General features: G+C 69.3%; 58 protein-coding genes (1 of these 58 running past the window's edge). 20 read left to right on the top strand and 38 right to left on the bottom strand.

The genetic code is table 11. From position 1 onward, the window contains the following. The 4 genes from pspA to pgsA all read right to left on the bottom strand — a co-directional run. Positions 1-73, bottom strand: partial view of a phage shock protein PspA gene (gene pspA / locus BKN37_RS03690; protein ID WP_071021648.1) — the 5' portion only. Its footprint begins 740 nt before the window's first position; the window shows 73 of its 813 coding nt (coding positions 1-73); it begins with the start codon at positions 71-73; the stop codon falls past the left edge of the window. Between the two features lie 93 nt (positions 74-166). Further along, the gene (gene clgR / locus BKN37_RS03685) at positions 167-490 is read right to left on the bottom strand and encodes a transcriptional regulator ClgR (RefSeq protein WP_071021691.1); all 324 of its coding nucleotides are present in this window, start codon (positions 488-490) and stop codon (positions 167-169) included. Positions 491-559: 69 nt separating this feature from the next. Next, on the bottom strand, positions 560-1,048 hold the full coding sequence (locus BKN37_RS03680) for a CinA family protein (RefSeq protein WP_071021687.1): 489 nt from the start codon (positions 1,046-1,048) through the stop codon (positions 560-562). Next, positions 1,026-1,622, bottom strand: coding sequence for a CDP-diacylglycerol--glycerol-3-phosphate 3-phosphatidyltransferase (gene pgsA, locus BKN37_RS03675; protein ID WP_071021645.1), 597 nt, complete (start codon positions 1,620-1,622; stop codon positions 1,026-1,028). Before pgsA ends, BKN37_RS03680 begins: the two co-directional genes overlap by 23 nt. Positions 1,623-1,677: 55 nt before the next feature. Here pgsA and BKN37_RS03670 point away from each other — a divergent pair, with 55 nt between their 5' ends. Next, entirely contained in the window at positions 1,678-2,208 is a 531-nt protein-coding gene (locus tag BKN37_RS03670; RefSeq protein WP_095406989.1) for an amino-acid N-acetyltransferase, read from the top strand. A 6-nt stretch (positions 2,209-2,214) separates the two neighbouring features. Here the strand turns inward: BKN37_RS03670 and BKN37_RS03665 are convergent, their stop codons facing one another. Genes BKN37_RS03665 through BKN37_RS03655 form a run of 3 tightly spaced genes read right to left on the bottom strand, consistent with a single transcriptional unit; the run spans position 2,215 to position 5,884 of the window. Next, positions 2,215-2,982 carry a slipin family protein gene (locus BKN37_RS03665; RefSeq protein WP_071021642.1) on the bottom strand — a complete coding sequence of 256 codons (768 nt, stop codon included), beginning with the start codon at positions 2,980-2,982 and terminating at the stop codon, positions 2,215-2,217. After that, positions 2,979-3,614 carry a hypothetical protein gene (locus BKN37_RS03660; protein ID WP_071021637.1) on the bottom strand — a complete coding sequence of 212 codons (636 nt, stop codon included), beginning with the start codon at positions 3,612-3,614 and terminating at the stop codon, positions 2,979-2,981. The genes BKN37_RS03665 and BKN37_RS03660 overlap by 4 nt, the downstream gene beginning before the upstream one ends. A 2-nt stretch (positions 3,615-3,616) precedes the next feature. Then, the gene (locus BKN37_RS03655; protein ID WP_095406991.1) at positions 3,617-5,884 is read right to left on the bottom strand and encodes a nitric-oxide reductase large subunit; all 2,268 of its coding nucleotides are present in this window, start codon (positions 5,882-5,884) and stop codon (positions 3,617-3,619) included. A 308-nt stretch (positions 5,885-6,192) separates the two neighbouring features. Here BKN37_RS03655 and dosR point away from each other — a divergent pair, with 308 nt between their 5' ends. Continuing rightward, on the top strand, positions 6,193-6,831 hold the full coding sequence (gene dosR, locus BKN37_RS03650) for a hypoxia response regulator transcription factor DosR/DevR (protein ID WP_071021629.1): 639 nt from the start codon (positions 6,193-6,195) through the stop codon (positions 6,829-6,831). After that, a complete protein-coding gene (locus BKN37_RS03645; RefSeq protein ID WP_071021626.1) occupies positions 6,824-8,533 on the top strand; it encodes a GAF domain-containing sensor histidine kinase in 1,710 nt (569 codons plus the stop codon). The genes dosR and BKN37_RS03645 overlap by 8 nt, the downstream gene beginning before the upstream one ends. Here BKN37_RS03645 and BKN37_RS03640 read toward each other — a convergent pair. Beyond that, positions 8,519-9,559, bottom strand: a complete 1,041-nt coding sequence (locus BKN37_RS03640; RefSeq protein ID WP_071021622.1) for an Acg family FMN-binding oxidoreductase — start codon at positions 9,557-9,559, stop codon at positions 8,519-8,521. The two genes, BKN37_RS03645 and BKN37_RS03640, sit on opposite strands and share 15 nt — an antisense overlap. A 243-nt stretch (positions 9,560-9,802) precedes the next feature. On the opposite strand from BKN37_RS03640, the gene BKN37_RS03635 reads away from it, so the two are divergent. Beyond that, positions 9,803-10,786: an Acg family FMN-binding oxidoreductase gene (locus BKN37_RS03635; RefSeq protein ID WP_071021617.1), complete on the top strand. Its 984-nt coding sequence runs from the start codon at positions 9,803-9,805 to the stop codon at positions 10,784-10,786. Positions 10,787-10,825: 39 nt separating this feature from the next. On the opposite strand, the gene BKN37_RS03630 is transcribed toward BKN37_RS03635, so the two are convergent. From BKN37_RS03630 to BKN37_RS03605, 6 genes are all read right to left on the bottom strand, one after another. Continuing rightward, positions 10,826-11,827 (bottom strand): hypothetical protein, encoded by a 1,002-nt coding sequence (locus BKN37_RS03630; RefSeq protein ID WP_071021614.1) that lies wholly within the window; start codon positions 11,825-11,827, stop codon positions 10,826-10,828. 117 nt (positions 11,828-11,944) lie between these two features. Further along, the gene (locus tag BKN37_RS03625; protein WP_071021611.1) at positions 11,945-12,580 is read right to left on the bottom strand and encodes a hypothetical protein; all 636 of its coding nucleotides are present in this window, start codon (positions 12,578-12,580) and stop codon (positions 11,945-11,947) included. Between the two features lie 16 nt (positions 12,581-12,596). After that, entirely contained in the window at positions 12,597-13,277 is a 681-nt protein-coding gene (locus BKN37_RS03620) for a hypothetical protein (protein ID WP_071021607.1), read from the bottom strand. Further along, positions 13,265-13,873: a hypothetical protein gene (locus BKN37_RS03615; protein WP_131823518.1), complete on the bottom strand. Its 609-nt coding sequence runs from the start codon at positions 13,871-13,873 to the stop codon at positions 13,265-13,267. The genes BKN37_RS03620 and BKN37_RS03615 overlap by 13 nt, the downstream gene beginning before the upstream one ends. Next, positions 13,870-14,535: a hypothetical protein gene (locus BKN37_RS03610; RefSeq protein WP_071021601.1), complete on the bottom strand. Its 666-nt coding sequence runs from the start codon at positions 14,533-14,535 to the stop codon at positions 13,870-13,872. Before BKN37_RS03610 ends, BKN37_RS03615 begins: the two co-directional genes overlap by 4 nt. Continuing rightward, the gene (locus BKN37_RS03605) at positions 14,532-15,188 is read right to left on the bottom strand and encodes a hypothetical protein (protein ID WP_131823517.1); all 657 of its coding nucleotides are present in this window, start codon (positions 15,186-15,188) and stop codon (positions 14,532-14,534) included. Before BKN37_RS03605 ends, BKN37_RS03610 begins: the two co-directional genes overlap by 4 nt. A gap of 134 nt (positions 15,189-15,322) precedes the next feature. On the opposite strand from BKN37_RS03605, the gene BKN37_RS03600 reads away from it, so the two are divergent. Further along, positions 15,323-16,321, top strand: coding sequence for a hypothetical protein (locus tag BKN37_RS03600; RefSeq protein ID WP_071021595.1), 999 nt, complete (start codon positions 15,323-15,325; stop codon positions 16,319-16,321). A gap of 84 nt (positions 16,322-16,405) precedes the next feature. On the opposite strand, the gene BKN37_RS03595 is transcribed toward BKN37_RS03600, so the two are convergent. Then, positions 16,406-18,901, bottom strand: coding sequence for an FtsK/SpoIIIE family DNA translocase (locus BKN37_RS03595; protein ID WP_083341552.1), 2,496 nt, complete (start codon positions 18,899-18,901; stop codon positions 16,406-16,408). Positions 18,902-19,035: 134 nt separating this feature from the next. Here BKN37_RS03595 and BKN37_RS03590 point away from each other — a divergent pair, with 134 nt between their 5' ends. Genes BKN37_RS03590 through BKN37_RS03580 form a run of 3 tightly spaced genes read left to right on the top strand, consistent with a single transcriptional unit; the run spans position 19,036 to position 21,054 of the window. Beyond that, complete coding sequence (locus tag BKN37_RS03590; RefSeq protein WP_071021588.1) at positions 19,036-19,350, top strand: putative quinol monooxygenase; 315 nt, start codon at positions 19,036-19,038, stop codon at positions 19,348-19,350. Further along, positions 19,350-20,174 carry a mycofactocin-coupled SDR family oxidoreductase gene (locus BKN37_RS03585; RefSeq protein ID WP_071021585.1) on the top strand — a complete coding sequence of 275 codons (825 nt, stop codon included), beginning with the start codon at positions 19,350-19,352 and terminating at the stop codon, positions 20,172-20,174. The genes BKN37_RS03590 and BKN37_RS03585 overlap by 1 nt, the downstream gene beginning before the upstream one ends. Before the next feature lie 4 nt (positions 20,175-20,178). Then, positions 20,179-21,054 carry an SAM-dependent methyltransferase gene (locus tag BKN37_RS03580; protein WP_071021582.1) on the top strand — a complete coding sequence of 292 codons (876 nt, stop codon included), beginning with the start codon at positions 20,179-20,181 and terminating at the stop codon, positions 21,052-21,054. An 8-nt stretch (positions 21,055-21,062) separates the two neighbouring features. On the opposite strand, the gene BKN37_RS03575 is transcribed toward BKN37_RS03580, so the two are convergent. The 3 genes from BKN37_RS03575 to thyX all read right to left on the bottom strand — a co-directional run bounded on the left by BKN37_RS03575 (position 21,063) and on the right by thyX (position 24,515). After that, positions 21,063-22,739 carry a ribonuclease J gene (locus tag BKN37_RS03575; RefSeq protein WP_071021578.1) on the bottom strand — a complete coding sequence of 559 codons (1,677 nt, stop codon included), beginning with the start codon at positions 22,737-22,739 and terminating at the stop codon, positions 21,063-21,065. A gap of 6 nt (positions 22,740-22,745) precedes the next feature. Further along, complete coding sequence (gene dapA / locus BKN37_RS03570; RefSeq protein WP_071021574.1) at positions 22,746-23,648, bottom strand: 4-hydroxy-tetrahydrodipicolinate synthase; 903 nt, start codon at positions 23,646-23,648, stop codon at positions 22,746-22,748. A gap of 114 nt (positions 23,649-23,762) precedes the next feature. Then, positions 23,763-24,515 (bottom strand): FAD-dependent thymidylate synthase, encoded by a 753-nt coding sequence (thyX, locus tag BKN37_RS03565; protein WP_071021570.1) that lies wholly within the window; start codon positions 24,513-24,515, stop codon positions 23,763-23,765. An 83-nt stretch (positions 24,516-24,598) separates the two neighbouring features. On the opposite strand from thyX, the gene BKN37_RS03560 reads away from it, so the two are divergent. Both BKN37_RS03560 and BKN37_RS03555 read left to right on the top strand, forming a co-directional pair. Next, positions 24,599-26,077, top strand: coding sequence for an FAD-dependent monooxygenase (locus BKN37_RS03560; protein ID WP_071021566.1), 1,479 nt, complete (start codon positions 24,599-24,601; stop codon positions 26,075-26,077). Next, the gene (locus tag BKN37_RS03555) at positions 26,074-26,637 is read left to right on the top strand and encodes an acyl-CoA-like ligand-binding transcription factor (protein ID WP_071021562.1); all 564 of its coding nucleotides are present in this window, start codon (positions 26,074-26,076) and stop codon (positions 26,635-26,637) included. Before BKN37_RS03560 ends, BKN37_RS03555 begins: the two co-directional genes overlap by 4 nt. A gap of 73 nt (positions 26,638-26,710) precedes the next feature. On the opposite strand, the gene BKN37_RS03550 is transcribed toward BKN37_RS03555, so the two are convergent. The 5 genes from BKN37_RS03550 to BKN37_RS03530 are packed head-to-tail and all read right to left on the bottom strand — an operon-like array spanning position 26,711 to position 30,890. Further along, positions 26,711-27,754: a GNAT family N-acetyltransferase gene (locus BKN37_RS03550; protein WP_071021558.1), complete on the bottom strand. Its 1,044-nt coding sequence runs from the start codon at positions 27,752-27,754 to the stop codon at positions 26,711-26,713. 51 nt (positions 27,755-27,805) lie between these two features. Then, the gene (locus BKN37_RS03545; protein ID WP_071021680.1) at positions 27,806-28,387 is read right to left on the bottom strand and encodes a GNAT family N-acetyltransferase; all 582 of its coding nucleotides are present in this window, start codon (positions 28,385-28,387) and stop codon (positions 27,806-27,808) included. A 9-nt stretch (positions 28,388-28,396) separates the two neighbouring features. Then, on the bottom strand, positions 28,397-29,608 hold the full coding sequence (locus BKN37_RS03540) for a winged helix-turn-helix domain-containing protein (RefSeq protein WP_071021555.1): 1,212 nt from the start codon (positions 29,606-29,608) through the stop codon (positions 28,397-28,399). Then, a complete protein-coding gene (locus tag BKN37_RS03535) occupies positions 29,596-30,093 on the bottom strand; it encodes a dihydrofolate reductase (RefSeq protein ID WP_071021550.1) in 498 nt (165 codons plus the stop codon). The genes BKN37_RS03540 and BKN37_RS03535 overlap by 13 nt, the downstream gene beginning before the upstream one ends. Continuing rightward, the gene (locus tag BKN37_RS03530; RefSeq protein ID WP_071021547.1) at positions 30,090-30,890 is read right to left on the bottom strand and encodes a thymidylate synthase; all 801 of its coding nucleotides are present in this window, start codon (positions 30,888-30,890) and stop codon (positions 30,090-30,092) included. The genes BKN37_RS03535 and BKN37_RS03530 overlap by 4 nt, the downstream gene beginning before the upstream one ends. 43 nt (positions 30,891-30,933) lie before the next feature. Between BKN37_RS03530 and BKN37_RS03525 the strand changes: the two genes are divergently transcribed. The 3 genes from BKN37_RS03525 to BKN37_RS03515 all read left to right on the top strand — a co-directional run bounded on the left by BKN37_RS03525 (position 30,934) and on the right by BKN37_RS03515 (position 34,309). After that, positions 30,934-31,668: a dienelactone hydrolase family protein gene (locus tag BKN37_RS03525; RefSeq protein ID WP_071021544.1), complete on the top strand. Its 735-nt coding sequence runs from the start codon at positions 30,934-30,936 to the stop codon at positions 31,666-31,668. 166 nt (positions 31,669-31,834) lie between these two features. Beyond that, on the top strand, positions 31,835-32,749 hold the full coding sequence (locus BKN37_RS03520) for an NHL repeat-containing protein (protein WP_071021540.1): 915 nt from the start codon (positions 31,835-31,837) through the stop codon (positions 32,747-32,749). A 9-nt stretch (positions 32,750-32,758) separates the two neighbouring features. Continuing rightward, a complete protein-coding gene (locus BKN37_RS03515) occupies positions 32,759-34,309 on the top strand; it encodes a protein kinase domain-containing protein (protein WP_071021537.1) in 1,551 nt (516 codons plus the stop codon). Positions 34,310-34,317: 8 nt separating this feature from the next. Here the strand turns inward: BKN37_RS03515 and BKN37_RS03510 are convergent, their stop codons facing one another. From BKN37_RS03510 to BKN37_RS03480, 7 genes are all read right to left on the bottom strand, one after another. Then, positions 34,318-35,091, bottom strand: a complete 774-nt coding sequence (locus BKN37_RS03510; RefSeq protein ID WP_071021534.1) for an SDR family oxidoreductase — start codon at positions 35,089-35,091, stop codon at positions 34,318-34,320. Continuing rightward, a complete protein-coding gene (locus tag BKN37_RS03505; protein ID WP_071021530.1) occupies positions 35,091-36,305 on the bottom strand; it encodes an acyl-CoA dehydrogenase family protein in 1,215 nt (404 codons plus the stop codon). The genes BKN37_RS03510 and BKN37_RS03505 overlap by 1 nt, the downstream gene beginning before the upstream one ends. A 19-nt stretch (positions 36,306-36,324) precedes the next feature. Next, positions 36,325-37,140 (bottom strand): SDR family oxidoreductase, encoded by an 816-nt coding sequence (locus BKN37_RS03500; RefSeq protein WP_071021527.1) that lies wholly within the window; start codon positions 37,138-37,140, stop codon positions 36,325-36,327. A gap of 196 nt (positions 37,141-37,336) precedes the next feature. Further along, on the bottom strand, positions 37,337-37,969 hold the full coding sequence (locus BKN37_RS03495) for a TetR/AcrR family transcriptional regulator (RefSeq protein WP_071021523.1): 633 nt from the start codon (positions 37,967-37,969) through the stop codon (positions 37,337-37,339). Positions 37,970-38,153: 184 nt separating this feature from the next. Continuing rightward, positions 38,154-41,339: an acetyl-CoA carboxylase family protein gene (locus tag BKN37_RS03490; protein WP_071021678.1), complete on the bottom strand. Its 3,186-nt coding sequence runs from the start codon at positions 41,337-41,339 to the stop codon at positions 38,154-38,156. Continuing rightward, positions 41,336-42,868 carry a class I adenylate-forming enzyme family protein gene (locus tag BKN37_RS03485; protein ID WP_194074228.1) on the bottom strand — a complete coding sequence of 511 codons (1,533 nt, stop codon included), beginning with the start codon at positions 42,866-42,868 and terminating at the stop codon, positions 41,336-41,338. The genes BKN37_RS03490 and BKN37_RS03485 overlap by 4 nt, the downstream gene beginning before the upstream one ends. A gap of 7 nt (positions 42,869-42,875) precedes the next feature. Next, on the bottom strand, positions 42,876-43,325 hold the full coding sequence (locus tag BKN37_RS03480) for a hypothetical protein (protein WP_071021675.1): 450 nt from the start codon (positions 43,323-43,325) through the stop codon (positions 42,876-42,878). Positions 43,326-43,475: 150 nt separating this feature from the next. Between BKN37_RS03480 and BKN37_RS29030 the strand changes: the two genes are divergently transcribed. Together BKN37_RS29030 and BKN37_RS03470 are read left to right on the top strand one after the other, a co-directional pair. Next, entirely contained in the window at positions 43,476-43,799 is a 324-nt protein-coding gene (locus BKN37_RS29030) for a DUF732 domain-containing protein (protein WP_071021515.1), read from the top strand. A 23-nt stretch (positions 43,800-43,822) separates the two neighbouring features. After that, positions 43,823-44,500 carry a Crp/Fnr family transcriptional regulator gene (locus BKN37_RS03470; RefSeq protein WP_071021512.1) on the top strand — a complete coding sequence of 226 codons (678 nt, stop codon included), beginning with the start codon at positions 43,823-43,825 and terminating at the stop codon, positions 44,498-44,500. A 45-nt stretch (positions 44,501-44,545) separates the two neighbouring features. Here the strand turns inward: BKN37_RS03470 and BKN37_RS03465 are convergent, their stop codons facing one another. After that, positions 44,546-45,142 (bottom strand): class I SAM-dependent methyltransferase, encoded by a 597-nt coding sequence (locus BKN37_RS03465; protein ID WP_071021510.1) that lies wholly within the window; start codon positions 45,140-45,142, stop codon positions 44,546-44,548. 148 nt (positions 45,143-45,290) lie between these two features. Between BKN37_RS03465 and BKN37_RS03460 the strand changes: the two genes are divergently transcribed. Both BKN37_RS03460 and BKN37_RS03455 read left to right on the top strand, forming a co-directional pair. Continuing rightward, positions 45,291-45,608 (top strand): CDGP domain-containing protein, encoded by a 318-nt coding sequence (locus tag BKN37_RS03460; RefSeq protein ID WP_071021506.1) that lies wholly within the window; start codon positions 45,291-45,293, stop codon positions 45,606-45,608. A 93-nt stretch (positions 45,609-45,701) separates the two neighbouring features. Continuing rightward, positions 45,702-45,989 carry a CDGP domain-containing protein gene (locus tag BKN37_RS03455; protein WP_071021503.1) on the top strand — a complete coding sequence of 96 codons (288 nt, stop codon included), beginning with the start codon at positions 45,702-45,704 and terminating at the stop codon, positions 45,987-45,989. 4 nt (positions 45,990-45,993) lie between these two features. On the opposite strand, the gene BKN37_RS03450 is transcribed toward BKN37_RS03455, so the two are convergent. From BKN37_RS03450 to dapB, 3 genes are read right to left on the bottom strand one after another with little or no spacing between them, the layout of a single operon-like run. Beyond that, positions 45,994-46,449, bottom strand: coding sequence for a flavodoxin family protein (locus BKN37_RS03450; RefSeq protein WP_071021499.1), 456 nt, complete (start codon positions 46,447-46,449; stop codon positions 45,994-45,996). Then, the gene (locus BKN37_RS03445; RefSeq protein ID WP_194074221.1) at positions 46,446-46,904 is read right to left on the bottom strand and encodes a hypothetical protein; all 459 of its coding nucleotides are present in this window, start codon (positions 46,902-46,904) and stop codon (positions 46,446-46,448) included. Before BKN37_RS03445 ends, BKN37_RS03450 begins: the two co-directional genes overlap by 4 nt. Then, the gene (gene dapB, locus BKN37_RS03440; protein WP_071021496.1) at positions 46,901-47,638 is read right to left on the bottom strand and encodes a 4-hydroxy-tetrahydrodipicolinate reductase; all 738 of its coding nucleotides are present in this window, start codon (positions 47,636-47,638) and stop codon (positions 46,901-46,903) included. The genes BKN37_RS03445 and dapB overlap by 4 nt, the downstream gene beginning before the upstream one ends. Positions 47,639-47,915: 277 nt before the next feature. Between dapB and BKN37_RS03435 the strand changes: the two genes are divergently transcribed. Together BKN37_RS03435 and asnB are read left to right on the top strand one after the other, a co-directional pair. Next, the gene (locus BKN37_RS03435; RefSeq protein WP_071021492.1) at positions 47,916-48,956 is read left to right on the top strand and encodes an aspartate/ornithine carbamoyltransferase family protein; all 1,041 of its coding nucleotides are present in this window, start codon (positions 47,916-47,918) and stop codon (positions 48,954-48,956) included. Positions 48,957-48,960: 4 nt separating this feature from the next. Then, positions 48,961-50,859, top strand: coding sequence for an asparagine synthase (glutamine-hydrolyzing) (asnB, locus tag BKN37_RS03430; protein ID WP_071021487.1), 1,899 nt, complete (start codon positions 48,961-48,963; stop codon positions 50,857-50,859). 95 nt (positions 50,860-50,954) lie between these two features. Here the strand turns inward: asnB and BKN37_RS03425 are convergent, their stop codons facing one another. The 4 genes from BKN37_RS03425 to BKN37_RS03410 form a co-directional block, all read right to left on the bottom strand. Beyond that, positions 50,955-52,031, bottom strand: coding sequence for a PDR/VanB family oxidoreductase (locus BKN37_RS03425; protein ID WP_071021484.1), 1,077 nt, complete (start codon positions 52,029-52,031; stop codon positions 50,955-50,957). Between the two features lie 8 nt (positions 52,032-52,039). Further along, on the bottom strand, positions 52,040-53,785 hold the full coding sequence (locus tag BKN37_RS03420) for an SDR family oxidoreductase (protein WP_071021480.1): 1,746 nt from the start codon (positions 53,783-53,785) through the stop codon (positions 52,040-52,042). 63 nt (positions 53,786-53,848) lie between these two features. Further along, positions 53,849-54,757, bottom strand: a complete 909-nt coding sequence (locus BKN37_RS03415) for a metal-dependent hydrolase (protein ID WP_071021668.1) — start codon at positions 54,755-54,757, stop codon at positions 53,849-53,851. A 146-nt stretch (positions 54,758-54,903) separates the two neighbouring features. After that, the gene (locus BKN37_RS03410; RefSeq protein ID WP_071021477.1) at positions 54,904-55,377 is read right to left on the bottom strand and encodes an SRPBCC family protein; all 474 of its coding nucleotides are present in this window, start codon (positions 55,375-55,377) and stop codon (positions 54,904-54,906) included. Between the two features lie 91 nt (positions 55,378-55,468). Between BKN37_RS03410 and BKN37_RS03405 the strand changes: the two genes are divergently transcribed. Beyond that, a partial coding sequence (locus BKN37_RS03405; protein ID WP_423212755.1) for an alanine dehydrogenase occupies positions 55,469-55,964 on the top strand: 496 nt, incomplete at its 3' end.

The raw sequence follows: 55,964 nt of genomic DNA, 5'->3' as shown, positions 1-55,964 counted from the left end.
CGGCGTGCTCGTCGATCTTCGCGTTGAACAGCGCCATCACGTATTTCCACGCCTTGACGAACGGGTTGGCCATGAGTGAGCTCCGCCTTCGTTTGGTTGCTTGCCTGCTGCCCAATTTATCGGTTACCGGGGACAGACCGCAGCCTTGTCGCCCCGGCGGGTGCGATCAGGCCAGTGCCAGCGCCGCCGCGGGCGGGATGACGACCTTGGTGCTGACATCGATGTTGGCGGTGCCGGCCGCGCTGGCTGCCGGTTCGGTACGCGCCAGCGCGGCGCTGGCGTCGGTGAGCACCGTCGACAACGGCACGTCCAGGGCGGTGCAGATCGCGCTCAGCAGCTCACTGGAGGCCTCTTTGCGGCCGCGCTCGACCTCGGACAGGTAGCCCAGGCTCACCCGCGCCGAATCGGATACTTCACGCAGTGTGCGGCCCTGCGATGTCCGGTTCCGGCGCAGCACGTCGCCGATCACCTCGCGCAGCAATGCCGTCATCATGCTCTCCCTTGAAGTCGCGGTCCCTAGCTGTGCAACGCGGGTGGTGGCCGGCGGGTTCCCGGCGCGTCACGTCCGCGCGACCAGCGCGTGCAGCCGGTTGATCGACTCGCGCACCGCCGCAACCCGGATGTCCCAGCGGGTGCCGCCGAACGCGCACTCCACGACCTCGGCGTCGACCGGCCCGGCCAGCCCCAGGAACACGGTGCCCGCCGGGTGCCCGCCGTGCGGTTCGGGGCCGGCCACCCCGGTCAGCCCCACCCCCCAGGTGGCGGCGCAGCGTTGCCGCGCGCCGACGGCCAGCGCACGGGCGGTGGGCGCGGCGACCGGGCCGACCGCGTCGAGCACCTGGGGTGCGACCCCGGCCAGGCTGACCTTGGTGTCTTCGGTGTAGGTGACCAGGCCGCCGCGCAGCACCGCGCTGGCGCCGGCCACCCCGGCCAGCGTGGCGGACAGCAGGCCCGCGGTCAGCGATTCCGCGGTGGCCACGGTTTGCCGACGAATCGTCAGGTCGGCGACCAGGGCGCGGGCCTCCTCAGTGATCAGCGGGTCGTCCACGCACATCCCTCACCGCGGACAGGACGTAGTCCACGCCGGTGACCACCGTCAACACGATCGCGGCGGCCATCACCACCCAGGCCATGGTCAGCCACGAACCCGATAGCGGCAGCACGAACAGCCCGATCGCGACCGCCTGCACCAGGGTTTTGAGTTTGCCGCCGCGGCTGGCCGGGATGACGCCGCGGCGCAACACCGCGAACCGCAGCACGGTGATCCCCACCTCGCGGGCCAGGATCAGCACCGTCACCCACCAGGGCAGATCGCCCAGCATCGACAGCCCAATCAGCGCCGCGCCGATCAGCGTCTTGTCGGCGATGGGATCGGCCAGCGCCCCGAACTCGGTCACCATGCCGTAGTTGCGGGCCAACGCCCCGTCGAATCGGTCGGTGATGACCGCGACAGCGAAGATCACGAACGCACCGATCCGGCTCGCGGTTTCGTGGCCGTCCCCGGCAAACAAGACGAGCAGGAACACCGGGACCAGCACCAGCCGCAGACCGGTCAGCAGGTTGGCCAGATTCGCCACGCGGACACGCGTCACCACCGGATCGGTTTGCGGCTGCCCTGGCACGGCAAACAGAATATCGGTTGTTCAGTCCGACCTCGGTAACCGATACTCTGCACCCGTGAACGCAGCGGGCGGTCCACCCGCCTCTCCGCCGCTGGTGCGGCGCGCACGAACCTCCGATGTCCCGGCGATCAAGCGGCTGGTGGATACCTACGCCGGGAAGATTTTGCTGGAAAAAAACCTGGTGACGCTGTATGAGGCGGTTCAGGAGTTCTGGGTGGCCGAACACCCCGAACAGCAGGGCCAGGTGGTCGGCTGCGGCGCGTTGCACGTGCTGTGGTCGGATCTGGGCGAGGTGCGCACCATCGCCGTCGAGCCGGGGATGACCGGCCGCGGTGTCGGCCACGCGATCGTGCACCGGCTGCTGGCGGTGGCCCGCGACCTGCAGCTGCAGCGGCTGTTCGTGTTGACGTTCGAAACCGAGTTCTTCGCCCGCCACGGGTTCACCGAGATCGACGGCACCCCGGTCAGCCCGGAGGTGTTCGAGGAGATGCGTCGCTCCTATGACCTCGGGGTCGCCGAATTCCTGGACCTGAGCTACGTCAAACCCAACACGTTGGGCAACACCCGCATGCTGCTGGTGCTGTGAGGCGGCTCAGACCGTTCGCCCCGGCAGCCCCGACAGAAACGGGGTGAGGATGTCCACCGGCAGCGGGAACACCACCGTCGAGTTCTGGTCGGCGCCTAGCTCCAGCAGCGTCTGCAGGTAGCGCAGTTGCAGCGACGCGGGGTTTTTCGACAGCGTCTCGGCGGCCTGGGTGAGTTCCTCGGAGGCCTGCAGTTCACCGCGGGCGTTGATGACCTTGGCCCGGCGTTCCCGTTCGGCTTCGGCTTCGCGGGCCATCGCCCGCTGCATCGACTCGGGGATTTCGACGTCCTTGATCTCCACCACCCGGACCTCCACCCCCCACGGCTCGGTCTGCTTTTCGATGATGGTGCGCAGGTCGCTGTTGAGGTCTTCGCGATGCGCCAGCAGGGTGTCCAAATCGGCGCGGCCCAGCAGGGACCGCAGCGTGGTCTGGGCGATCTGCGAGGTCGCCACCGCGTAGTTCTCCACCGCCAGAATCGCTTTCAGCGGATCCATCACCTGAAACATCACCACCGCATTGACCCGGGCCGGCACGTTGTCCCGGGTGATCACCTCCTGCGGCGGAATCGTCAACGTCACCACCCGCTGATCCACCCGGATCATCTTGTCCACCAACGGGATCAGAAAATGCAGTCCGGGCCGATACAACGGGCGGGCGTGGCCCATCCGGAACACCACGCCCCGCTCGTATTCCCGCAGCACCGTCAGCGAAAAGAACGCCAACACCACCAGGGCCGCGACCACCACCAACACCCAGACCACCACCGCGGTCACTGTGTCTTCTCCCCTGCCTTGGCGTCCTTGTCCGCCCAGCCCCACCGCGTCGAGTACCGATCGATCGCGACGGCCACCTGATCCTCCAACCCGGTGCGGTGCGGCAGGTGATCGGGCGCGTTGGACGGAGTGTTCCACAGGTGCCGGGCCAGCGGCAGACCGGCCAGCACCACCACCGCGGCCGCCCCGCCCAACACCAGCACGTCGGCCACCGAATGGCTGCCGACCAGCATCGCCAGCGGCATCACCACCCCGAGCGCGGCCACGAAACAGGCGATGCCGCGGTGAAACCGGCCCGCTTCGGAATGCGGCCACGGGTCCACCTCGCGGCTGATCTCACGCCCGTGCTCGGAGCTGGTGCAGGTGGACTTGACCGGGCAGCTGTTGCACACCGCCGGCGACGCCCGATACCGCATCACCCGATGCGCCGGGTCGAAGGAGGTGGGCCACAACCACTGGTCCTGCGGGCACACCCAGGCGTCGTGGTCGGCGTGGTAGACGAATTCGCCGGTGCGCCACCGCGCGGCCCGCGCCGACACCCGCCGGGCCATCACGTCGAAGCCCCAGGCGATCGCGACCAGCACCAGGGCATAGCCGGCGGCTAGCCAGACCGACGCGGCGGGGGCGGTCATCGTCACTCCTTCGAGGTAGCCGGTTGCGGCGCCACTTCGGTGTAAAGCGGGTTTTCCGGCAGCTCGTCGGCGGCCGGCTGCGCGCGCAGGTTGCGGATCGCCGTCCACGCGATCCAGACGAACGGCAGCACACCGCCGATGATCAGCAACAGGTCGCCGGGCAGCCGCATCCACTCCAGCACTGAGTTCCCCGGCCGGGTCAGATAACCCAGCGACCGCGCCTCGTAATAGCCGTCGTTGACCGAGTGGTACAGCTGCAGCACCCCCAGCGGCAGCAGGGTGGCGAACACCATCCAGGCCAACCCAAGGTTCATGCACCAGAACGACACCCGGGCCCAGCGCTCCGGCCACTTGTCGGCCGGGATGGCGTAGCGGAACGCGAACATCGCCAACCCGACCGCGAGCATGCCGTAGACCCCCATCATCGCGCCGTGCGCATGGTTGGCCGTCAGCGCGGTGCCGATCTGGTAGTAGGACACCACCGGCAGGTTGATCAGGAACCCGAAGATCCCGGCGCCCAGGAAGTTCCAGAACCCGACCGCGACCAAGAACATCACCGCCCAGCGGTGCGGGAACGGCTTGTCGTGGCTTTGCTGTCGCGAACCCAGCTGCAAAAACGCCCACGCCTCCACGGTCAGGAAGGTCAACGGGATGACCTCGGCCGCCGAGAAGAACGCGCCCAGCGCCATGTGTTCCACCGGGGTTCCGGAGAAGTACAGGTGATGCATGGTGCCGATGACCCCGCCGGCCGAATACAAGATGACGTCGAGGAAGATCACCCCGAGTGCCACCTTGGGGCGCACCACCCCCAGCAGCACGAAGATGTAGGCCACCATCACCGTGGTGAACAGCTCCAGGAAATCCTCGACCCACAGGTGCACCACCCAGAACCGCCAGAAGTCGGCGACCGAGAAGTGGGTGTCGCTGCCGGCGAGCAGGCCGACGGCATAAAACGCCGGGATGGCCAGCCCGGTGAAGAAGAACAGCCACGGCAGGTTCATCTTCGACTCGGTGCGCAGCGTGGTGCGCATCCCCCGCCAGATGATCGCGATCCACAAGAACAGCCCGACGACCAGCAGGATCTGCCACAGCCGGGGCAGGTCCAGGTACTCCCACTGCTGGGAGAACAGGCTGCCCTTGTCGATCACGCCGTAGATGGACAGCGCCTCGGACAGCAGCGACCCGGCCACCACCACCACGAGCGCCCCGAGCAGGGCGTAGACCAGCCAATGCTGCCGGCGCGGTTCGCGCCGGGTGATGAACGGGACCAGGAAGATGCCGCCGGCCAAGAACGCCGCGGCGGTCCACAACAGCGACAGCTGCAGGTGCCAGGTACGGGCCAGGTTGTAGGGCAACACCCGGGCCAAATCGATGCCGTAGAACGCCGACAGGTCGGCGCGGTAGTGCTCGACGGCCCCGCCCATCAGGGTCTGCACCAAAAACAGCAGCGACACCACCGCGAACATCCAGATCGCGCCCCGTTGCGCCCGGGTCAACGCCACCTCGCCCGGCTGCCGGAACGACAACGCGGTGGTTTCGCTGCCGTGCCAGCCGACCTTCTGGCTCCAGCGGCCGTAGATGGCGAACATCACCCCGGTGCCGCCGAGCAGCACCACCAGCGACAGCACCGACCACACCACCAGCTGCGCGGTCGGCCCGTTGTCGACCCGCTGCTCGGACGGCCAGTTGTTGGTGTAGCTGTAGCTGTGGCCGGGCCGTTCGGCGGCCCCCGCCCACGCCGTCCAGGCGAAGAACGCGGTCAGGTCGTGGATCTGCGCCGGCTCGGTGATCATCTTCGGCAGCAGCCCGTATTTGGTGGAGTTCTCGCCGAAATAGGCGGCGTAGTGTTTTTGAATGTCGCCGAATGCTTTGGCCTGCTGATCGGTGAACGTCAGCGTCTTGGTGACCGGATCAAACCGATTGGTCCGGAACTGTTTGACCACCGCGTCGTGCACGTCGGCGACGCCGTGCGCGCGCAGCTGATCGGCGACGTTATCGGTGGCCATCCGCAAATAGTCGGCGGTGTAATCGGGTCCCAGGTAGGCGCCGTGACCCAGCACCGACCCGTACTGCATCAGGCCGCGGGCCTGGAAGAGCTCTTGACCGCGGGTGATGTCGTCGCCGGTAAACAGCACCTGACCGGATTGGCTAACCACTTTCTGCGGCATCGGCATCGACGCGTTGTAGGTGCGGTAGGCCAGGATGCCCATCACGGTGAAACCGAAGATCATGACGAGGGCCACGCCCTGCACCCAGCCCCTGCTGACCATCGCCGGTGCGGGTGTCTGATCGGGCGGTGACGGTGTTGCCTCGGTGGTCATACCGATGCCCCTTCTCTCACATGGACCGATTTTCGGAGTCTTACATTTCCGCGGGTTGCGCCACAGCAAATTGCGCGATCGCAGCGCATCCGAAAGCGCTCGGCGCCGGATTTACCCGCGTCGCGCCAGCATCTAGTTATGCCATCGGGAGCACCGGCGCCCAAGGGCACAAATGGGCATCGTTTGAGGACCAACGGCCCTTGAGCGGGGACCAAAGCCCCGTGACGGTCGGCGCTAATCACTTATAGGCTGCGCATGTGGTGAGGGTCTTTTTGGTCGACGATCACGAGGTGGTGCGCCGGGGTCTGATCGACCTGCTGGGCGCCGACCCCGACCTCGAGGTGGTCGGCGAGGCCGGCACGGTGGCCGAGGCCCTGGTCCGCATCCCCGCGGTGCGCCCGGATGTGGCGGTGCTCGACGTCCGGTTGCCCGACGGCAACGGCATCGAGTTGTGCCGTGATCTGCTGGCGGCCCTGCCCGACCTGCACTGCCTGATGCTGACGTCGTTTACCTCCGATGAGGCGATGCTCGACGCGATCCTGGCCGGCGCCAGCGGCTACGTGGTCAAGGACATCAAGGGCATGGAGTTGGCCCGCGCGGTCAAAGATGTCGGCGCCGGGCGGTCGCTGCTGGACAATCGGGCCGCGGCCGCGCTGATGTCCAAACTGCGCGGCGCGGCCGACAAGCCCGATCCGCTCTCGGGTCTCACCGACCAGGAACGCACCTTGTTGGGTCTGCTCGCCGAGGGCCTGACCAACAAGCAGATCGCCGACCGAATGTTCCTGGCCGAAAAGACGGTGAAGAACTACGTGTCGCGGCTGCTGGCCAAACTCGGCATGGAGCGCCGCACCCAGGCCGCGGTGTTCGCGACCAAACTGCAACGACCCCATGGCTAGCAACCCCTCCGACGAACTGCGGGCGCTGCGCGACACCCTGTCGCAGCTGCGGTTACACGAGCTATTGGTCGGGGTCCAAGACCGGGTCGAGCAGATCGTCGAAGGCCGGGACCGCCTCGACGGCCTGCTGGAAGCGATGCTGGTGGTCACCTCCGGGCTGGAGCTGGGGGCCACCCTGCGGTCGATCGTGCACACCGCCACCCAGTTGGTGGACGCTCGATACGGCGCGCTGGAGGTGCACGACCAGGCCGGCCGGATGCTGGAGTTCGTCTACGAGGGCATCGACGACGACACCTATCGGCGCATCGGTGCGCTGCCCGAAGGCCGCGGTGTGGTGGGTCTGCTCATCGATGACCCCAAACCGCTGCGGCTGGACAACGTCACCGATCACCCGTGCTCGGTGGGCTTCCCGCCGGGGCACCCGGTGATGCGGACCTTCCTCGGGGTGCCGGTCGGTATCCGCGACGAGGTGTTCGGCAACCTGTATCTCGCCGAGAAGGCGGGCGGGCGACCGTTCACCGAGGACGACGAGGTGCTGGTCCAAGCCTTGGCGGTGGCGGCCGGCATCGCCATCGCCAACGCGCGGCTGTACGAACAGGCCAAGGCGCGGCAATCCTGGATCGAGTCCACCCGCGACATCGCCACCGAGTTGCTGTCCGGCGCCGATCCGGCGACGGTGTTTCGGCTGGTCGCCGACGAAGCCCGCAAGCTGACCGGCGCCGTCGCGACGCTGGTGGCCGTGCCGGTCGACGAGGACCCGCCCGCCACCGAGGTGGTTGAGCTGTTGGTGATCGAAACGGTCGGCGCCGCAGCGGCTTCCGCGGACGGCACCACCATCGCGGTGGCGGGCACCGCGGTCGGCGAGGTGTTCACCGGACGCACCCCGCGGCGCGTCGACGCGATCGCGGTGGACGGGGTGCGCGACACCGGGCCGGCGCTGGTGCTGCCGCTGCGCGCCACCGACACCGTCGCCGGGGTGCTGGTGGTGTTGCGCGAGCGCGGTGCGGTGCCGTTCAGCGACGAGCAACTGGAGATGATGGCCGCCTTCGCCGATCAGGCCGCGCTGGCCTGGCAGTTGGCCACCTCCCAGCGCCGGATGCGGGAACTCGACGTGCTGACCGACCGGGACCGGATCGCGCGTGACCTGCACGACCATGTGATCCAGCGGCTGTTCGCGGTCGGGCTGTCGCTGCAGGGCACCGTCGGCCGGGCCCGCGATCCGCAGCTGCAGCAACGACTCTCCGACGCCGTGGATGATCTGCAAGCCGTGATCGGCGAGATTCGCAGCACCATCTTCGACCTGCACGGCGCAGCCTCGGGCATCACCCGGCTGCGGCAGCGGATCGACGACGTGATCGCCCAATTCGGCGGCTCGGGGCTGCGCACCACCGTGCAGTTCGTGGGACCGCTGTCGGTGGTCGACGCGGGCCTGGCCGATCACGCCGAGGCGGTGGTCCGCGAGGCAGTCAGCAACGCCGTGCGGCACGCCCACGCCAGCGCCGTGACGGTGCAGATCAAGGTGGAAGACGACCTGTGCATCGAGGTCACCGACAACGGGTGCGGCATCCCCGCCCAGGTGACCGGCAGCGGTTTGACGAATCTGCGGCGACGCGCCGAACAAGCCGGTGGCGCGTTCGTGACCGAAACTGCGCCCGGCGGCGGGACGGTGCTGCGTTGGTCGGCGCCGCTAGGGCCCGACTGAGCACTGTTGCGGGCCGTCCACTCCGCCGACAACGCCGAGAGACTTACCCTCGCGTTCCCAGTGGACGACGTCGTGCAGCGCCCGCCGCGGGGTGGCCGGCAGCGGGTCCGCGTTGATCGGCGCCCAGCCCACCCGAAGCAGCATCTGCGGATAGCCGCTGGCGCCGAACACATCCGACCGGACCGCGTCGCGTGTTTGGGTGATCTCCAGCGGTTCGGTGATCGGGCAGCTGGCCAATCCCAGCGCCGTCGCGGTGAGCAGCACGACACTGGCGGCTTCACCCGCACGGAGCCAGGCGAGCCGGTCGTCGGTCACGGTGCCCAGCGCCAGCATCACCGCGTGGTCGTCGGCGGGTGACGTTTCGGGCGGCTGGGCCAGGGTGGGGCCGGCGAACAGCCGGCTCGGGATGGTCGCCGTGCAGTCGCACGCCGGGGTGTTGCGGGCGGGGACGCCAGCCAGTGAGCCGTATCGACCGCTCCACATGGTGGCTTCGTTGACGTAGTCGTAATTGGTCGCGTGCTCCCAAATAGCTTGCGTCACAATCGCGTGCAGCGTCGCCAAGTCATCGATCTGGCGCAGCATCACCCCACAGCGGGCCGCGCGCGCCGCCATCAACGCGGTGTCTGCGGTCGGCACCGGCCAGGGACCGTAGCGCCGCCGGTCGGTGCGCCGTCGCGGTATCGCGGCGGCCAGCATCACATCGACCTGGTCAACGTCACCGGTGGACACCTCGATGGACGCCAGGTGATCGGCGTCGGTCGGGTCGGGGAAGTGGTGGACTTTGGCCCGCCAACCCAGTGCCGCCAACGCCACCACCGCGTGGTGCAACGTCGCGCCGCAGCTCAGGATCAAGTCCCGGCCTTCTGGGTCGGCGCTGTGCAACTGCCGACTCGGATCGGCGTAGAGATGCAGCCGCCGCGCACCCACCCGCCAACGCCACGGCTGGGTGTTGTACATCGACGGCGCACGGGCTGCCAGCGTGAGGGCCGTTTGGATCGTTTCGGTGTCCGGGAACTGCGTCTCCATCGGTTGCGCCTCTCCATCAGAAGCCGCTGCCCCTTCAGGGTCCTGCAGTGCGGCGGGGCGGGCCAGAGGATGAAGGCCCTAGCCGCACGGACTTTGTACCCCGCTGATCGCCGACGTCGCGGCGGGTCGTCGCTGGCCGCGGGATATGGAGCACCCGAAGTCACGTGCAGCGAGGACCAATGGCCCTGTTGCCGGTGGCGGTTTCGCCGCATGCTTAATGACAGGTAGTGATCGGAGGCCGAGATGCCTGCCACAACGGTACAAACCGAAGTCATCAAGGATGCGGTGGGCTTGGCGTGCCGCGCGCCGTCCCTGCACAACGCCCAGCCGTGGCGGTGGGTCTTGGCCGGCAGCAACCAACTGCAGCTGTTCCTGGATTCGAGCCGAGTAACGCTGTCCGACCGGTCGGGCCGAGAAGCCCTCATCGGTTGCGGCGCAGCGTTGGACCATCTTCGGGTGGCGATGGCCGCCGCCGGATGGCGCACCCTTGTCGAGCGGTTCCCCAACCCGAACGACCCGCATTATCTGGCGTCGATCCGCTTCGCCCCGATGGACTACGTGACCGAGGGGCATCGCCGTCGCGCCGACGCGATCCTGCTGCGCCGCAGCGACCGGCTACCGTTCATCGCACCGATGCACTGGGAATCCTTTGAGCCCGTGCTGCGCAACACCCTCGACGGCGACGCGGTCCACCTGGACGTGCTGCCCGATGACCTGCGCACGTGCCTGGCCGAAGCATCTCAGCTGGCCGATTCCCTGCGGCTCTACGACTCCGGGTACCACGCCGAACTGGGCTGGTGGACGGCCCCCTTCGCGCCATCGGCAGGTATCCCCTACAGTTCGCTGCTCTCGGCGGCCGAAAGCGACCGCGTGGCGGTGGCGCGGGGGTTCCCGCTTCCGCGCCACAGGGAACGCCGAACCGCCGTTCCCGAAGACAACGCGACGATCCTGCTGCTGTCCACCGACACCGACGACCGCACCGATGCGGTGCTGTGCGGCGAAGCACTCTCCGCGGTCCTGCTCGACTGCACGATGGCCGGCCTGGCCACCTGCCCGGTAACCCACATCACCGAGGTCCGCACCACCCGCGACATGATCGCCTCGTGCCTGGACCACGACGCTATGCCGCAGGTATTGATCCGGGTCGGTGTGGCGCCCGCCATGGACGAAGTCCCGCCGCCCACACCCCGGCGGCCGCTCGACGACGTGCTACGCATCCAACGCTGAAGCACGCGTTGCCGCTGGCACCAGGCCTCTCCCCCGGTATCAGCACTTCTCGTACATCGCGGACAACTCGAGTTCTAGCGGCGTTCGCTCGTGGTGGGGCTGATGCCGGTAGCATCCGCCGACCACGATCTCCAGCGCGGTGTTGCTGCGCATGGACCAGTCATTGCGGTAGTAGACCTTGGTGTCGACGACGAGCGCGGTGGGGTGGCCGAACTGCGGTAGCAGCGCGGCCACCGAGCGGGCGACCTGATCGGTGGCCGCGTCGGTGTTCGTTGACGAGTTGATGGTGATACCGATGTCGGTGTCGGCTTGGACTGCACCGCTGCGCGGGGCGGTGCGCCCATCGGCCGAGTTGTCCGGGCCGGCGGCGGCGCTGATCTTGTCCCACAGGTCCTTGTCGTGGTCGCTGGGCGGCGCGGGCGTCGAGCAATACCAGTGCCGCGCGGCGTCCGGGCCGTCCTGGCGGGCCCCGATGCACCAGGTGGCGGTCGCCAGCGCGGGTTCGCGGCGCTGCAGCGCTTCGGCTTGGGCGGCGGTGGCCTGCGGGCGCAGATCGACGGTGAAGTCCTGGTGCACGTCGTTGCTACCCGACTCCGGTTGGCGGAGGGTCGCCTGGGTGGCGATCGGGGAACGCGCGACCCGCAACCAGGTTTCGAGGCCTTCGGCGATCTTGGCGGTGGCGGGGTTCGCGGCGTCGCGGGTTTCGTAGAAGTGGAAGGTGGCCGCCGAGTCGGCCGCGGCGGGATACTGGACGGCGAAATCGATGACGTGACCGTCGAATCCTTGCCGGTGCAGCTCGTCGGCGAACACCCGGCCCACCTCGCCGGCCTGCGCGTCGGTCACCGACGGGTCAAGGGTCACCGCGAGTTTCAGCGAACTGCCCAGCCCGATACTGGATTTGTACTCCATCTGGGTGTCGCTGACCCCCGCCATGGCACGGATCTGGCGCTCCAGGGCCTCGGCCTCGTTTTGCCGGCTGGACATACAGGCGCTGCCGAGCCACCCCAGCACGACGACCACCAGCAACGCCGACCTCTTCACGACGAAAAGCCTAAGCCGCCGCGGGCCAGGCGGACACGGTTTCACCGAGCGTGCGCTGGTGGCGGAGTTTTCGGCGAAATCCCGCCACCAGCGCACGTTCGGCGCGTCCGCGCACCGTCAGCCGGTGTGCCAATAGATGGCGGCTTCGACCACCCGGAAGTGCGCCTTCTGCAACTGCGGGATGCGGTCCTCATTGAGATACGCGTAGAACATCGCGACCCGCTGGGTGGCCTGGCCGGCCAGCGTGACGAAGTCGGTGTCCCTGGCGATCTCCCGGTTGCCGACGAACCCGGCGACCACGAGGTGAATGCTCGCCGCCCGATCCAGTCTGCTGGTCAACGTCACCGGCAGCAGCGACGACCCGGCGGGATCGATCGCCCCGAAGCTCACTCGAAGGTAGTCGCGCAGAATCTCATCGGTGTTGCTGGTAGAGGCCATCCAGCCGGATTCGGTGTCGGCGCTGTCGGCGGGATCGGCGCCGGGGAGATAGACCGCCACCATCACGCCGGCGATCACGATTGCCAGCGCCGACGTGCTCACCCCGGCGACGGCCAGCCCGCGGCGCGGCGCACCGCGCACCCGCGCGGCGACACCGGCCGCAATGCCGGCACCGGCGAACGCGACGGCGATCAGCCCGACACCGAACGGCACAAACGCCGCCGCCAGCGCCAGCAGGCCGGCGGCACACGCCACGATCGGCCAGCGGGCGCCCACGGCCGGCGCGACGGCGGGACTGACGGGATGCAGCATCATCTGCGTGGCTCACTCACTAGTAGTCGAAGGGACCGCAGGCGACGGAGATGACACGGAAGGCCGCGGACTGGTAGGACTGAGCCGCGCGGTCGTCATAGCCGACCATGAATTCGGCGGTGGCCTCCGCGGTGGCGTGAGCGTCCAGCACTACCCCGTCATAGGGAGAGGATTCCTGGTTGACCCGGGCGGAATTGAGCTGTGCGCGGGGCCCATCGAACGCGCCGACCTCGATCTTGCATTGGCGCACCACGTCAAGTTTGTTGGTCAACGTCACGCCCACCTCGGGCCACAGCGAGTTGGACGTGAAACTTCCGAACTCCACCGTCAATTCGTCGGCGAGCACCTTCTCGACATTGGTGCTCACGGCCGCCGGCGGGGCGTGCGCGGGGTTGCCGGGCCCCGGCAACTCGGCGATGGTCATCAACAACGTCACCGCGACCGCGAGGGACGAAATCACGGTGCCGGTGACGGCGAAGACCCGACCGCCGCGCAGCAGCGCCAGAGCACCGGCGGCGATCCCGGCCCCGCCGATCACGGCCCCGACCGGGCCAACGGGCAGTAATGCCAGTGCCGCTGCGCCCAGCCCGCAGAGCAGCGACAGGGCTGTCCATCCTCGGCGCCAGGACTTCGGCCGCCGCAGAGGGGGCTCGGCGAGCTCATCGTCGCAGTACGGGTAGTCGTGGATCACCGGACCCACCCGGTGACCTTGTGGACGGCGATGACCCGAAACGTTGCTGCTTGTATCCGATCCGCGGGACTGAACGTGAATATGTCCTGGTCCTCGCTGGATCGCGCGGCCAGCGTCACGCGGGCGGTGTCGCAGTCGATCTGATGACCGTCGGCGCCGAAAGCTGCAATGGCGACGGCGAATTCGCTCGTTTTGGCGGTTCTGTTGGTGAGCGTCACCGGCACGCGTCCACGCTTGCTGTCGGCGTCGCCTGGCGCGAAGTGTCCGATGACCACGTCGAGTTCGTTGCGCAATACCTCGGCGGTGTCCCGGTCTGCACCGCCCCCGGCGGTGGCGGGGTTCGGGTGGACGAACACCAGCGCAACGCCGGCCGCGATCGCCAGCACCGACACCACGATTCCCGACATCGCCGCCCAGCGCGCGGCCCTCCGTCGGGCCGCGATGACCCCGACCACACCGGCACCGATCCCCACGACACCGGCCGCAATCCCGGCCAGCACCCCCGGATAGGGCACCGCCGCAGGCATCAGGCCGCACACCCCGACCACCGGGGCCACCACCGGCCAGATCGGGCCCGGTGGCCGCCCCCCTGCACCAGCGGTCATGGCTTCTCCACGGCGGCGCTGGACGCGGCGAGGACCGTGAACGTTGCGGTCGTCAGCCGCTCGGCCGTCTTTTCCGAAGCCGTCATCCGATCGGCCGCATTGACTTGGCGCGTGGCATCCGCATCCAGGGTCGCGTCCACGGTGAAGGAAGTGATCTGGACGCCCTTGTTTTCAAAAGCCGCGATGGTGACGTAGAACGCTCGCGGCACGGCGAGTTTGTTGGTCAATGTCACCATGAGCTTTCCTCCCGGCACCGATGTGGTGGCCGCGACGATGGTGCTCTTGGGGCTGGGCTGGTAGCTGAAAGTCCCGATCTGCACACCGAGTTCGTGACGCAGCACGGTCTGGGTGCTGGTGGTGTCGGTTGTCGACCGCCCGGCCCGCTCGCCCAGATCGGCGTAGACGAACGTCATGACGCCAGCACTCAGGACCGCCAGTACCGACACCGTAATCCCCGACACCGCCAAGGCCGGGCGGCGATGCCCGCGAAGCAACACGCCCACCATTCCGGCGGCTACGCCGAATCCTCCTGCCGCGGCACCGATAAGCCCCACATAGTGCGGAACGCCCGCCAATAGCAGACCGACGCTGCCCACCGCCAGCGACACCGCCGGCCACATTGGCGGCGCGGTGACGGTGACCGCGGCGGTGGGCCAGGTCATGTCACCGGCTTACTGGAGGCGTCGATCAGCCGAAACGTTGCAGCTTTCAACCGGTCGGCCGTTTTCTCATCCGGCAGATAGGTGAACATCTCGACGGATTCGGTGGCGTGAGCGGCCAGCGTTGCGCTGGAGGAGGTGCTCATCACCTGGTGACGGTCACGGTCGAACGCGGCGACGGCAATGCGAAACGATCGGGTCGTGTTGAGCTTGTTGCGCAGGGTCACCGCCAATCCACCGCTGAGGCTGTACGAGTCGCTGCCGGTGTAGTCGAAGCCGCCCACGGTTACCGCAAGCTCCCTGCCCAGCACCGTTGCGGTGTCCAACGTCGGTCGCCGCGGTTGGTCCCGCACGGAGATCACCTGACCGGTCACCGCCATCACACCCAGCACCACGGCCAGCGCGGCGGCCACCGCCCCCGCAACGGCGGGGGCCGACACGATCCGCCCGTTGCGACGCGCCTGCGCCAGCCCCGCGGTCGCGGCCGCCACACCCAGGCCACCGACCGCCGCCGCCTCCCCCGCGACCACGAACGACACCGCCCCATAGAACGGGACGATCGCCAGGGCCAGCGCCGCCGCGCCCAGTGCGGCGCCGACCACCGTCCACACCGACGGCGGTTGCCGCACCGGGGGCGCCGCAGGCCAAGACACCACCGCATACACCCCCTTCCCGGTCAGGTCAGAATACCGGGCCGAATACCGCGCGGCTGCGCCTGAATTTGGTGCGATGATCGTCGGAACATCGCGCACCGGAGTCGTACTCGGCGCGGAAAGTTAGGGGGGCGCCGATGCGCAAGGTGGCGGTGGTGTTGGTGGCGGCGGCGCTGCTGTGGCCCATCTCGGGATGTTTCTTGTTTGATCATCGGCGAGAGGCCGAGCAGATCCGCCGGCAGATCCGCGCGCTGCCCGGGGTGACGGACACCAACCTGACCTACGCCAACAACATCACCGGTGAACATTTTGCGCTGACCGTGACGCTGGACCGCGCGATCACCGTGCCGCAGGCCGTCGACGTCGGCCGCACCTTCACCGAGCAGCGGCGCCGGCAGGGCCTGGGCGATTACAACGGCGACCTCATGCTGTACTACCCGGCACGGGGGACGCTGCCACGCAACGTGAACACCGACGACCGCTCCGTTGCCCTCTTCGATTTCGGCCCGTCCGACGGCAAACCCGATCCCGACGCCGACGCGGTCGCCGACGGCGTGGCGATCTGGCTGCGCACCGCGCACTCCCCGGTGGCCGAGCTGGTTGGTCTCGATCAGCCGGCCGAGCGGGATGACGCCGCGAGCCGCGACATCGACGTCACGCTCACCCCCGATGCGACCGCCGCGACCGCGGCCGCGCTGCAGCGCAGCGACCCCGCGCTGGCCGACGCCTCCTGGGAGATCAAGCTGGTGTTCAACGAGTACGGCGACACCCGCAACTACGTTTCGACACCCACTCCGCCCAGCGACGCCGACCGGGCACTGTGGTCCGACATCAGCGGGGTGATCGGCAAGTACTACCGCGCCAAGGGCTCGACGGCCCCGCCGCGCCCCGGCGCCCAGGCCGAGACCCAGCTCGAAATCGATATCGGTCAGGGCCGCGGCAACGACGTGGAAACCCAGCGCATCGTGCCGGCGGTGGCCGCGCTGCTGCCCCGGTTCGGCCACCCCGCCGCCCTGCTGGTCTGGGGATACGACGGTCCGATCGAAATCGTGGTCGGCGGCTGCTACCGGCATCAGCCCGACCACACGCGGCTGCCACTGGAGATCGAACTCTCCCGGCAGTACGAGACCTGCTAACGGCACCGAACGTGCACTGAGACCGAAAAATCGGCGAAAATCTCGGTCTCAGTACACGTTCGGCGCCTAGTTGGCCGAGTCCGCCTAGTCGGCCGAGTCGTCGTCGTCCTCGGCCGAATCGCCGCCGCCCCGAATCGCATTGAGTGTCGCGGCCAGCTCGTCGGGTTTGACCAACACCTCGCGGGCCTTGGAGCCCTCCGAGGGCCCGACGATGCCGCGGGTCTCCATCAAATCCATCAACCGGCCGGCCTTGGCGAAACCGACCCGCAGCTTGCGCTGCAGCATCGAGGTGGACCCGAACTGGGACGACACCACCAGCTCCACGGCCTGCAGGAACACGTCCATGTCGTCGCCGATGTCGGGGTCGACGTCCTTGCGCTCGCCGCTGGGCTTGGCGTTGGTCACGCCCTCGGTGTATTCGGGCTCGGCCTGCTCCTTGCAGGCGGTGACGACGGCCTGGATCTCCTCGTCGCTGACGTACGCGCCCTGCAACCGGGTCGGCTTGCCGGCGCCCATCGGCAAAAACAGGCCGTCACCCATCCCGATCAGCTTCTCGGCGCCGGCCTGATCCAGGATCACCCGGGAATCGGTCAGCGACGACGTCGCGAACGCCAACCTCGAGGGCACGTTGGTTTTGATCAGCCCGGTGACCACGTCCACCGACGGCCGCTGGGTGGCCAGCACCAGGTGAATGCCGGCGGCGCGGGCCTTCTGGGTGATCCGCACGATGGCGTCCTCGACGTCGCGCGGCGCGGTCATCATCAAATCGGCCAGCTCGTCGACGATCGCCAGCACATAGGGATACGGCCGGTACTCACGCTGGCTACCCAATGGGGCGGTGATCTCCCCCGAGCGCACCTTGGCGTTGAAATCGTCGATGTGCCGCACCCGGGAGGCCTGCATGTCCTGGTAGCGCTGCTCCATCTCCTCGACCAGCCATGCCAGCGCCGCGGCCGCCTTCTTCGGCTGGGTGATGATCGGCGTGATCAGGTGCGGAATGCCTTCATACGGCGTGAGTTCCACCATCTTGGGGTCGATCAGGATCATCCTGACCTCCTCCGGGGTGGCCCGCGCCAGCAGCGAGACCAGCATTGAGTTGACGAAGCTGGACTTCCCCGAGCCGGTGGAGCCGGCCACCAGCAGGTGCGGCATCTTGGCCAGGTTGGCGCTGATGAAGTCGCCCTCAATGTCCTTGCCCAGCCCGATCACCAGCGGGTGGTGGTCACGGCGCGTGGTCGGCGCGGTCAGCACGTCAGCCAGCCGCACCATCTCCCGGTCGGTGTTGGGCACCTCGATGCCCACCGCCGACTTGCCCGGGATCGGGGCGAGCATGCGGACGCTTTCGGTGGCGACCGCGTAGGCGATGTTCTTCTGCAGCTGGGTGATCTTTTCGACCTTGACGCCCGGCCCCAGCTCCACCTCGTAGCGGGTGACGGTGGGGCCGCGGGTGCATCCGGTGACCGCGGCGTCGACCTTGAACTGGGTCAACACCGACGTGATCGCGTCGGCCATCTGCTCGTTGGCCGCGGTGCGCCGCTTGGGCGGGTCCCCAGCGGTCAGCAGGGACAGCGGCGGCAGCGTGTAGGGGCCCTCGACCACCCGGTCCAGCACCAGAGTGTCCTGCTTGGGCTTCTCGGTTTTGCGGCGCTTGCGGGCGACCGCCGGTTCCGGCACGGTCGGCGCGTCGGCCTCATCCAGCGGGTAGTTGTCCAACGGCGAGCCGCCCGGCCAGGGCTGCGCCTCATCACCGGACGAGGCGTCGTCGTAGTAGCCGTCGGAGAAGTCCTCGGTCGGCGGCTCGTCGGTGTCGGGGGCGTCCTCGACGTGGTCCTCGTCGTCGTAGTCATAGTCGTCGTAGCCGTGGACGCTGAACATGGCGCGCAACGCCTCGGGCACCTCTCGGACCGTCGTCCCGGTCAGCAGCAGCACCCCGAACAGCGCCGCCATCACCAGCAGCGGCGCCGCGATCCAGGCGGTGAGCCCCTCCGACAGCGGCCCGCCGATCGCGAAGCCGAGGAAGCCCGCGCCGAGTTGTCGCCCCTGCGGCGTGCTCGGCGACCCGGCCCACAGGTGCCACAGCCCCAGCATCGGCAGGGCGATCATGGCCGCCCCCAGCACCAGCCGGGGCCGGGCGTCCGGATCGGGCTCGGTGCGCATCAGGATCACCGCGATGACGACGGCCGCCAGCGGCAGCAGCACCACCGCGGCGCCGACGACCGTCCGCAGCCCGACGTCGATCCACGCCCCGACCGGGCGGGCGGCGTCGAACCAGGAGCTCGCGGCGATGACGACGGCCACCCCCAGCAGCGCCAGCGCGATGCCGTCGCGGCGGTGACCGGGCTCGATGTCGCGGGCGCGGCCCACCGACCGCGCGGTGCTGCCGGCGCCCTTGGCGACCATCAGCCAGGTCGCGCGGGCCGCCCGGCCGCAGGCCAATCCGGCGGCCGCCATCCGCGAGCCGTTGCGCCGGGCGGGCGGGCGACGCCGCGGCGCGGGTTTGCGCGCCGGCCGCGATCCCCGCGAAGTGGCCTTTGACCTGCTCGTTCGGGTTCCGGAGCGGGCGACGGTCTTGCTAGGCATAGGGGCAAGCCTAGTCGCAATAGCCCCGTGTGCACCATCCGCCACACTGGTCACGGCGGAATGCGGTGCGGGCCGCGCGGCGGCGATGAGTAGTGTGGCTAACGTCACGCCGCTACGCACAAGGAGTCCACCGCATGCCCGTCGTCGTCGTTGCCAGCCTGACCGCCAAACCCGAGTCGGTCGAGACCGTCCGCGACATCCTGACCCGCGCGGTCAAAGACGTGCACGATGAGCCGGGCTGCCAGCTGTACTCGCTGCACGAGACCGACGGCACCTTCGTGTTCGTCGAGCAGTGGGCCGACGCCGACGCCCTCAAGGCGCACAGCACCGCGCCCGCGGTGACCACGATGTTCACCGACGCGGCCGACCACCTGGCCGGCGCCCCGGACATCAAGATGCTCACCCCGGTCGTCGCGGGCGACCCGGCCAAGGGTCAGTTGCGGCCCTGATGCCATCGGACGGCCCGTTGCAGGGCAAGGTCGCGCTGATCACCGGTGCCGCACGCGGCCAGGGCCGGGCCCACGCGGTGCGGTTGGCCTCCGACGGCGCCGACATCATCGCCGTCGACCTGTGCGAGCCGATCGCCAGCGTCCCCTACCCGCTGGCCACCGCCGAGGATCTGGCCGCCACCGTCAAGCTGGTCGAGGACACCGGCGCCCGGATCGTGGCGGCCCGCGGCGACGTCCGCGACGCCTCCTCGCTGGGTGACGCGCTGCAGACCGGCCTGGACCGGTTCGGTCGGCTCGACATCGTGGTGGCCAATGCGGGGATCGCGCCGATGCAGTCCGCCGACGGCTGGCGCGACGTCATCGACGTCAACCTCACCGGCGTCTACCACACCATCGAGGCCGCGATCCCGACGATGATCGGCCAGGGCGACGGCGGTTCGATCGTGCTGATCAGTTCGGCCGCCGGCCTGGCCGGTATCGGCAGTCACGACGCCGGTGCCATCGGGTACACGGCCGCCAAACACGGCCTGGTCGGACTGATGCGGGTGTACGCCAACCTTCTTGCCCCGCACAGTATTCGGGTGAACTCGGTGCACCCGGCCGGGGTGGACACGCCGATGATCAACAACGAGTACATCCGGGGATGGCTGGCGGAGCTGGCCGAGCAGACCGGGGCGCCGCCGGATATGGGCAACGCGCTGCCGGTCCAGGTGTTGCAGGCCGAGGACATCGCCAACGCCGTGGCTTGGCTGGTGTCCGAGCAAGCCCGCTACGTCACCGGTATCACCTTGCCGGTCGACGCCGGGTTCGTGAACAAGAGGTAAGCCGATGGTGCGAAACCCCGCGGCGCAGACCGCGTTCGGGCCGATGCTGCTGGCCGCGGTCGAGCAGCATGAGCCGCCCGAGCGGCGGCTGGTGGACGACGATCTGGCGGAGCCGTTTTTGCCGGCCCGGATGCGCTGGCTGGCCGGCGCGACGCGGTGGTCGCTGCCGCGTCGGCTGCTGATCGCCGCCTCGCAACGCACCGGGCCGGGGCTGTGGGCCAACCTGGCCTGCCGCAAACGCTTCATCGGCGACAAGCTCGACGAGGCGCTCGAGGCGGGGATCGACGCGGTGGTCATCCTCGGTGCCGGCTTGGACACCCGGGCCTACCAGGTGACCCGGCGGGCCCGGATCCCGGTCTTCGAGGTCGACCTTCCGGTCAACATCGCCCGCAAGGCGGCGACCGTGCGCCGGGTGCTGGGCTCCATGCCGTTGTCGGTGCGGTTGGTGGCGTTGGACTTCGAACGCGACGACTTGCTGACCGCGCTGGCCGAACACGGGTACCGCACCGACTTTCGCGCGTTCTTCATCTGCGAGGGCGTCACCCAGTACCTGTCCGAGGACGCGGTGCGCCGGACCCTGGCCGGGCTGCGGGCCGCGGCGTCGGGCAGCCGGCTGGTGTTCACCTACGTGCGGCGCGACTTCATCGACGGCGCCAACCTCTACGATTCGCCGACGTTGTACCGCAGCGTGCGCCAGCGCCGGCAGCTGTGGCATTTCGGTCTGCAGCCCGAGGAGGTCCAAGAGTTTCTGGCCCCCTACGGATGGCGGTTGGCCGAGCAGGCCGGGGCCGAGCAGTTGCTGCAGCGCTACATCGAACCCACCGGGCGCGACCTGACCGCATCCGACCTGGAATGGTCGGTGTACGCCGAAAAGGAGTGAGCCGCCGCTTAGACCTCGATCACCGACGGCACGATCATCGGCTGGCGGCGGTAGGTCTCCCCCACCCACTTGCCGACCGTGCGCCGCACCGCCTGAGCGATCCGCACCGGGTCGGTGACGTTGTCGGCGGCCAGCGCCTCCAGTTCGGCCTCGACCTTGCGCGCCGCGGGTTCCAGCGCCTTGGGGTCCTCGGAGAAGCCGCGCGAATGCAGGTGCGGTGGCGCGGCCGGCTTGCCGGTGCCCCGATGCACCACCACCGTCACCGCGACGAAACCGGCCGACAGAATCAACCGCTCACCCAGCGTGGCGTCCCCGACGTCGCCGGTGATCAACCCGTCGACGAACATCTTGCCGACCGGTACCGCACCGGCGATACTGGCCACCCCGCCGACCAGGTCGACGCTGACCCCGTTCTCGGCCAACAGAATTGATTCCTGCGGCACCCCAGTGCGGGCCGCCAGCGCGGCGTTGGCGCGCAGCATCCGCCAGGTGCCGTGCACCGGCATCACCTGGCGCGGCCGCACCCCGTTGTAGAGGAACAGCAGTTCCCCGGCGTAGCCGTGCCCGGAAACATGCACCCGGGCTTGGGCGTTGGTGACCACCCGGGCGCCGATCTTGGACAGCGCGTCGATCACTCCGTAGACGGCTTCCTCGTTGCCCGGGATCAGCGACGACGACAAGATGATCAGGTCGCCGGCGGTCAACGTGATGCTGCGGTGCTCACCGCGCGACATCCGGGACAACGCCGACAGCGGTTCGCCCTGGGTGCCGGTGGTGATCAGCACCACCTGTTCGGGGCGCATCATCTCGGCGGCGCCGATGTCGATCAGGTCCGAATCGGCCACCCGCAAAAAGCCCAGTTCGCGGGCGATGCCCATATTGCGCACCATCGACCGGCCGACGAACGACACCCGCCGACCCAACGCCACCGCGGAGTCGATGATCTGCTGTACCCGGTCCACGTTGGAGGCAAAGCAGGCCACGATGACGCGGCCCCCGGCGCCGCGGATCAGCCGGTGCAGCGTCGGGCCGACCTCGCTTTCGCTGGGCCCGACCCCGGGGATCTCGGCGTTGGTGGAGTCGCACAAGAACAAATCCACCCCGGCGTCGCCGAGCCGCGACATGCCGGGCAGGTCGGTGGGCCGGCCGTCCAGCGGCAACTGGTCGAGCTTGATGTCCCCGGTGTGCAAGACGGTGCCCGCACCGGTGTGCACGGCGATGGCCAGCGCGTCGGGCACCGAGTGGTTGACCGCGAAGTACTCGCATTCGAACACGCCGTGGGTGCTGCGCTGGCCCTCGGCGACCTGATGAAACACCGGTTTGATGCGGTGTTCCCGGCATTTGGCGGCCACCAGCGCCAGGGTGAACTTCGACCCGACCACCGGAATGTCGGGCCGCAGCTTGAGCAGAAACGGGATCGCCCCGATGTGGTCCTCGTGGGCGTGGGTCAACACCAGCGCCTCGACGTCGTCGAGCCGGTTTTCGATGTGCCGCAGGTCCGGCAGGATCAGGTCGACCCCCGGCTCGTCGTGGGTGGGAAACAGCACCCCGCAGTCGATGATCAGCAGCCGACCCAGGTGCTCGAAAACCGTCATGTTACGGCCGATTTCGTTGATGCCGCCCAGCGCGGTGACCCGCAGACCGCCGGAGGTCAGCGGACCCGGCGGCGTGAGATCCTCATTCACCGAAAATCACCCAAGCACGTTGGCCGCACGCATGTCGGCGGCCAATTCGTCGACCTGCTGGGGGGTGGCGGCCACCTGCGGCAGCCGCGGGTCCCCGATGTCCATGCCCTGCAGCCGCAGCCCGGCCTTGACCATGGTCACCCCGCCGGTGCGGCCCATCGCGTTGCACAGCGGCGCGATCGAGAGGTTGATCTTGCGGGCGGTGGCCACGTCCCCGGACTGGAACGCCGACAGCATTTCCCGCAGCTGACTGGCCGCGAAGTGGGAGATCACGCTGATGAACCCGGTGGCGCCCATCGCCAGCCAGGGCAGGTTCAGCGCGTCGTCGCCGGAGTAGTAGGCCAGCCCCGTTTCGGCCATGATCTGGGCGCCGGCGTGCAGATCGCCCTTGGCGTCCTTGATCCCGACGATGTTGGGGTGCTCGGCCAGCTCGAAGATGGTGTCCGGGGCGATCGGCACCACCGAGCGGGCCGGAATGTCGTAGAGCAGCACCGGCACCGTGCTGGCGTCGGCCACGGCGGTGAAATGCGCCCGCAACCCGGCCTGGGAGGGCCGCGAGTAGTACGGGGTGACCACCAGCAACCCGTCCGCGCCGACGCCCGCGCAGGCCTCGGCCAACCGGACGCTGTGCTCGGTGTCGTTGCTGCCGGCCCCGGCGATGATGCGGGCCCGGTCGCCGACCGATTCCACCACCGCCCGCAGCAGGGTGAGCTTCTCGTAGTCGGCCGTGGTGGGCGATTCGCCGGTGGTGCCGGACAGCACCAGACCGTCGCACCCGGCGTCGACCAGGTGGTTGGCCAGCCGCACCGCGGCCTCGGTGTCTACCGAGCCGTCGGAACCGAACGGCGTCGCCATGGCAGTCACCACGGTGCCCAGGCTGGTGGAGGCGTCGAAACCGCTGGTACTCACGGTCCTAAGGGTACCTGGCGGGTTGCCCACCCCTGCCGCGAGCGTGCGTGTCCCCGGTCGACACGCCGCACAAATTCCCGGATCGGCGCACGTTCGCGCCCCAAGACCCGCCGCTCAGGCTTCGGTGGCCAGCGGACTGGTCGCCACCTCGGTGCCGTCGGCCAGGGTGGTGATCTGGAAATCGCCGAACACCGCGGGCGCGACGTCCACCAGCTGGCGCAGACACGCGATGGCCAACCGGCGGATCTCGACGTCGGCGTGCTCGCTGGCCCGCATCGCGACGAAATGCCGCCAGGCCCGGTAGTTGCCGGTCACCACGATGCGGGTCTCGGTGGCGTTGGGCAGCACCGCACGGGCGGCCTGACGTGCCTGTTTGCGCCGCAGCACCGCATTGGGCTGATCAGCGAACTTGGCTTCCAGCTTGCTCAGCAGGTCGGTGTACACCGACCGGCTGGCGTCGGCGGCCGCGGCCAGGATCTGCTGCAGTTCGGGATCGTCGTCCAGGCCGGGCGGCACGACGATCTGGGCGTCGGGCTCGGGCACGTAGCGCTGCGACAGCTGGGAGTAGGAGAAGTGCCGGTGCCGGATCAGCTCATGGGTGCACGACCGGGAGATCCCGGTGATGTAGAACGTCACGCTGGCGTGCTCCAGCACCGAAAAATGCCCGACGTCGATGATGTGCTGGACGTAGCCGGCGTTGGTGGCGGTCCGCGGGTTGGGCTTCGACCAGCTCTGATAGCAGGCCCGGCCGGCGAACTCGACCAGCGCCGCACCGCCGTCGGCGTCGGTGCTCCACGGCACGTCCGGCGGCGGAACGAACTCGGTCTTGGCGATCAGTTGCACGCGCAGCGGCGCCGTTTCGGCCACGACGCCCCACCTTAGCCGCACCCCTTGCCGTCATCCGCTGTTAGTCACTAACATGTTATTAACTAACATGAGGGAGGTGCGCCATGGCGACCGAAGTCTTGGTGGTGGGGGCCGGACCGACCGGGCTGGCGCTGGCATGCGGGCTGACGGCGGCCGGCGTGCAGGTCCGGGTCGTCGACGCCGCGGCCGGGCCGGCGACGACGTCGCGGGCGATGGCGTTGCAGCCGCGCGGGGTGGAGGTGCTGGACCGGCTGGGCGCCCTGGGTGAGCTGCCCGACCGCGCCCTGCCGATCGACCGGCTGGTGATGTTCGTCGACGGCCGGGAATTGGCCAGCCTGCGGATCGGTCAGGCACTGCGGCCGGGCGACCCCGGCGCGCTGCTGGTCTCGCAGGCCGAGATCGAGGGCGCGTTGCGGGATCGGCTGGCGGCGCTGGGCGGGACGGTCGAGTGGGGCCAGCGGGTCACCGCGGTCCAGCCCGACGCCGACGGCGTCACGGTCGGGCTCGACGGCGCAACCGAGGTTCGCGCGGCCTGGGTGGTCGGCGCCGACGGCGCGCACAGCGCGGTCCGCAAGGCGGCCGGGATCGGCTTCGCCGGGATGCCGTTGATCGAGCGGTTTCTGCTGGCCGACGTGCACGCCGACCTGAACCGGCCCCGCAACGCCACCGCGGCGTGGCTGCGCGGTGCCGGGATGCTGGTGGCGATGCCGTTGCCCGGTGCGGATCTGTGGCGGCTGATGGCCCCGGCGCCGCCGGACGGTCCCGATGATCCGGGGCCCGACGATGTGGTCGCCCACCTGGCTGCCGTGCTGGCCGCGGAGGCCGGCGGCACGGTGCACTCGGCCGAGTGGACGTCGGTGTTTCGCATCCAACGCCGGCTGGCGTCGGCCTACCGGCGCGGCCGGGTGCTGCTGGCCGGCGACGCCGCGCACATCCACAGCCCGTTCGGCGGTCAGGGCATGAACACCGGTATCGGCGACGCCGAGAACCTGGCGTGGAAGCTGGCGCTGGTGGTTTCCGGGCGCGCCGAGGCGACCCTGCTCGACAGCTACGGCGCCGAACGGCGGCCGATCGCCAAGGATGTGCTGGCGACCACCAGCAGCGTGACCCTGGGGGCGCTCGGACATGGTCGGGCCGCCCGGTTATTGCGCGATCGGGTGGCGGTGCCGTTGTTGAATCAAGGCTGGCTGCAGCGGCTCATCATCGGCAAGGCGTCCCAGCTGCAGGTCTCCTACCGGCGCGGCCCGCTGGGGGCGCGACGCTGGCCGCCGGGCGGCCCGCGGCCCGGCGATCGGGTGCGCAACCGCGGGTGCGTGCGCGCCGACGGCACCGCGATCCGGTTGCACGACGCGCTCGGGCCGAGCTGGGCGCTGCTGGGGCCGGACCCGTTGGCCGAGATCGCGCGGGCGCGGCTCGGCGAGGTGATCGGGTTGCGCGGCGGCGGGGAGGCGCTGCTGGTGCGTCCCGACGGTCACCTGGCGTGGCGCGGCACCGATCCGGACGCGCTGCGCGGCTGGCTGGACCGTGCGCTGGGCCCGCGCACCGGGGTGCTCACCGGATGAGCGACTGGCGGGCCCAGAAGAAGGCGGCGACGCGGCGGTCGATCCAGGAGCACGCGCTGCGGCTGTTCGCCGCCCAAGGTTACGAGGCCACCACGGTCGAGGAGATCGCCGCGGCGGCCGGGGTGTCGCACATGACGTTCTTCCGGTACTTCCCGCAGAAGGAGACGGTCGTCGAATACGACGACTACGACCCGCTGCTGGAGCAGTTGGTGGCCGCGCGGCCGGCCGACGAGCCACCGCGGGTCGCGCTGCACGCCGCGCTGCGCGCCGCCTTCGAAACCATCCTGGCCACCGACCGCGACACCTTGCTGACCCGGATGCGGCTGGTCATGACCACGCCGGCGCTGCGGTCGCGGCTGTGGGTGGCCGTGGCCAGTACCCGCGACTTGTTTGCCCGCGCCCTGGCGCGTCGGGCCGGGATGGCCGAACCCGATCTGGCCCTCACCGTGCACGCCGGCGCGGCGCTGGCCACCAACGCCGCCGCCCTGGAACGGTGGGCGCGCAGCGAGGACGCCGATCTGCTGGCGTTGGTCGATGAGGCGTTCGCCGCACTGGGGTAACCCGCTCGCGCGCCGAGATCGACACCAGCGTGCCTGACACTCGAACTTTCCCGCGCCACCGTCGATCTCGCGGCTATGCGACCGCGCCGTCGCCGCGTGTCAGCTGGTAGAAGACGTCGGGGTCGCGGGAATCGAGGGCCAGCTCCCCGGAGCGGCGATACCCGCGATGCTCCAGGAAGCGCCGCGCGCACTCGTTGCTGAGCTTGGTAGAGGTCAGCAGTCGCCGCCCGGGGCAGGCCTGCTCCACCGCGTCGAACAGCTGCGCGGCCACGCCGCGGCGCCGGTAGGCGGCCGCCACCACGACCAGCGAGACGAACGGCACCGTCACCAGGCCCCGGTTCCAGACCAGGAATCCGGCGATCGTCGGGCCGTCGACGGCCAGGAGCACGCGGCTGTTGCCGAATTCGCCGCGCAGGTAGGCGCCGTGATCCCCCATGTCGCTGGCGGCGACGGCGAGAACCGCGTCGAGGTCGGCGTCGACGGCCTCCCGGATCGTCACCGTCCGCGGATCCGGGTGCGACACGGGCTCGGCGCGGATCGGGCTGATCGTGCCCGCCCGCACCCGGCGGGGCCCGCCGGTGAGAAAGTCGCCGCGGCGCACCGAGCCGATCCACCCGTCGTGGCGTTTGCCGCGCTGCGCGATCAGGCCGCGCACGGTGCCCTCCACCTTGAGCCCACAGCGGGCCACCGCGCCCCGGGCGGGCCAATTGCCAACGGTGGCACGCCAATGCACCACCTTCAGGTTCAGTTCATTGAACGCCCACGCCAGCGTCAGCCGCAGCGCCCGGGTCATGACGCCGGTGCCGCGCGCCCACGGTCCGAGCCCGAAGCTCAGCTCGGCGCCGTCGACACCGTCGAGGCGCAGGTCGACGCAGCCGGCATAGCGGCCCTGGTGCACCACGGCCCAGGCGGCGCGGGTCCCCGCCCGCCAGCCCTCGGCGACCGCCGACAAGAACTCCGCCGCGTCGGATTCGTTGTAGGGCACCGGAATCGACGTCCAGCGCTGAAACTCCGGGTCCTGGCACTGCGCCATGACGCCGCCCAAATCCATTGGGCGGTAGCGTCGCAACAGCAGGTCCGGTCCGTCGGTCAGTTCGGGTTCGGGTGGCAGCTGCACATAACGATCCTCACACGCCCCAGTAGGGGGTCCGCGCAGCAGTTTTTCACCTCAACCGCCCGCGGGCTCGACGTCGGCGTCGCCGGTCAGCGGGTCACCGCGGCGCAGTAACCCGAACCAGCCGTCGCATCGCTGACCGCGGTGTTCGAGTAAGCCGGGCACCGTGCCGGCCACCCGGAACCCGCACCGGGTGGCCGTGCGCCGGGAGGCCCAATTGCCCACCTGCGCCTTCCAATGCACCAGCTCCAGCTGCAATTCGTCGAAGGCCCAGGCCAACACCCGCCGCAGCGCGCGGCTCATCACCCCGCTGCCGCGCGCCCACGGGGCCAACCCGAACCCGACCTCGGCGCCGCCCACCCCGTCCATCCGCAGGTCGAGGCTGCCCGCAAATCGCCCTCGGTACACGATCGCGAACGTCGCGACCGTGCCGGCCTGCCAGGCCTGGGTCGCCCGGTCCACAAACTCCCGCGCATCGGAAGCCGTGTAGGGCACCGGGATGCTGATCCAGCGCTGTGTCTCCGGGTCGACGCACTGCTCCACCATGCCGTCCACGTCGTCGACAACCGGACACCGCAACAGCACGTCGGGCCCGGCGGCGAGCTCGGGGGGCGGCGGCAGCGCGGACGTGGGCATCAGCATCACCTACCGCAGCGCCGCGCGCAGCGCGTCGACCAGATCACCGCGCTCCCCGACGCTGACCCCGCCCAACCCCAGCCAGGACGCCATGCCGTGCAGCTCACCGGCTAGCGCGGCAGCCACCTGGCCCGGGGCCTGGTCGGGTTCAGCGAACGCGCCCACCACGTGCAGCGCATCCCGGTCCCGGTCGGCTTTGAGGTCCACCCGCCCGACCAACTGTCCGTCGGCCAGCAGCGGCCACACGTAGTAGCCGTACTGGCGTTTGGCCGCCGGGGTGTAGATCTCAATGCGGTAGTGAAAACCGAACAGGCGGGCCACCCGCGGCCGGAAGAAGATCAACGGATCGAACGGGCACAGCAGCGCGGTGCCCGTGTCGCCGCGGGGCACCACCTGCCCGGCCCGCAGATAGCCGCCGCCCGGCCAGCCGTCCACCTCCACCGGTTCCAGCTCGCCGTCGGCGACCAGCTTGGCCAGCGCCGGTTTGACCTGGGCGGCCGACAGCCGGAAGTAGTCGCGGATATCGGCCGCGGTGCCCACCCCCAACGCGGTCGCCGCCCGCAGCGTGAGCGCGCGCACCGCTTCGTCGTCGTCGACCTCTCGGGCCAGCACCTGCGGCGGCAGCACCCTTTCGGTCAGGTCGTAGTGCCGGGCGAACCCCACCCGGGTGGCCGTCGTCAACACCCCGGCGGCGAACAGCGCCTCGGCGACCCATTTGGTGTCGCTGCGGTTCCACCAGGCGCCCTTGCCGCGGCGCGGCCGCGCGGCCAGGTGCGCCTCGATCTGTCCGGCGGTGCTGGGCCCCAGCTCGGTCACCGCCGCGACGACGTCGTCGGCCAGCTTGGGGTTGGCCCGCACGATCTGAGAACCCCACCGGCCGTGGGTGTATTGCCGCATCCGCCACCGCAGCAGCGGCCAGTCGTCGACGGCCATCAGCGCGGCCTCATGCGCCCAGTACTCGACCAGCAGCCGCGGCTGGCGGGCGCTGTGCGCCCACGCCGCGCGGTCCAGTAGCTCCCGGTCATAGCGGCCCAGCCGGCTGAACACCGGCGCGTAGTGGGCGCGCACCGCGACCGACACCGAGTCCAGTTGCAGCACCTGGATCCGGGAGATCAGCCTGCGCAGATGCGCGCGGCTGACCGGTCCGCGAGGCTTCGGCGCGGTGAAACCCTGTGCGGCGACAGCGATCCGGCGCGCCTGCAGCGCGGTCAGCCGGGCCACGACACACGTCGGTAGCTGTGCAGCCGATAGCGCAGACCGGTGCGGCTGGTCAGCCACTCCCCGGTGCTGGCCAGCCACGACTCATCCAGCACCGGCGCTACCACGTCGCGGTCCTGGCGGGGCAGGTCGATGTCGACCTCGGTGACCTCGCAGCGGGTCGCCAGCGGCAGCGCCAGCGCGTAGATCTCGCCGCCGCCGATCACCCAGGTGTCGTCGTCGGTGAGGGCATCCGGCAGCGCGCCCACCACGGTGGCGCCGTCGGCGGTGTAGTCGCTCTGCCGGGTCACCACGACGTTGCGCCGTCCCGGCAGGGGGCGCACCCGTGCGGGCAACGATTCCCAGGTCAGCCGCCCCATCACCACGGTGTGACCCATGGTGAGCTGTTTGAAGTGGGCTTGGTCCTCGGGCAGCCGCCAGGGGATGTCCCCGCCCCGACCGATCACCCCCGACGTGGACTGCGCCCAGATCAGGCCGAGGGTGGTCATACGGCCACGGGGGCTTTGATCGCCGGATGCGGATGGTAATTCTGGATGTCGATATCGTCGTAGCGGTAGTCGAAGATCGAATCCCGTTGCGCCAGCACCAGTTGCGGATACGGCCGGGGCTCGCGGCTGAGTTGCTCGCGGACCTGCTCGACGTGGTTGTCGTAGATGTGGCAGTCGCCGCCGGTCCAGATGAACTCGCCGACCGCCAGGTCGGATTGCGCGGCCATCATGTGGGTGAGCAGCGCGTAGCTGGCGATGTTGAACGGCACGCCCAAAAACAGGTCGGCGCTGCGCTGATAGAGCTGACAGCTCAGCTTGCCGTCGGCGACGTAGAACTGAAACAGCGTATGACACGGCGCCAGCGCCATCTGGTCGAGCTCACCGACGTTCCACGCCGACACGATGATGCGGCGCGAATCGGGGTCGGTGCGCAGCAACCGCAGCGCATTGCTGATCTGGTCGACGTGCTCACCGGACGGGGTCGGCCACGACCGCCACTGCACCCCATAGATCGGTCCGAGGTCCCCGGTCTCGCTCGCCCACTCATCCCAGATCGTGACGCCGTGCTCCCGTAGCCAGCCGACGTTGGAGTCGCCGCGCAGAAACCACAACAGCTCATAGATCACCGACTTGACGTGCACCTTCTTGGTGGTGATCAACGGAAACCCGGCCGCCAGGTCATAGCGCAGCTGGTGACCGAACAGGCTGCGGGTGCCGGTGCCGGTGCGGTCGGCCTTGGGGGTGCCCCGCTCGAGCACCAGGCGCAGCAGATCCTCGTACGGCGTGGCAATCGGCACGCCGCCCAGCCTAGCGTCGATCGCAGCGAGTAGAACGGTAGCCATGCCGCACATCACCGACACCGTCACCACCGCCGAGGGCAGCTGCCCCATCCGCCTGTTCACCCCCGACGGCACCGGTCCGTGGGCCGGGGTGGTCATGTACCCCGACGCCGGCGGGGTCCGCGACACCTTCGACGATATGGCGGCCACCCTGGCCGGCTTCGGGTACGCGGTGCTGCTGCCCGACGTCTACTACCGGCACGGCGAGTGGGCGCCGTTCGATATGGGCACGGTGTTCAGCGACGCGAGTGAGCGGAACCGGCTGTTCGCGATGATCCGCGGCATCACCCCCGACATGATGGCCAGCGACGCCAGCGCCTTCTTCGCCTACCTCGACGGTCGCCCCGAGGTGCGCGGCGACCGGTACGGCACCACCGGCTACTGCATGGGCGGGCGCACCTCGGTGGTGGTGGCCGGTCGAGTCCCGGATCGGGTCGCGGCGGCCGCGTCGTTTCACGGCGGCGGGCTGGCCACCGATCAGCCGGACAGCCCGCATCTGCTGGCCGAGGACATCACCGCCACGCTCTACATCGGCGGGGCGCAGGACGACTCCTCCTTCACCCCCGAGCAGGCCGAGACCCTGGGCAAGGCGCTGACCGCCGCCGGGGTGCAGCACACCATCGAGACCTACCCGGCCGCGCACGGCTTCGCGGTTCCGGATAACGCGCCCTACGACGCCGAGGCCGCCGAGCGGCACTGGGCGGCGATGCGGGATCTGTTCGGCGCGACGCTGTAAGCCTGGCTTCCGAAATTCGTGCTAACGGGCCGGTTTGCGCCGATTAGCATCAATTCGGTTGGCCGCGCCTGCGGTCGCATCGGGAGGGGGCGTACGCGTGGATGTTGTGCAGGGGCGGTACCGGATTTGGCGGCACGGCACCTCCTGTGGCGCCATCGCATTGGTCATGGCCGCGGCAATGCTGGTGGGCTGCAGCAAGACCGAACACGGTTCGCCGGTCGCGAGCAGCACGACGACCGCACCGGAAACCTCGCCCTCGGCCGCACCCCCGCCGGCACCGATCGTCGGGCAAAAAGAGCTGCCGTTCTCCGGGCTCACCGGCCCGGAAGGTATCGCGGTGGACCCCGCCGGCAACGTCTACCTCACCGACATGCAGCACGTCTGGAAGTTGCCGGCCGGCTCCACCACCGCAGTCGACCTACCGTTTAAGGGTCCAGACGATTTCATCTTCACCCCGCACGGTGTGGCGGTGGATAAAACCGGCGCCGTCTACGTCACCGAATGGCTCAGCGACAAACCCAAGGTGTTGAAACTTGAGCCGGGTGCCCCCCAACCCACCGTGCTGCCCTTCACCGGGCTCAAGGGCCCGATCGGTGTCGCGGTCGACAACGACGGCAACGTCTACATCACCGACTTCGATGGGCCGGCCATTGCGGGGCGGGTGCTGAAGCTGGCCGCGGGCTCGACCAGCCAGACCGAACTGCCCTTCACCGGGCTCAAAAGACCAACGGGGGTGGCGGTGGACTCTCACGGCAACGTCTACATCACCGACGACCTCGTTGGCCTCGACCTCAGCGGCAACCAGGTGCTGAAGCTGGCGGCCGGCGCGACCAGCCAGACCAATCTGCCGCTCGGGGACTCGCGGATCAGCCTGCCACAGGCTGTCGCGGTGGACAGCCAAGGCAACGTCTATGTCACCGACCACGTGGTGATGAAGCTGGCGGACGGTTCCAGCCGCCCGGTCGAGGTGCCGTTCACCGGGGTCGACGACGCCAAGGGCGTCGCGGTGGACACCGCGGGCAACGTCTATGTCGTCGACAACGGGAAGCCGCCGCGGGTGCTGGAACTGGGACCGGCGTAAGTCCGTAACATGGCCGATGACACGACGCTGCAGTCGGCACTGGCGCGCTCGGGACCGTTGCGCCCGGAGTGGGCGGTGTCGCTGGTGCAGCAGATCGCCGCCCAGGTCGATGCCGCCAACGCCGCCCAGGCGGCCCATCGCAACATCAACCCGGCCAATATCGTGCTCACCGGGGACGGCCGCGCGTATCTAGCGGCAGCCGATCCGGGCGGCATCGAAATGCCGGTCACTGCCGACGATTTCGCGTATCTGGCGCCCGAGCGCATCACCGAGAACGACACCGGACCCGCCGCCGACGTCTATGCGCTGGCCTGCGTGCTGTACACAGCGCTGGCCGGGGCGCCGCCCTATCCGCCGGCCGCGGGTGTGGCGTCGCTGATCACCGCGCACCTGAGCGCGCCCATCCCGCACTTGCCGTCGGCGCTGGCCGGATTCGACGCCGTCGTCGCCCGCGGCTTGGCCAAAGAGCCGCGGGACCGCTACCGCAGCACGGGGGAACTCGCCGCGGCGGCCGAGTATGCGTTGACCGCACCCGAGCCAAGCCCCGTCGCCGCCGCACCGTCGCCCGGGCCGTACGAGGCGCCGCCGCCTCGGCCGTACCCACAGCCCATAGCGCCGGTGGCATACCCGCCCACGCCTGTTGGGCGCCCCAGACGCCGGCTTTTCCTCCTGCTCTTACTCGTGCCGTCCGTGGTCTTCACCATCGTGCTCGTCATTGTTGGGTTGGTGGCCTTCGTCGCAGTCACACCGAGTGCCACACCGCCGGACTGGGCCAGCCAGCAGACCGAGCTGCCGTTCACCGATCTGCATGACCCGCACGCCCTGGCGGTGGATAAGGACGGCAATGTCTACGTCACCGACATTGACCGCCCGGACGACTTTTACAGCGACAACAACGACGCTCGGGTGCTGAAACTGGCCCCGGGTGCATCCGGCCCGACCAGGCTGCCGTTCCCGCGGCTCGACTGGCCGTCGGGGGTCGCCGTCGATGCCGCCGGCAACGTCTACGTCGCCGACGCGGTGGCCCAAACGGTGCTGAAACTGGCCCCCGGGGCGGCCACTCCCACCGTGCTGCCCTTTCCCGGGCTGCGGCGTCCGCAGGCGGTCGCGGTAGATGGCGGCGGCAACGTCTACGTCACCGACACCAGCGCCGACAAGGTGCTGAAGCTGGCCCCGGGCGCATCCGACCCGACCGAGCTGCCGTTCGGCGACCTCGCCGAGCCGAAGGGCGTGGCGGTCGATGCCGCGGGCAACGTCTATGTCACCGACTGGGACAAGAACAAGGTGCTGAAGTTGAGCCCGGAGGACACCGGCGCCACCGAGCTACCGGTCGCTGGCGGTCCCAGCATGCCCAAGGGGGTGGCGCTGGACGCTCACGGCAACCTCTACGTCATCACCCTGGACGGACTGGTGCGCATCGCGCCGGATTCCTCCACCAGCACCGCGCTGACCCAGGACTCGTTGTCCCTCGCCGGCGTCGCGGTGGATTCGGCCGGCACCGTCTACGTCCTGAAGAAGCACAGCAATACCGGGCAGGTGCTGAAGCTGACGGCGTCCTAGATCCGCAGCTAGCCAGCTGCCGACCGGAACATCATGGCGTTGCCCAAGATTTGACCGCCGTCGATCACCATCGTCTCCCCGGTGATCCAGCTCGCCGCGTCCGACACCAGGAAGGCGACGGCCCCGGCCACGTCGTCGGGTTCCCCGATCCGGCCCAATGCGGTGGCCCCGGCCACCAGCTGTTCGTGCTCTTTCCACAGCGCCTCGGCGAGCCGGGTGCGCACCACCCCCGGGCAGATCGCGTTGACCCGCACCCGTGGTGAAAGTTCCAGCGCCAGTTGCTTGGTGACGTGAATCAGCGCCGCTTTGGTGGTGTTGTACAAGCCGAGGTTCGCCTCGAAGCCCATGCCGCCGATCGACGCGGTGTTGACCACGGCGCCGCCGTGCTCGCCCATCCACGCCTTGACCGCCAGCGAGGTCCACAGCAGCGGCGCCCACAGGTTGACGTCGAAGACCTTGGCGAACCGGCCGTGGTCCTGCTCGATCAGCGGGCCGAACGCCGGGTTGGTGCCGGCGTTGTTGACCAGAATGTCGACGCCGCCGAACTTTTCCAGGGCCAGGTCAATGCATCGCCGCGCCTGGTCCTCCTCGACCGCGTGGGCGGCGACCCCGATCGCGGTGCCGCCGACCTCGGCGGCCGCCGCATCCGCGCTGTCCTGTTTACGGGACGTGAGCACCACGTTGGCGCCGGCGTCGGCCAGCCGCTGGGCGATGGCCAGGCCGATCCCCCGTGAGGCGCCGGTGACGATCGCGGTGCGCCCGCTCAGATCCAGTGAACTCATCACGCCTCCCGGTATTTGCGTAGTTCCTGGCGCGCGATGGCGCGCTTGTGCACCTCATCGGGGCCGTCGGCCAGCCGCAGCGTGCGCAGATGGGCGTAGGCCATCGCCAGCGGGAAGTCGTCGGTCACCCCACCGGCGCCGTGCACCTGAATGGCGCGGTCGACGATCTTCAACGCGATATTCGGTGCGGCGACCTTGATCGCCGCGATCTCGGTCTGGGCCGCCTTGTTGCCGACGGTGTCCATCAGGTAGGCCGCCTTGAGGGTGAGCAGCCGGATCATCTCGATGTCGATGCGGGCCTCGGCGATCCAGTCCCGAATGTTGGCGTTGTCGCTGACCGGTTTGCCGAAGGTGACGCGGGACTGCGCGCGCCGGCACAGCAACTCCAGGGCCCGCTCGGCCATCCCGATCGCGCGCATGCAGTGGTGGATGCGGCCGGGACCGAGCCGCGCCTGGGCGATCGCGAAGCCCTCCCCTTCGCCCTTGAGCACATCGGTGACCGGCACCCGCACGTCGTGGAAGTCGATCTCGGCGTGGCCCTCCCGGTCCTGGTAGCCGAACACCGGCAACCCCCGCAGCACGGTCACGCCGGGAGCGTCCATCGGGACCACCAGCATCGACTGCTGACGGTGCACGGCGGCGGTGGGATCGGTCTTGCCCATCACGATCATCACCGTGCAGTTCTTGTGTAACGCGTTGGAAGCGAACCACTTCCGGCCGTTGAGCACATATTCGTCGCCGTCGCGCACCATGGACATCTGCACGTTGGTGGCGTCCGAGCTGGCCACCTGCGGCTCGGTCATCACGAACGCCGAGCGAATCTTGCCGTCCAGCAGCGGTTTGAGGTAGCGCTCCTTGTGCTCATCGGATCCGAAGAGGGTGAACACCTCCATGTTGCCGGTGTCGGGGGCATTGCAGTTACACGCCTCGGGCGCGAGATGCGGGCTGCGGCCCATGATCTCGGCCAGCGGAGCGTATTCGAGGTTGGTCAGTCCCGGGCCCCACTCCGGGTGTGGGTGAAAGAGGTTCCACAACCCCCGGCTGCGGGCCTGCTCTTTGAGCTCTTCGAGGATCGGCGGCTGAAAGTGCGGGTCGCCAGAGTCGCGCATCTGCTCCTCGTAGACCGCCTCGGCCGGGTAGACGTGCGAATCCATGAACTCCAGCAGGTCGTGCTGGTATTTCTGTGCGCGCTCGGTGGTTTCGAATACGGACATGCGACTCCTATCGGCGAAATCAATTACCCAGCAGACTGCGCTGGTAGCGGCGCATGCCGCGCAGCCAGCGGTCGTAGTCGGCCGCCTTGTGGCGGTACATCTCCAGCACCGCCGGGTGCGGCAGGATCAGAAAACGTTCCTCGGCGATGGCGTCCAGCACGATGTCGGCAACCGCGGCCGGCTCCAGCACGTCACCGGCGGCGGTGACCGCCCGAGTGGCCAAGTCGCCCAGCGGGTCACCCGACTGTTCGCCGGCGTACAGCAGTTGGGTGTTGACGCCCATCGGGCACAGACAGCTGACCCGCACCCCTTGGTCGCCGTAGGTGATGTTCAGCCATTCGGCGAACCCGACGGCGGCGTGTTTGGTGACCGAATAGGTGGCCGAGCCGAGCTGCGTGAGCAGCCCGGCCGCCGAGGCGGTGGCCACGAAGTACCCCTCGCCGCGCTCCACCCAGCGCGGCACCAGCAGTTGCGCGGCACGGATGTGGGCGCGCAGGTTGACGTCGATCGAGCGGTCCCAGTCGGCGTCGCCGACGTCCAGTCCCGCGGCGCCGGTGATGCCCGCGTTGGCGAAATACAGGTCCACCGGCCCGAACTCGCGGTCGGCAAGGTCGATCAGCCGCTCGATGGCGGCGGCGTCGGCGACGTCGGCGCCCGCGCTGACGGCGGCGCCGGGCGAGGCGGCGTTGACCTGGTCGGCCACCGTGCGGGCGGCATCCGCGTCCAGGTCGGCGACGACGACCCGCGCGCCCTCGCGCGCAAGTTTGGCGGCCAGCGCGCCGCCGATTCCACCGCCACCGCCGGTGACGATGGCGACTTTCTGGGCAACCTTCACAGGGAAATCCTCGGCTCCGATCTCCGCGAGCAGGCACAGAATCGCACAGATCGGCGCCGCCGAATGCGATTCTGCGTCTGCTCGCCAGTTGCCGTAACCCTAGTTGAATCCGACCTCAAGTTCAACTACACCGCGAGCAGACGCAAAAGCCCCTATTTCGGGCCGGAAGAGGGTGCCTTTGCGTCTGCTCGCCGGGTCAGCGGGGGAACCGCAGCGCGTTGGCCCACAGTCGGGTCACGGTGGCGACCAGCTCGTCGAAGTCGACCTCGTCCACCTCCTCGACCACGAAAACGCTGTAGGCAAACCGGCTGACCATCCCGGACAGCGCCCGCGAGGCCAGCAACGGATCGATGTGGCGGTCGGCGATCCCCCGGTCCTGCAAATCGGCAATGCCGGCCGCGTTGCGCTCGATGAAGGCATCGGCGCGACGGGTCCGGAACTTGCGAAACTCGGGGTCGACCTGGGCGACCTGTTCCAGCAGCCCCATCAGCTTGGCGTTGCGCCTATATGCCTCCAAGTAGGCGCGGTTGCTAGCCTCGAGCACCGCATACGGGTCATCGGCGTCGCTGACTCGGCCCATGCCCGGGTGCATCATGTCCTGCTGAGCCTGCTCGAGGACGGCGGCGAATATCTCTTCTTTATTGGCGAAGTAGGTGTAGAACGACCCGGTCGCACACCGGGCCGCCCTGGTGATGTCGGTCAGCTTGGCGTCGACGTAGCCGTCCCGCTCGAACACTTTGCGCGCGGCGGCGATCAGCGCGGCCCGGGTGCGGGCCCCGCGCACCGTCGCCGGCGGTTGTCGGGTCAGCGCCGCGGAAGTCGCATCCACCCCGCCAGGATATCTGAATCCGAGTTCAGATTCGGTACAAACGGGGCCGCGGCACCCGAGCCCCGGTGCCCGTGCCCCACGCCCGCCGCGGCGCTATCACCGGCGCTATCCATTTCCAGCGAGTCCACATCCCCGCATTCAGTGCCGCATGAGGCTGATGATGCGATCAGGCTGCCCAAATCAGTTACGGCGCCAACCGACCGATCCAGGCCCGCGAGTCCGCGGGGTCGATCACATCGTCGAGTTCGAATGTGGTCGCCGCATGCAGCGCCTTGCCGCGCTGGTAGGCCGCCTCGACCAGCTTCTCGAACAGCTGCTGGCGCTCGACCGGGTCCGCGGCGGCGGCCAGCTCCTTGCTAAAGCCCAGCCGCACCGCGCCTTCCAGCCCCATCCCGCCGATCTCGCCGGTGGGCCAGGCGACGGTGAACTGCGGGGCGTGAAAGGAGCCGCCGGCCATCGCCATCGCGCCCAGCCCATAGCCCTTGCGTAGCACGATCATCCCGAACGGCACGGTCAGCCGGGCGCTGACGACGAACAGTCGGCCGAAGCGCCGGACCGCGGCCTCCTTCTCGGCGTCCGGTCCGACCATGAAGCCGGGGGTGTCGCACAGCGAAATCACCGGCAGCCGAAACGACTCGCACAGCTCCAGAAAGTCGGCCAATTTGTCGGCGGCCTCGGCGTCGATGGCCCCGCCGAGGTGGTAGCTGTTATTGGCCACCAGCCCGTAGCCGACCCCCTCGACGCGGACCAGCGCGGTGACGATCCCGACCCCGAAGTCGGGGCGCAACGCCAACACCGAGCCGACGTCGACCACCGATTCGATGGCCCGGTGCACGTCGTAGGCCCGCAACCGGTTTTGCGGCACCACGTGTTGGGCCAGCCGCGGGTCCGGGGCCGCCCAGTCGGTGACGCGGCCCTGGAAATACGACAGATACCGCTGGGCCAACGTCACCGCATGCGCCTCGTCGCGGGCGACGATCCCGACCACCCCGTTGCGGCGCTGCACGGCGATCGGGCCGATGTCTTCGGGTCGGTAGACGCCCAGCCCGCCGCCCTCGATCATCGCCGGCCCGCCCATCCCGATATTGGTGTCCGGGGTCGCGATGATCACGTCGCACACCCCGGCCAGCGCGGCGTTGCCGGCAAAACAGCGCCCGGACACGACCGCGATCAGCGGCACCCGGCCGCGCAGCGCGGCCAGCGCGCGAAACGTGGGCACATCGAGTCCGGCCATGCCGCCGACGTCGGTGTCGCCGGGCCGCCCGCCGCCACCCTCGGCGAACAGCACCACCGGCAGCCTTCTGCGCGCAGCCAATTCGAAAACCCGGTCGGTCTTGGCGTGGTTGCGCATGCCCTGGGTGCCGGCCAGCACCGTGTAGTCGTAGGACAGCACGGCCGCTTCGGCACCACCGATCCTGGCCAGACCGGCGACCAGTCCGTCGGCCGGGGTGTTGGCGATCAGGTCCTCCTCGGAGCGGCGGCTGCGCTGCGCGGCCAGCGCTAAGGCCCCGTACTCGATGAAGCTGCCGGAGTCGACCAGATCGGCGATGTTCTCCCGTGCGGTGCGCCGATTCTGGTTGTGCCGCTTGGCGACTGCGGCCGGGCGGCCCTCGTCCCGGGTGCGTCGGTGCCGGTCGCGGATCTCGTCGAGGTCGGCGCGGGGCGCCTCCAGTTCGAGTTCGGCGACCGACCTTTCGCCGGGGTCCCCGGTGCGGGTGAAGATCAGCAACGGGTCACCGGCGCCGACGGTTTGTCCCACCGACACCAGGGCCCGCCCGGTGCGCACCTGCGCCGGTGCGGCCAGCACGTGCTGCATCTTCATCGCCTCCAGCACCACCAGGACGGCGCCGGCCGAGACGTCGGCACCGTCGGGCGCGACCTCGACGACGGTGCCGGCCATCGGGGTGTGCAGCGCCTCCTCCCCCGCGCCCACGTCCGGCGCGCGAACCGCGGGTGCGCTGGCCGCCGCGGGGCCGAGCAACTCGGGAAGCTTGTCCTGCAGCCAACTCGTCGGCACCACCCCGGATTGCAGGTCGGCGTCGGCCAGCAGCTCCCGTAGCACTGCGAGGTTGGTGTGCACGCCGTCGATGCCGAACTCGGCCAGCGCGGCCCGTGCCTTCCGCAGCGCCGCGGGAAACGACGGGCCGCGGGTGTGGGTGATCACCTTCGCCAGCAGCGAGTCGTACCGCGGGCTGACGGCGAGCCCCGGTCGGCCGTAGGTGTCCACCCGCACCCCGGGACCGGTCGGCGGGGCGAAGGTGGTCAGCGTGCCGGCGGTGGGCAGCACCGATCCGTCGACGGCGACGGTTTCGGTGTTGACCCGGGTCTGCACGGCGATGCCGCGGGCCGGCGCCGGCGCACCGGTCGCGGCCACGCCGGCGGCGACGATCCCGGCCGGTAAGCCCAACTCGGGAAACCGGGCACCGCCGGCGATGGCGAGCTGGGTGGCCACCAGGTCGACGCCGGTGACTTCCTCGGTGACGGTGTGCTCGACCTGGATGCGCGGATTGACTTCCAGGAAGACGAATTGGTCTGCGCTGACCAGGAACTCGACCGTGGCCAGCCCGCGGTAGCCGACGCGGGCGCACAGCCGCGCCGCCGCCCGGTGCAAGTCGTGGCGCAGCGACGGCGAAATCCCCTGTGCGGGCGCGATCTCGACCAGCTTCTGGTAGCGGCGCTGGATGCTGCAGTCGCGGTCACCGAGGGCCAGCGCGCGGGTGTCCTCGGCGGTCGGCGCGGCGACGATCTGCACTTCTATGTGGCGGGCGTTGTCGACCAGCGCCTCGGCGAACACCGCGGGGTCGCCGAAGCCGAGTTGTGCTTCGGCGGCGCACCGGCGGTAGGCGTCGTCGATCCGGTCGGCGGTGCGTACGGTGCGCAGCCCGCGCCCGCCGCCACCGGCCAGCGACTTGATCATGATGCCGGCGGGGTGGGCGGCGAAAAACGCGTGCACGTCGGCGACGCTGGCCGGGCCGTCGGTGGCGTCGGGCACCGGCAACCCGGCCGCGAGGGCGGCGCGACGGGCGGCGGTCTTGTCGCCGAACATCTCCAACAGCTCGACCGACGGGCCGACGAAGGTGTGTCCGGCGGCGGCGACGGCGCGGGCGAATGCGGCGTTCTCGGACAAGAACCCGTAGCCGGGATGGATCACCTCGGCGCCGGACCGCTCGGCGGCGGCCAGCACGGCCGCCGCATCCAGGTACGCCGACGGGCCCGCCCCGGGCAGGGCGACGGCGTCATCGGCGGCGTACACGTGTGGGCTGTCGGCGTCGTCCTCGGCGTACACCGCGACGCTGCGCAGCCCAAGCTCGGTGGCGGTGCGGATGATGCGGAGCGCGATCTCACCGCGGTTGGCGATCAGCAGCGTCATCGCAGCGCCGGCCCCCACTGCACCTGCTGGCGCAGCCGATCCTTGCGCAGCTTACCGCTGGCGGTGCGCGGCAGCGCCTCGGTGACCACGGTGATGTATTGCGGGACTTTGAAATCGGCGAGTTGGTCACGGCAGTGGTCCAGCACCGCGGTCAGGTCAACCGGTTCCCGGTCGGCGACCAGCACGGCGCCCACCTTTTCGCCCATCACGTCGTCGGGCACCCCCAGCACACAAGCGTCGGTGACCCCGGGCGCCGACAGCAGCGCCGCCTCCACCTCGACGCTAGACACGTTCTCGCCGCCGCGGTTGATGATGTCCTTGAGCCGGTCGATGAGATGGACCCGGCCGGCGTCGTCGACCCGGACCACGTCCCCGGTGTGTAACCAGCCGTCCACGATGGTGGCGGCGGTGGCCTCCGGCCGGTTCCAGTACCCGCCCATCACGTTGGCGCCGCGCACCACCAGTTCGCCGGTGCGGGGATCGTCGCCGAGCGGCACCACCCCGATGTCCCCGGAGGGCACCGCGTACCCGACCGAGTCGGCGTGCTGCACCGCCTCGGCGTCCGGCAGCACCGTCATCAGCGACGCGGTCTCGGTCATGCCGTAGCCGTTGAACACCGTCGCCGCACCGAAGGCGTCGCGCAGCGCCCGCACCAGCGACGGCGCGATGGGCGCCCCGCCGTAGCCCACCCAGCGCACCCCCGACACGTCGGCGTCGGCGAACGCGTTGTGCCGCAACAACAACGCGTAGATCGCCGGCACGGTCACCAGCGCCGAGATCCGTTCGGCGGGCAGTGCCGCAATCAAGTCGGGCAGGCTCAGCGCGGGCAGGATCACCGCCGCACCCCCGGTGTAGGCGGCGGCCAGCAGCTGGGAGTTGCAGCCGGTCACGTGGAACAGCGGCACCGAGATCAGGGTGCGCAGCCCCTCGCCGATGTCGCGCGGCTGTCCCAACCCGCGCAGCATGTTCTCGGCGTTGGTCACAAACGCCTCGTGACTGGTCGGCACCCCCTTGGGGTGGCCGGTGGTGCCCGAGGTGTAAAACAGCGCGGCGGTGTCGGTGCGGCTCAACCCGTCGACCAGGTACGGGTCGCCGTCGGGCAGCGCGGTGTCGGGCGCGAGATCGATCCGCGCACCGGCGTCGGACAACACGAACTCGACCTCCGGCGCGGCCGAGCGGGTGTTGACCGCGACCGGCACGCCACCGGCCATCAGGGTGCCCCAAAACGCCAACACCCAGTCGATGCCCGCGGGATACCGCACCCCGACCCGGTCGCCGCGGCGCAGCCCGTCCGCGCGCAGCCCGCCGGCCACCCGGCCGGCGCGCTGCCACAGCTGCCGATACGTCAGGCGATCGCCACCGAGTTCCACCACCGCTTCGGCCTCGGGACGTGCCTCCACCTGCTCGGCGAGCATGTCCAGCAGGGTGGCCGGCAGCCGCTCGTAGTGCGCGACGCCGCGGTCATCCCGGATCACCCCGGTGGTCGGGAACGGGTTGTGGTGGCGGGGGATCTCCGTCACGGGAATCATCGTCGTGCTACCCGTCTCGGCGCAGCAGCGCGGACAGGCTTCGCCAGGTGCCGCGCAGCGCGTAGAGGGCCGTCACCGCCGACGCCAGGACCATCACGACGAACATCGGCAGCCAACTGGCCCGCTCGTGATCCACGTTCCACCACACCAGCGTGAACAGCACGGCGCACACGAACAGCACGATGTCGCGCCAATCGCCGTGCAGGGACGTCGCCATCGCCCGCAGTGCCCGACCGCGGTCGAACGTCGCCACCAGATCATCGATGCGGCCGTCGATGGTGCGCTGCAGATCCGCACGCCGCTGCTGTTGCTGCTCCGGTATCCGGTCGAGCAGATCGAGGTCCTGTTTGATCATGGCGCGGATATCGGGGCCCTTGAAGTTTCCCGCCACCACCCCGAGCAGCGCCCCGCCGGCGACGGGTGCGGTGCCCATGACAATGCTGGCCAAACCCGGCATGGTCGCGTCGTCCCCTTCCGTTCGGTCCCCGCGCCACATTACGACCGTGTCCGACGTGCACCAACTACTTCGACAAGCGGGTTGCCAGGGTCGCGGCAGCGGGCCGCAATACAGTGGCATCGTGGCCGCGAGACGATCGGAGTACCGCCGGTGAAGAAATGCGTCTGCGCGGTCGGCGCCGTGCTGGCCGTCGTGGTCGGCCCGCCGGCCGTCGCAACGGCCGGCACCGACGACGACGCGTTTCTGCAGTCCCTCGCCGGCCAGGGCATTACCGGCGACCCAAATCAGCTGGTCGCGGCCGGTCACACCGCCTGCGACGACCTGTCCGGGGTGGCTGTCGGGGAACCCGGGTTTGCCCGGCTCGCGGCGCTGCGCGCCGTCGCCGACGCGCTGCAGCTGCCGCTGGAACCGCAGGCGGACTTCGTCGTGCGCGCCGCCGAGACCGCCTACTGCCCGCAATACGGTGGGTTATGACGCGCGGTGTGGAAAGGGACCAGATGAACGACGCGTTGGCGCGGTCCGGCATCCTCCAGGGCGTCACTCCCGAAGCCGCGGCCGCCCTGATCAGCCACCTGCAGCAGGTCACTTTCCCGCCCGGCCACACGGTATTCGTCGAGAACGAGCCCGGCGATGAGCTCTACGTCATCTTGGCGGGCAGGATCAAGGTCGGCCGCAAGACCGCGGACGGCCGGGAAACGCTGATCACGCTGATGGGCCCCGCCGACATCTTCGGCGAACTCGCGCTGTTCGACCCCGGCCCGAGAACCTCGACGGTCACCACCCTCACCGAGGTCCGCGCGGTGACGATGGACCGTCACGCCTTGCGGGCCTGGATCGTCGAGCGCTCCGAGATCGCTGAACAGTTGCTGCGGGTCTTGGCGCGTCGGCTGCGGCGCACCAACAACACCCTGTGCGACCTGATCTTCACCGATGTGCCGGGGCGGGTGGCCAAGCAACTGCTGGACCTGGCGATGCGGTTCGGCGCGCGCGAGGGCGACACGCTGCGGGTCGATCACGCGCTCAGCCAAACGGAACTCGCTCAGCTGGTGGGCTCCTCACGAGAAACCGTCAACAAGGCGCTGGCGGACTTCACCCAGCGCGGCTGGATCCGGCGGAGCGGCAAAACCATCTTCATCGACCAACCCGCCAAACTCGCCCGCCGCGCGGGATCATGATCGCCTCGGGGCCACAACCAAAGTCGCCCCCGACCCCGGCCAAATTCAGTGGGCTGCCCGCCAGGTGATCAGCACCCGGTTATAGAGCAGCCGCCGCATGCGGGCACCGGGCAACGTGGCCCGCAGGTGGTCGCGCAGCTGCGCCAGCGTCTCCGGCGGCGGCCACTTGATCGGCGCCGAATGCTGCCAGCTGCCTCGCACCCGGACCACGACCCCGCTGGCGATCCACGCCGGGATGTGCCAGGCCGCCTCCCGCAGCGACGGTTTGGCGAAGGTCACCACGGCGAGGACGCCGCCGGGGCTCACCAGCGAGCCCAGCCGCCGCAACGCGGCCCGGGTGTCCTCGAGGTGATGCAGGGCGGCGTTGGAGACCACCGCATCGAAGCCCCGCGCGGGCAGGTCGGCGGTCATGATGTCCGCGTGGACCCAGTCGACCGGCAGCGCCGGGAACCGGGCCCGGGCCCGCTCCAGGACGGGCGCGTCGAGGTCCATCGCGGTAACCCGCGGCACCCGGCGGGACAGCCGGGCGGCGAGGAATCCGTCGCCGCATCCGACGTCGAGAACCCGCCGCGCGGTGGGCGACACCTGGGCATCGAGCAGCCGATCGTAGTGAATGTTGATGTTCCACGGTCGGTCGGCCATCCGAGCTGTATACCACCGCCGCGGGTCGCCCGGCTCGCCTACTGGACGTGGCGCAAAAGTCGGCGTATACCACCAGGTAGAGACGCTGAACAGGCCGCATTGTGACCGGTTCCGTATCCGCCACCATCCATCGGGCGGGAGGGACACCATGTCATCCGCATACCGCCGTCACCGCATCGCCGCCGGGGCGGCGGGCGTCATTGCCGCCGGAGCCGCCGTCGCTGCGCTGATCACCGCCCCCGCCTCGCGCGCCGATCCGGGTGCCGGGTGTGAGAACCAGGACCTCGGGACCGTCTGCGACGGCCCGATCCGCCCGGACAACACGTTCAAACGCTGCAGCGCGGTAGGCGCGCTGTACATCGGTAAGGGCCGTTTCCTGCCGGCTCGCGAGGCCTGCTGGGTCGTCGACCTGAACACCAACCCGGACTTCGGGGCCGGCCTGCCGCCGTACCACATCGGCGGATAGCAAACACCGCCAACGACGGGCGCACCGGAGGTAGTCTCATTGCCCAGCCGTGCTGGGCGGCGCGCCAGCGATCACGCGGGAAGGGGCGGAACCGTGAAGCGATACATCTTCGCCGGACTGGTTGGCGTGCTGATGGGCGGGGGGCTGATCGTGTCGGCGCCGACGGCCAGCGCGGGATGCATCGACGCCCAGTTGCTGCTGTTCCCCGGCACCCCGAAGTGCGACGGCCCCATCCTGCCCGATGGCTCGTGGCGACGCTGCGTGGTCTACTCCGCCCCGCCCGGCGACCCGTACTCCCAGCCGGACTGTCACCTGATGGGGCCGAACGTGGAGCACATCGTCCACCCGTTTTATGACCCGCCGACCCACATCGACCCGTAAGGTCCTACCCCATCAGCTGGGCGGCCACCGTCGCACCGAGTTCCCAGCACGCCTCGAGGTCGTTCTTGGTCGGCTTACCCGAAACCAGCACGTATTCCGCGGCTTTCGTCCAACCCAGCCCGGTGGTGATCGAGTCGACGGCGCGCTCGGCCCCTTCGGTGCCCTCGTTACCGTGCAGGTACAGCCCGAACGGTCGCCCCCGGGTGGAATCCAGGATCGGGTAATAACAGACGTCGAAGGCGTGCTTGAGGGCGCCGCTGACATAGCCCAGATTGGCCGGGCTGCCCAGCAGGTAACCGTCGGCGTCCAGCATGTCGGCCGGGGAGACGCTCAACGCGGGCCGACGTACCACCTGCACGCCCTCGATCTCGGGGTCGGTGGCGCCGGACAGCACCGCCTCGAACAGTTGTTGGCAGTACGGCGACGGGGTGTGATGCACGATCAGCAGCGATTTCGTCATTCGCGTCCCTGCAGCTCGACGGCTTTTTTCATCGCCGCCCGGGCGCGGCGCCGGTCCCCGGCGTAGTCGTAGGCCCGCGCCACCCGATACCAGCGCCGCCAATTCTCCGGGTCGCTGTCCAGTTCGTCACGGACGGTGGCGAACAGGGCGTCGGCCGCGTCCCGCTCGATGCGACCGGACGGCCGGCGCGGTAACGCGCTGACGTCGAGCTCCAGCCCGTCCTCGGCGATGAGCCGGGCCAGCTTCTGGTGGGCGAACCCGGCCCGCAGGGTCGCGATCATGGCCCACAGCCCGATCACCGGCAGGGCCAGCAGCGCCACACCCAGACCGACGGCCGCGGCCCGCCCGGAGCTGATCATGAGCACCGCGATGCGGCCGAGCAGCCCGAGGTACAGCAGCATCGCCAGGCACATGAAGGCGATCAGCAGCTGGGTCCCCACGCTGCGTGGGATCATTGCAGGTCAAGCAGCGGTTCTAGGCCGATGGTGAGGCCGGGACGCTCGGCGATGCCGCGCACCGCCAGCAACACCCCGGGCACGAACGAGGTGCGGTCCAGGCTGTCATGCCGGATGGTCAGGGTCTCCCCCGCGGTGCCGAACAGCACCTCCTGGTGAGCGACCAGCCCCGCCAACCGCACCGAATGCACGGGGATGCCGTCGACATCGGCGCCGCGCGCCCCCGGCAGACCGGTGCTGGTGGCATCGGGGTTGGGCGGCAAGTCTTTTCGGGCCGCAGCGATCAGTTGAGCGGTCCGAGCGGCAGTGCCCGACGGGGCGTCGGCCTTGTGCGGGTGATGCAGTTCGATGACCTCCACCGATTCATAGAAGCGGGCGGCCTGGGCGGCGAAATGCATGGACAGCACCGCACCGATCGCGAAATTGGGGGCGATCAGCACCGCGGTACCCGGTTTGGCGTCCAACCACGACCGCACCTGGTCCAGCCGCTGCGCGGTGAAGCCGGTGGTGCCGACGACGGCGTGAATCCCGTTGTCGATCAAGAATTTCAGATTGTCCATCACGACGTCGGGGTGGGTGAAATCGATCACCACCTCGGTGCCGCTGTCGGTCAGCAGGCCCATCGGGTCACCGGCGTCGACCTGCGCGGACAGGGTCAGATCCTCGGCGGCCTCCACGGCCGCCACCATCGTCGCGCCGACCTTGCCCTTGGCGCCCAACACTCCCACTCGCATGGGTTAGAGACTAGCCGGGCATGGACAACGTCACCGATTGCCGGTACACAGGAGGAGATGCAGCAGTGTGGCCGCCACCCCGGGCACCGCGGTACCTGCGTCCCTGATCACCAGTCGACCCGCCCGGCATTTAGCCTGGTCATCCGGGGTTTTGACCCGCTCGGGTGTGAGAACCGCCGCCACCGGGTATTGCTTTCGGGCCGCGACTCATTGACCGAAGGATTGTCCACTTAAGTCACCGCTAAGCAGGTTTGAGTCCACGCGTGGGGAGACTGTAATGACCCTGGCCGAATTGCCGACCGCCGTCGGCCGTCGAGTGACCGACCCAAGACCGCTGGCCAAAGACGTCTCGGCCGAGTTCGATCAGATGTCCGGCCGGACCGTGGTCTCGGCGCTGGATATGACCACGCGTGAGCTTTTCGACCTCTTCTCGGTTGCCGCGCGGCTGCAGAGCGGGGTGACGGCCACCGACGCGCTGCACGGGACGATCGTGCTCACCGCGTTCTTCGAGCCCAGCACCAGGACCCGACTCTCCTTCGAATCGGCCGCCCACCGGCTGGGCGCCTCGGTGATCAGCATCCCCGACGCGGAACACACCAGCGTGGACAAAGGGGAATCGCTGGCCGACACCGGGATCATGTTCGACGCCTACGCCGACATCGTGGTGCTGCGCCACTTCGCGGACAGTGTGATCGAGGACATCCGCGCGCACGGCATGACGACCCCGCTGATCAACGGCGGCAACGGCCGCCGGGAACACCCCACCCAGGCCATCGCGGACTGGTATGCGCTGGTGAAATGGCGTCCCCAGCTGGCCGAGCGGTGCACCGGCGGCGACCGGCTCTCGCTGGGCATCCTCGGGGCGCCGCGCCGGATGCGCTCGCTGCGCAGCTTCCTGCTGATGGGCGCCCGGCACTTCTGCACGAGTGTCCGCGACATCACCATCATTTCCGACGATCCGCAACCGCTGGATGATGAGGTCGCGGCGCTGCTGGACCAGCAGCGCATCGAGTACCGGTGCACCACCGAATTCGCTGCGAACGCACCGGAATTCGATGTCATCTACCAGAACTCGCTCGGGTTGGAGGGACACAAGTATCGCGAACTGGAGCCGAAGTACCGCGTCGACTCCAGCACCGCCCTCAAGCCGGGTGCGGTCGTCATGCATCCGCTGGCGCGGCACGACGAGCTGGGAACCGACCTCGACGACACACCCCACAACCTGTATTTCGACCAAGCCGCGGGTGCGGTGTTTGTCCGACAAGCCTTACTGCTGGCGATCAGCGGTCGGCGCGACGCGTTAGGTAACGAAATCTGACTGTATGTGTGGCATAACAGGATTCTGGACTCTGCAACGGCTCGGGCCGGACGCGCCCGACATCGTCGACCGCATGACCGACACCCTGGGGCATCGCGGCCCGGACGGTCCCGGCACCGCGCTGCACCCCGAGTCGGGGCTGGCGATGGGGCATGTCCGGTTGGCGATCAACGACCTCAGCCCCGGCGGCAAACAGCCGCTGTCGGCGGCCGCCGGCGACGTCGTGGCGACCGTCGCCGGCGAGATTTACGGCTTCCAGCGGATGCGGGCCGAACTGACCGCGGCCGGCGAAAGCTTTCACTCCAAATCCGACAGCGAATTGGTGCTAGCCCTGTACCGGCGCTACGGGTTGGATTTCGTGCAGCATCTGCGCGGCGAATACGCGATCGCCCTCGTCGATTTGGCCCGCGACCGGCTGGTGTTGGTCCGGGACCGGTTCGGGGTGCGGCCACTGTTTTTCCACCCGGGCACCGAGATGGTGGGCTGGGCGTCGGAAGCCAAGGCGCTGTTGGAGCATCCGGCGGTGCCGCGTCGGCTGTCGCGGTCGGCCGCGGTGAACCAGCTGGTCCAGGTCATGGTGCCCGGCTCCACGGCATTCGAGGGCATCGAATCGGTGCGGCCCGGCCACCTGGTGGTGGTCGACCGGTGCGACGGCCGGTTCCGGGTCCGCACCCAGCGGTACTGGGACCTGGATTTCCCGCACGACGGCGAATGGGATGATCTCGAACCGCAGCAGCATGTCGAGGCGGTGCGGTCGGCGATTACCGACGCGGTCGCGTTACGCATTCAGGCCGATGTCCCGGTGGGCCAATACCTGTCCGGGGGCATGGATAGCGGCGCGATCTTGGGGATGGCCAGCGCGGTGGCGCAAACCTCCCCGCAGGCGTTCACGATCGGTTTCGAGGATCCCGCCTACGACGAGTCCGACATCGCCACCAAGGTCGCCGAACACAACGACGCCCAGCTGCAGATTCGGCGCATCGGGGAGGGCCAACTCTACGACGACAACTACGTGCGGGCGGTGTGGCACAGCGAGCGGACCTTCTACAACACGCTCGGGGTGGCCAAGATGCTGCTCAGCCAAACCACCCATGCCGCGGGATTCCGCGCGGTGCTCTCCGGGGAGGGCGCCGACGAGTTGTTCGCCGGCTACCCGGCGTTCGCCCTCGACCACGCCTCCGGGCAGCTGAACCCGGCCGATGACCTGTTCGTCGGGGCGATCCTGGCGGCCCAACCGCAGCGCCATCCGGGCTTCGACCGGGTTATGGGCTTCACCCCGGGCTGGGTGCAGCCGTGGGTGTCGGCCTGGCATCGGGTCAAACCGCTGCTGGCCGACGGGCTGCTCGAGGATCTCGGCGGCTACGACCCGCTGGAGGCGGTGGCGCAAAGCCTGGATCCGGGTCAGCTCGAGCATCGCGGCCGGCTGGATAAGGCGCAGTACAGCTGGATCAAAACCATGCTGGACGGGCAGATCCTGAGCTGGGGCGGGGACCGGATGGACATGTCGCACGCCGTGGAGACCCGGCCGGCGCTGCTGGATCATCGGGTCGCCGAGACGGCGGTGCGGGTGCCGCCGGGCCTGCGGATCCGGGAGGGCACCGAGAAGTGGGTGCTGCGCGAAGCGCTGCGCTACGCGATGCCCGACTTCTTGTACCGCAAACGCAAATTCGCGTTCATGGCGCCGCCCGCGCATCGCTCGATGACCCAGTCGGCGCGGCTGTCCCGGTTGACCGACCGGTACTTGAGCCCGGACCGGATCGCCGCGGGGGGGATCTGCTCCCCGAACCGCACCCGCCGGTTTTTGACCGAGGTGCCCGCCGACAACGCCGCCGCCAACGAGCACGACAAGATCCACAATCACCTGCTGGGGCTGCACATCCTGCACGACCTGTTCGTCGCCTGACTCGCCTGTCCGCGGCCTCACCGGTCGCGAACGTGCGCGAAATGCCAGTCTTGCAGCGGTTTTGCGTACATTTGCGCACGCTCGCCGGGTAGGGCTTAGGCGTCGAGGACCACCCGGCCGTCGGCGGCCCGCGAGACACAGACCAGCATCTCGTCGTCGCCCTCGGCGACGCGGCCGCGCCGATCCACCTGGCCGGCCAGCACCTTGACCTTGCAGGTGCCGCAGAACCCCTGCCGGCAGGAGTACGGGGTGGTGGGATCCGCGTCGACCATGACGTCGAGCGCCGAGCGATCCGCCGGCACCGCCAGCACCCGCCGCGAGCGGGCCAACTCCACCTCGAACGGCGCGCCGTCCACCACCGGGGGCGGGCTGAACCGTTCGTAGTGCAGCGGCGCGTTGGCGTGCTCGTCGCGGGCGATGCGCACCGCCTCCAGCATCTCGGCCGGCCCGCACACGTACACCGCGGTCGTCGGGCCGGCGTCGGCCAGCAGGTCCGCGGTGCCGGCGAACCCGCCGCGCTCATCGTCGGCCCACACGGTGACCCGGTCCGGGTCCACCGCCAGCACCTCATCCAGCAGCGGCATGTCACCCCGGCTGCGTCCGGCATACACCGCGCGCCAGTCGATTCCGCGAGCGTGCGCCTCCACCAGCATTGGCAAGATGGGCGTCACCCCGATGCCGCCGATCACGAACAGCACGTCGTGCTCCCCGGTGCCGAGGTAGAACGCGTTGCGGGGCCCTTCGAACAGCAGGGTGTCGCCCTCGGCGTAGCTGTCGTGCATTTCGATCGACCCGCCGCCACCGTCGGCCAGACGCCGCACCGCGATGCGGTAGTCGGTGCGCCGCCCGGGCGGGCCGCACAGCGAGTACTGGCGGCGCCGGCCCGACGGCAGCTGGACGTCGATGTGCCCGCCGGGCGTCCAGGACGGCAGCAGTCCACCCTGCGGGTCGGCCAACGTCAGCGCCACCACGTCCGGGGTGAGCATTTCGCGTTTGGTGACCGTCGCGGCGATGGTGCGCCGCACCGGCGTCACCCGCGACGGGTCCCAGCGCGAGACTTTCGCGAAGCCGCCGAACAGCTGCACGGCACCGTATAACGCGGCGTAGAACCGGTCGTGTTTGCGACGCCCGTACAGGTCGGTGGGCCGGGTTTTCCAAATCTGTTGGGACATGGTGGGTTTTAGTTTTGGCGGATGTCGTAGCGGGCGAGGAGTCGTAGTGTGGTGGGGCTGATGCGGCGCATGGCGTAGCCGAGTTTGGATTCGGTGGCGATGGGCACTACGGGTGGGCCGGTGCGGATGGCTTTGACGATGGCTTTGGCGGTGGCTTCGGGGGTGTAGTTGCGGCGTCGGTAAGCGGCGTCGGCTTTGGCGCGGGCGCGGTCTTGCTGTTCGGCGCTCATGCCGGCGTAGACGGTGGTTTTGGCGATGTTGGTGTTGACGAAGCCGGGGCAGACCGCGGTGACGGTGATGCCGTCGTCGGCCAAATCGGCGCGCAGCGATTCGCTGAACGCCAGCACGGCGGCTTTGGTGGTGCTGTAGGCGACCATGGATTTCGACGGCAGGTACGCCGACGCCGAGGACACGTTGATGATGGTGCCGCCCTGGCCGCGCTGCACCATCTGCGCGGCGAACGCGCGGCTGCCGTTGATCACCCCGCGCAGGTTGACCCCCAAGATGGCGTCCCAGTGCTCGGGGGTGGTCTCCAAAAACCGGCCCGCCATGCCGATGCCGGCGTTGTTGATCAGGATGTCGACCACCCCGTGCTCGGTGGCCACCTGGGCGGCAAGGTCATTGATGGCCTTCTCGTCGGTGACGTCGACCTGATACACCGCCGCCTGCGCGCCCGCGGCGCGCACGGCCTGGGCGGTTTCGGTGGCGCCAGCGCGGTCGCGGTCCACGATGATCACGGTGCGGGCGCCCTGGCGGGCCAGCTCCACCGCGGTGGCCCGCCCGATCCCGGCACCCGCGCCGGTGATCAACGCCAGCGTGCCCCGCACATCCCGGCGGCCGGGGCCGACCTCGGTCGCCTCGACCGACGCGACGCCGGCCTCGGCGCGGTCCACCCATTCGGCGGTCAACCGGGCAATCACGTCAGGGCGCGCGGTGACCACCCAGTGCCCGCCCTCGATCGACACCACCCGGCCACCGGACGGGATGGATCCGGTGAACCGCTGCAACGCGGGGGTGACGAAGATGTCGCGGCGCGGCGCCAGCACCTGCACCGCCACGGTGGTCGACGGCAGCGGCGTCGCCGGTGACAGTAGTGGTGCCGGCATATTGGCCCGATACAAGTTCAGGCCATTGCGGTAGTCGCCGCGGCTGCGGGGCACGCTGCGGTGTTGGGTGCGGGTGCTCGAGCGCCCGATGCGCTCCAAGGCGTCAACAACTTTGCCGCCCAACCCGGAACCGAACAGCGCCTCGGGCAGCCGCGGAGTCAAAAACAGCCAGATATAGCCGGACGCCAGCACCTGTTTGGCGACGTCGACCACCCCGCGCGGGCGCCGCGGCGACCGCAAGAACGCGCCGCCGTAATCCAGATGCGGACCCGAAATCGACGTATACGACCCGACTTTCGGCATCAGGGCGGGGTCGGTGACCGCCGCCCAACCCTGAATCGACCCCCAGTCATGCCCCAACAAATGCACGGTGTCGACCCCCAAATGCGCAATCACCGCACCAAGATCATCAACCAGCTGGCCGAACCGGTACCCCGACCGGCCCGCCGGCGCCGACGACTCCCCAGCCCCCCGCACGTCATAAGCCACAAAGTTATAGCGCCCACCGAGGCACTCGGCCACCCCATCCCACACGTGGTGGTTATCCGGGTAACCATGAATCGCCAGAATGGTGGGCCGGGCCGCATCAATCTCGGTGTAGCGGTGTACCGCGAGGGTGACACCGTCCGACGCGGTCACTCTACTCATCGGCGGCGCTCCTCCTCAGGACGTCGTTCTGCAGCGTCGCCACCGCGACTCATCGGGTTCCTGTCAGTGGGTGGCACGGGCGGCCGGCGAGATCGCCAGATAGTTGACGGCGCGCTCTACCCCACCGAGCTCGGACGGATGAAAACTCGGCTTGTAGTAGGCGCCGATCACCCGGATGAACTCGAACGGTGCGGGGACCAAACGGCGTCGCGCCGCGATAAACCAGTCCCGCCAACGGGGTTTGGTGCCCGGCGGCAGCTCCGGGTCCACCGAGTACATGAACCGCAGCCCGCGCACCCACAGCCACAGCATCAGCGGGGTGACGATCAGCTGGGTGCGGACCTGCCGCCAGTAGCCGGCCTTGAGGTGCTTCATCACGTCGAAGGCGACGGCCTTGTGTTCGACCTCTTCGGCGCCGTGCCAGCGCAGCATGTCCATCATCACCGGATCGGTGCCCAGCGCGTCGTGTTCGGGGGTGTCCAGCACCCACTCCCCCAGGATCGCGGTGTAGTGCTCGACGGCCGCCACCAGCGCCACCCGCTCCAGCATCCACTTCTGTTGCCGGCGTTCGCTCCACCAGGGCCGGTCGCCCAGCAGCTTCTCGAACAACCAGTGCACCTGGTCGGTGAACGGCGACATGTCGATGCCCTTGGCGGCAAAGTAGTCGACCACGCCGGTGTGCGCCTGGGCGTGGGTGGCCTCCTGGCCGATGAAGCCCTGCACATCCAGCCGCAGTTGGTCGTCGGCGATGAGCGGCAGCGCCTGCTTGAACAGCTCGACGAAGAACTCCTCGCCAGCCGGCAACAGCAGGTGCAGCACATTGCAGAAATGGGTGCTGAACGGCTCGTTCGGCACATAGTGCACGGGCAGGGTCGACCAGTCGAACTTGACGTCGCGCGCCTCTAACACGATGCGTTCGTGATCGAGGGAGGCGTCGTGCGGGCCCGCCGCCCGATCATCAACCGTGAGCATCATGACCTCCCACCCGAGTTTACAAATATGCTTGATTTGTCGTCGATATAGACATTACTGGCTAGTAAGTATAGCCGTTGCCCGCGCATGAGGGAAGATCACGGTACCGCGGGTACCTGGAATTAGCGATGCCGTGCCGCGGCGGCTCAGGCGGCTTCGGCGCGCTGTTTGAGGCGGTGCAGGGTAAGTCGGATGTGCTCGGTGTTGGCGGCGGTGCGGTCGCTGACCCCAGTGGTCCACCGGGTGATGCCCCGAATCCAGCCCGGCCGCCGATCCCAGGTGCTCTCGGTGACCCGGCAGCCGTCGTCGACGGCGGTGATCTCGTAGCGCCAGTGCGCCACCGGGATGATCGCGGCACGCACGTCGAACCCGAAGGTGCGGCCGGGTTCGGCGGCGGTGACGGTGCAGGTCGTGCTCCAGCGTCGGGTGCCGTGGCGGTTCTCCCCGGTGAACACCGCGCCCGGCCGCGCCGCATCCCCGTCGCGCCACCGCATGGCGACCGCCTCCTCGGCCAGGTCGGCCAGCACCGCTAAGTCGGTGATCAGCGCGTACACCGACTCCGGGCTGGCGTTGATCTGCACGCTGGCGGACACGGAGGGTGGGCCGGCCACGTCGCTCATGTCGCCGAGCTTAACCAGGCCCGCGTCGCCGACCGGTGCACAAGTGGCGAATGTGACTGGCGATGCCCGGAACTTTCTTCACAATGGAGGTATGCGTGTCGGGATTCCGGCGGAAGTCAAGAACAACGAGTTCCGGGTGGCCATCACCCCGGCCGGCGTCGCCGAACTGACCCGACGCGGTCACGAGGTGCTCATCCAAACCGGCGCCGGCGAGGGATCGGCGATCAGCGACGCCGATTTCAAGACCGCCGGCGCGCGCCTGATCGGCACCGCCGAGCAGGTGTGGGGCGAGGCGGACCTGCTGCTCAAGGTCAAGGAGCCGATCGCCAGCGAATACCCGCTGCTGCGCCGCGGACAGACCCTGTTCACCTTCCTACACCTGGCGGCCTCCCGGCCGTGCACCGAGGCGCTGCTGGCCGCCGGCACCACCTCGATCGCCTACGAGACGGTGCAGACCGCCCGCGGCGCGCTGCCACTGCTGGCCCCGATGAGCGAGGTCGCCGGCCGGTTGTCGGCCCAGGTCGGCGCCTACCACCTGATGCGCACCCACGGCGGCCGTGGGCTGCTGATGGGTGGGGTGCCCGGGG

The sequence above is a fragment of the Mycobacterium talmoniae genome (assembly GCF_001854525.1).
Taxonomy (GTDB): domain Bacteria; phylum Actinomycetota; class Actinomycetes; order Mycobacteriales; family Mycobacteriaceae; genus Mycobacterium; species Mycobacterium talmoniae.
This window is presented reverse-complemented; position numbering and strand designations above follow the sequence as displayed.

Coding starts and splice junctions, on each gene's coding strand:
- clgR (WP_071021691.1), bottom strand. CDS start 490: ATGACGGCATTGCTGCGCGAGGTGATCGGCGACGTGCTGCGCCGGAAC.
- BKN37_RS03660 (WP_071021637.1), bottom strand. CDS start 3,614: ATGACCGCCCCCGCCGCGTCGGTCTGGCTAGCCGCCGGCTATGCCCTG.
- BKN37_RS03655 (WP_095406991.1), bottom strand. CDS start 5,884: ATGGTCAGCAGGGGCTGGGTGCAGGGCGTGGCCCTCGTCATGATCTTC.
- BKN37_RS03645 (WP_071021626.1), top strand. CDS start 6,824: ATGGCTAGCAACCCCTCCGACGAACTGCGGGCGCTGCGCGACACCCTG.
- BKN37_RS03640 (WP_071021622.1), bottom strand. CDS start 9,559: ATGGAGACGCAGTTCCCGGACACCGAAACGATCCAAACGGCCCTCACG.
- BKN37_RS03635 (WP_071021617.1), top strand. CDS start 9,803: ATGCCTGCCACAACGGTACAAACCGAAGTCATCAAGGATGCGGTGGGC.
- BKN37_RS03625 (WP_071021611.1), bottom strand. CDS start 12,580: ATGATGCTGCATCCCGTCAGTCCCGCCGTCGCGCCGGCCGTGGGCGCC.
- BKN37_RS03615 (WP_131823518.1), bottom strand. CDS start 13,873: ATGACCGCTGGTGCAGGGGGGCGGCCACCGGGCCCGATCTGGCCGGTG.
- BKN37_RS03610 (WP_071021601.1), bottom strand. CDS start 14,535: ATGACCTGGCCCACCGCCGCGGTCACCGTCACCGCGCCGCCAATGTGG.
- BKN37_RS03600 (WP_071021595.1), top strand. CDS start 15,323: ATGCGCAAGGTGGCGGTGGTGTTGGTGGCGGCGGCGCTGCTGTGGCCC.
- BKN37_RS03595 (WP_083341552.1), bottom strand. CDS start 18,901: ATGCCTAGCAAGACCGTCGCCCGCTCCGGAACCCGAACGAGCAGGTCA.
- BKN37_RS03590 (WP_071021588.1), top strand. CDS start 19,036: ATGCCCGTCGTCGTCGTTGCCAGCCTGACCGCCAAACCCGAGTCGGTC.
- BKN37_RS03585 (WP_071021585.1), top strand. CDS start 19,350: ATGCCATCGGACGGCCCGTTGCAGGGCAAGGTCGCGCTGATCACCGGT.
- BKN37_RS03580 (WP_071021582.1), top strand. CDS start 20,179: ATGGTGCGAAACCCCGCGGCGCAGACCGCGTTCGGGCCGATGCTGCTG.
- BKN37_RS03560 (WP_071021566.1), top strand. CDS start 24,599: ATGGCGACCGAAGTCTTGGTGGTGGGGGCCGGACCGACCGGGCTGGCG.
- BKN37_RS03555 (WP_071021562.1), top strand. CDS start 26,074: ATGAGCGACTGGCGGGCCCAGAAGAAGGCGGCGACGCGGCGGTCGATC.
- BKN37_RS03545 (WP_071021680.1), bottom strand. CDS start 28,387: ATGCCCACGTCCGCGCTGCCGCCGCCCCCCGAGCTCGCCGCCGGGCCC.
- BKN37_RS03535 (WP_071021550.1), bottom strand. CDS start 30,093: ATGACCACCCTCGGCCTGATCTGGGCGCAGTCCACGTCGGGGGTGATC.
- BKN37_RS03525 (WP_071021544.1), top strand. CDS start 30,934: ATGCCGCACATCACCGACACCGTCACCACCGCCGAGGGCAGCTGCCCC.
- BKN37_RS03520 (WP_071021540.1), top strand. CDS start 31,835: ATGGCCGCGGCAATGCTGGTGGGCTGCAGCAAGACCGAACACGGTTCG.
- BKN37_RS03515 (WP_071021537.1), top strand. CDS start 32,759: ATGGCCGATGACACGACGCTGCAGTCGGCACTGGCGCGCTCGGGACCG.
- BKN37_RS03510 (WP_071021534.1), bottom strand. CDS start 35,091: ATGAGTTCACTGGATCTGAGCGGGCGCACCGCGATCGTCACCGGCGCC.
- BKN37_RS03505 (WP_071021530.1), bottom strand. CDS start 36,305: ATGTCCGTATTCGAAACCACCGAGCGCGCACAGAAATACCAGCACGAC.
- BKN37_RS03490 (WP_071021678.1), bottom strand. CDS start 41,339: ATGACGCTGCTGATCGCCAACCGCGGTGAGATCGCGCTCCGCATCATC.
- BKN37_RS03485 (WP_194074228.1), bottom strand. CDS start 42,868: ATGATTCCCGTGACGGAGATCCCCCGCCACCACAACCCGTTCCCGACC.
- BKN37_RS03480 (WP_071021675.1), bottom strand. CDS start 43,325: ATGCCGGGTTTGGCCAGCATTGTCATGGGCACCGCACCCGTCGCCGGC.
- BKN37_RS03470 (WP_071021512.1), top strand. CDS start 43,823: ATGAACGACGCGTTGGCGCGGTCCGGCATCCTCCAGGGCGTCACTCCC.
- BKN37_RS03465 (WP_071021510.1), bottom strand. CDS start 45,142: ATGGCCGACCGACCGTGGAACATCAACATTCACTACGATCGGCTGCTC.
- BKN37_RS03460 (WP_071021506.1), top strand. CDS start 45,291: ATGTCATCCGCATACCGCCGTCACCGCATCGCCGCCGGGGCGGCGGGC.
- BKN37_RS03450 (WP_071021499.1), bottom strand. CDS start 46,449: ATGACGAAATCGCTGCTGATCGTGCATCACACCCCGTCGCCGTACTGC.
- BKN37_RS03445 (WP_194074221.1), bottom strand. CDS start 46,904: ATGATCCCACGCAGCGTGGGGACCCAGCTGCTGATCGCCTTCATGTGC.
- dapB (WP_071021496.1), bottom strand. CDS start 47,638: ATGCGAGTGGGAGTGTTGGGCGCCAAGGGCAAGGTCGGCGCGACGATG.
- BKN37_RS03435 (WP_071021492.1), top strand. CDS start 47,916: ATGACCCTGGCCGAATTGCCGACCGCCGTCGGCCGTCGAGTGACCGAC.
- asnB (WP_071021487.1), top strand. CDS start 48,961: ATGTGTGGCATAACAGGATTCTGGACTCTGCAACGGCTCGGGCCGGAC.
- BKN37_RS03425 (WP_071021484.1), bottom strand. CDS start 52,031: ATGTCCCAACAGATTTGGAAAACCCGGCCCACCGACCTGTACGGGCGT.
- BKN37_RS03420 (WP_071021480.1), bottom strand. CDS start 53,785: ATGAGTAGAGTGACCGCGTCGGACGGTGTCACCCTCGCGGTACACCGC.
- BKN37_RS03415 (WP_071021668.1), bottom strand. CDS start 54,757: ATGCTCACGGTTGATGATCGGGCGGCGGGCCCGCACGACGCCTCCCTC.
- BKN37_RS03410 (WP_071021477.1), bottom strand. CDS start 55,377: ATGAGCGACGTGGCCGGCCCACCCTCCGTGTCCGCCAGCGTGCAGATC.